The sequence below is a fragment of the Uliginosibacterium gangwonense DSM 18521 genome, from assembly GCF_000373965.1.
Classification (GTDB): Bacteria; Pseudomonadota; Gammaproteobacteria; order Burkholderiales; family Rhodocyclaceae; genus Uliginosibacterium; species Uliginosibacterium gangwonense.
The window spans coordinates 173,015-216,821 of the sequence record NZ_KB892836.1 but is presented as its reverse complement, the minus strand read 5'-3'; the positions used below and the strand labels follow the sequence as shown (position 1 = coordinate 216,821).

The 43,807-nt window shown below is 56.4% G+C and carries 39 protein-coding genes (1 of these 39 only partly in view); 32 read left to right on the top strand and 7 right to left on the bottom strand.

All coding sequences use genetic code 11. The annotated features are described in order from the left end of the window. The 10 genes from B145_RS24625 to B145_RS24620 form a co-directional block, all read left to right on the top strand. A partial coding sequence (locus B145_RS24625) for an NAD-dependent malic enzyme (protein ID WP_018606047.1) occupies positions 1-1,638 on the top strand: 1,638 nt, incomplete at its 5' end. A gap of 227 nt (positions 1,639-1,865) precedes the next feature. Further along, on the top strand, positions 1,866-3,893 hold the full coding sequence (locus B145_RS28385; protein ID WP_018606046.1) for an FAD-dependent oxidoreductase: 2,028 nt from the start codon (positions 1,866-1,868) through the stop codon (positions 3,891-3,893). A 6-nt stretch (positions 3,894-3,899) separates the two neighbouring features. Further along, positions 3,900-5,711, top strand: a complete 1,812-nt coding sequence (locus B145_RS28380; protein ID WP_018606045.1) for a [FeFe] hydrogenase, group A — start codon at positions 3,900-3,902, stop codon at positions 5,709-5,711. A gap of 10 nt (positions 5,712-5,721) precedes the next feature. Further along, complete coding sequence (hydG, locus tag B145_RS0106525) at positions 5,722-7,116, top strand: [FeFe] hydrogenase H-cluster radical SAM maturase HydG (protein ID WP_026258890.1); 1,395 nt, start codon at positions 5,722-5,724, stop codon at positions 7,114-7,116. 10 nt (positions 7,117-7,126) lie between these two features. Further along, complete coding sequence (locus tag B145_RS0106520; RefSeq protein WP_018606043.1) at positions 7,127-8,545, top strand: aspartate ammonia-lyase; 1,419 nt, start codon at positions 7,127-7,129, stop codon at positions 8,543-8,545. Between the two features lie 13 nt (positions 8,546-8,558). Then, positions 8,559-9,827, top strand: coding sequence for a [FeFe] hydrogenase H-cluster maturation GTPase HydF (hydF, locus tag B145_RS0106515; RefSeq protein ID WP_018606042.1), 1,269 nt, complete (start codon positions 8,559-8,561; stop codon positions 9,825-9,827). Continuing rightward, positions 9,824-11,008 (top strand): [FeFe] hydrogenase H-cluster radical SAM maturase HydE, encoded by a 1,185-nt coding sequence (hydE, locus tag B145_RS0106510; protein ID WP_018606041.1) that lies wholly within the window; start codon positions 9,824-9,826, stop codon positions 11,006-11,008. The genes hydF and hydE overlap by 4 nt, the downstream gene beginning before the upstream one ends. Positions 11,009-11,111: 103 nt before the next feature. Continuing rightward, on the top strand, positions 11,112-13,025 hold the full coding sequence (locus B145_RS0106505) for a sensor histidine kinase (protein ID WP_245541830.1): 1,914 nt from the start codon (positions 11,112-11,114) through the stop codon (positions 13,023-13,025). After that, positions 13,025-14,359, top strand: coding sequence for a sigma-54-dependent transcriptional regulator (locus B145_RS0106500; protein ID WP_018606039.1), 1,335 nt, complete (start codon positions 13,025-13,027; stop codon positions 14,357-14,359). Before B145_RS0106505 ends, B145_RS0106500 begins: the two co-directional genes overlap by 1 nt. 159 nt (positions 14,360-14,518) lie before the next feature. Further along, positions 14,519-17,305 carry a M16 family metallopeptidase gene (locus tag B145_RS24620; RefSeq protein WP_157288298.1) on the top strand — a complete coding sequence of 929 codons (2,787 nt, stop codon included), beginning with the start codon at positions 14,519-14,521 and terminating at the stop codon, positions 17,303-17,305. A gap of 133 nt (positions 17,306-17,438) precedes the next feature. Here the strand turns inward: B145_RS24620 and B145_RS0106490 are convergent, their stop codons facing one another. Further along, the gene (locus B145_RS0106490; RefSeq protein WP_018606037.1) at positions 17,439-18,044 is read right to left on the bottom strand and encodes an HNH endonuclease; all 606 of its coding nucleotides are present in this window, start codon (positions 18,042-18,044) and stop codon (positions 17,439-17,441) included. A gap of 83 nt (positions 18,045-18,127) precedes the next feature. Between B145_RS0106490 and B145_RS0106485 the strand changes: the two genes are divergently transcribed. Further along, positions 18,128-18,766, top strand: coding sequence for a hypothetical protein (locus B145_RS0106485; protein WP_157288297.1), 639 nt, complete (start codon positions 18,128-18,130; stop codon positions 18,764-18,766). Positions 18,767-18,778: 12 nt separating this feature from the next. Here the strand turns inward: B145_RS0106485 and B145_RS0106480 are convergent, their stop codons facing one another. After that, on the bottom strand, positions 18,779-19,312 hold the full coding sequence (locus B145_RS0106480; RefSeq protein WP_018606035.1) for an NUDIX hydrolase: 534 nt from the start codon (positions 19,310-19,312) through the stop codon (positions 18,779-18,781). 214 nt (positions 19,313-19,526) lie between these two features. Here B145_RS0106480 and B145_RS0106475 point away from each other — a divergent pair, with 214 nt between their 5' ends. From B145_RS0106475 to B145_RS27275, 17 genes are all read left to right on the top strand, one after another. Beyond that, entirely contained in the window at positions 19,527-21,485 is a 1,959-nt protein-coding gene (locus tag B145_RS0106475; protein ID WP_018606034.1) for a GGDEF domain-containing response regulator, read from the top strand. A gap of 276 nt (positions 21,486-21,761) precedes the next feature. Then, complete coding sequence (flhD, locus tag B145_RS0106470; RefSeq protein ID WP_026258887.1) at positions 21,762-22,079, top strand: flagellar transcriptional regulator FlhD; 318 nt, start codon at positions 21,762-21,764, stop codon at positions 22,077-22,079. 21 nt (positions 22,080-22,100) lie between these two features. Continuing rightward, positions 22,101-22,643, top strand: a complete 543-nt coding sequence (gene flhC / locus B145_RS0106465; RefSeq protein ID WP_342662010.1) for a flagellar transcriptional regulator FlhC — start codon at positions 22,101-22,103, stop codon at positions 22,641-22,643. Between the two features lie 252 nt (positions 22,644-22,895). Continuing rightward, positions 22,896-23,753 carry a flagellar motor stator protein MotA gene (gene motA, locus B145_RS0106460; protein ID WP_026258886.1) on the top strand — a complete coding sequence of 286 codons (858 nt, stop codon included), beginning with the start codon at positions 22,896-22,898 and terminating at the stop codon, positions 23,751-23,753. 46 nt (positions 23,754-23,799) lie between these two features. Beyond that, positions 23,800-24,822 carry a flagellar motor protein MotB gene (gene motB / locus B145_RS0106455; protein WP_018606029.1) on the top strand — a complete coding sequence of 341 codons (1,023 nt, stop codon included), beginning with the start codon at positions 23,800-23,802 and terminating at the stop codon, positions 24,820-24,822. A gap of 70 nt (positions 24,823-24,892) precedes the next feature. Continuing rightward, positions 24,893-26,065: a methyl-accepting chemotaxis protein gene (locus B145_RS24615; protein ID WP_018606027.1), complete on the top strand. Its 1,173-nt coding sequence runs from the start codon at positions 24,893-24,895 to the stop codon at positions 26,063-26,065. 94 nt (positions 26,066-26,159) lie between these two features. Next, a complete protein-coding gene (locus B145_RS0106445) occupies positions 26,160-27,173 on the top strand; it encodes a CheR family methyltransferase (protein ID WP_018606025.1) in 1,014 nt (337 codons plus the stop codon). A 79-nt stretch (positions 27,174-27,252) separates the two neighbouring features. Next, complete coding sequence (locus B145_RS0106440) at positions 27,253-28,317, top strand: protein-glutamate methylesterase/protein-glutamine glutaminase (protein WP_018606023.1); 1,065 nt, start codon at positions 27,253-27,255, stop codon at positions 28,315-28,317. Positions 28,318-28,367: 50 nt separating this feature from the next. Then, positions 28,368-28,673: an STAS domain-containing protein gene (locus B145_RS0106435; RefSeq protein ID WP_018606021.1), complete on the top strand. Its 306-nt coding sequence runs from the start codon at positions 28,368-28,370 to the stop codon at positions 28,671-28,673. A 572-nt stretch (positions 28,674-29,245) separates the two neighbouring features. Then, entirely contained in the window at positions 29,246-30,208 is a 963-nt protein-coding gene (locus tag B145_RS0106430; protein WP_018606019.1) for a chemotaxis protein, read from the top strand. Between the two features lie 26 nt (positions 30,209-30,234). Beyond that, complete coding sequence (locus B145_RS0106425) at positions 30,235-31,182, top strand: chemotaxis protein (protein WP_018606017.1); 948 nt, start codon at positions 30,235-30,237, stop codon at positions 31,180-31,182. Between the two features lie 16 nt (positions 31,183-31,198). Beyond that, positions 31,199-31,597: a chemotaxis response regulator CheY gene (gene cheY / locus B145_RS0106420; protein ID WP_026258885.1), complete on the top strand. Its 399-nt coding sequence runs from the start codon at positions 31,199-31,201 to the stop codon at positions 31,595-31,597. Positions 31,598-31,676: 79 nt separating this feature from the next. Next, positions 31,677-32,549, top strand: coding sequence for a protein phosphatase CheZ (cheZ, locus tag B145_RS0106415; RefSeq protein WP_018606013.1), 873 nt, complete (start codon positions 31,677-31,679; stop codon positions 32,547-32,549). A 64-nt stretch (positions 32,550-32,613) separates the two neighbouring features. Then, complete coding sequence (locus tag B145_RS0106410; RefSeq protein WP_018606011.1) at positions 32,614-34,575, top strand: chemotaxis protein CheA; 1,962 nt, start codon at positions 32,614-32,616, stop codon at positions 34,573-34,575. A 302-nt stretch (positions 34,576-34,877) separates the two neighbouring features. Next, entirely contained in the window at positions 34,878-35,189 is a 312-nt protein-coding gene (locus B145_RS0106405) for a DUF3135 domain-containing protein (RefSeq protein WP_157288296.1), read from the top strand. Between the two features lie 77 nt (positions 35,190-35,266). Next, positions 35,267-36,169, top strand: a complete 903-nt coding sequence (gene cysM / locus B145_RS0106400; protein WP_018606006.1) for a cysteine synthase CysM — start codon at positions 35,267-35,269, stop codon at positions 36,167-36,169. Beyond that, the gene (locus B145_RS27275; RefSeq protein WP_018606004.1) at positions 36,166-36,864 is read left to right on the top strand and encodes a hypothetical protein; all 699 of its coding nucleotides are present in this window, start codon (positions 36,166-36,168) and stop codon (positions 36,862-36,864) included. Before cysM ends, B145_RS27275 begins: the two co-directional genes overlap by 4 nt. A 111-nt stretch (positions 36,865-36,975) precedes the next feature. Here B145_RS27275 and B145_RS0106390 read toward each other — a convergent pair whose 3' ends face one another. Beyond that, positions 36,976-38,613, bottom strand: coding sequence for an ArnT family glycosyltransferase (locus B145_RS0106390; RefSeq protein ID WP_018606003.1), 1,638 nt, complete (start codon positions 38,611-38,613; stop codon positions 36,976-36,978). A 19-nt stretch (positions 38,614-38,632) separates the two neighbouring features. Between B145_RS0106390 and B145_RS28545 the strand changes: the two genes are divergently transcribed. Then, positions 38,633-38,812 (top strand): hypothetical protein, encoded by a 180-nt coding sequence (locus B145_RS28545; protein WP_157288295.1) that lies wholly within the window; start codon positions 38,633-38,635, stop codon positions 38,810-38,812. Positions 38,813-38,869: 57 nt separating this feature from the next. Here B145_RS28545 and rpmE read toward each other — a convergent pair whose 3' ends face one another. The 3 genes from rpmE to trxA all read right to left on the bottom strand — a co-directional run bounded on the left by rpmE (position 38,870) and on the right by trxA (position 40,966). Further along, positions 38,870-39,079, bottom strand: a complete 210-nt coding sequence (gene rpmE / locus B145_RS0106385; protein WP_018605999.1) for a 50S ribosomal protein L31 — start codon at positions 39,077-39,079, stop codon at positions 38,870-38,872. Between the two features lie 97 nt (positions 39,080-39,176). Continuing rightward, positions 39,177-40,436: a transcription termination factor Rho gene (gene rho, locus B145_RS0106380; RefSeq protein ID WP_026258884.1), complete on the bottom strand. Its 1,260-nt coding sequence runs from the start codon at positions 40,434-40,436 to the stop codon at positions 39,177-39,179. A gap of 203 nt (positions 40,437-40,639) precedes the next feature. Then, positions 40,640-40,966 (bottom strand): thioredoxin TrxA, encoded by a 327-nt coding sequence (trxA, locus tag B145_RS0106375; protein WP_018605995.1) that lies wholly within the window; start codon positions 40,964-40,966, stop codon positions 40,640-40,642. A 297-nt stretch (positions 40,967-41,263) separates the two neighbouring features. On the opposite strand from trxA, the gene B145_RS0106365 reads away from it, so the two are divergent. Both B145_RS0106365 and B145_RS0106360 read left to right on the top strand, forming a co-directional pair. Further along, positions 41,264-42,214, top strand: coding sequence for a GGDEF domain-containing response regulator (locus B145_RS0106365; RefSeq protein WP_018605992.1), 951 nt, complete (start codon positions 41,264-41,266; stop codon positions 42,212-42,214). Next, entirely contained in the window at positions 42,214-42,609 is a 396-nt protein-coding gene (locus tag B145_RS0106360) for a response regulator transcription factor (protein ID WP_018605990.1), read from the top strand. The genes B145_RS0106365 and B145_RS0106360 overlap by 1 nt, the downstream gene beginning before the upstream one ends. 9 nt (positions 42,610-42,618) lie before the next feature. Here B145_RS0106360 and gloB read toward each other — a convergent pair whose 3' ends face one another. Further along, the gene (gene gloB / locus B145_RS0106355) at positions 42,619-43,383 is read right to left on the bottom strand and encodes a hydroxyacylglutathione hydrolase (RefSeq protein WP_018605989.1); all 765 of its coding nucleotides are present in this window, start codon (positions 43,381-43,383) and stop codon (positions 42,619-42,621) included. A gap of 26 nt (positions 43,384-43,409) precedes the next feature. On the opposite strand from gloB, the gene B145_RS0106350 reads away from it, so the two are divergent. Continuing rightward, positions 43,410-43,807, top strand: the 5' portion of a protein-coding gene (locus B145_RS0106350) for a class I SAM-dependent methyltransferase (protein ID WP_018605988.1). Its footprint extends 343 nt past the window's final position; 398 of the gene's 741 nt are visible here — the first part of the coding sequence; it begins with the start codon at positions 43,410-43,412; its stop codon lies off the right edge, out of view.

The following is a 43,807-nucleotide window of genomic DNA, read 5'->3' as shown; positions in this document are numbered from 1 at the left end:
ATCCTCGAAAACCCGCTGCTGAACAAAAGCACCGCCTTCACACTCGAAGAGCGTGACGCGTTCCACCTGCATGGGCTGCTGCCGGACCACATTGAAAGCCTGGAAGACCAGGTACAGCGCCGTCTGGAATGCGTGCGGGCCCTGCCGAGTGATCTGGACCGCTATGTCTTCCTGCGGGATCTGCAAGACACCTGCGAGACACTCTACTTCGCACTGATCACCGAACATCTGGAAGAGCTGCTGCCAATCATCTACACCCCCACCGTGGGCGCAGGCTGCCAGCAGTTCAGCCACATCTACCGTCGTCCGCGTGGGCTGTTCCTGAGCCTGCCGAACAAGGATCGTCTGGATCAGATTCTGGCCAACCCGCGTTTTGACAACGTCGAGTGTATCGTCGTCACCGATGGTGAACGTATCCTCGGTCTGGGGGACCAAGGGGTGGGCGGTATGGGCATTCCCATCGGCAAGCTTGCGATCTACTCGGGCTGCGGCGGTATTGATCCGTCGACCACGCTGCCGATCACGCTGGATGTGGGCACCAACAACGAAGAACGTCTGGCTGACCCGCGCTACATTGGCTGGCGCCATGAACGCGTGCGTGGTCAGGAATACGATGACTTCATCGAAGCCTTCGTGGCCGCCGTCCACAAACGCTGGCCGAAAGTGCTGCTGCAGTGGGAAGACTTCCACAAGAACAACGCCAACCGTCTGTTGGACCGTTACCGCGACCGCCTGTGCACCTTCAATGACGACATCCAGGGCACCGCTTCGGTTGCGACCGGCACCTTGTTGTCCGCCATCCAGATCACGGGTGTAGCGCTGACCGAACAACGCATCGCCATCCTCGGCGGTGGTTCAGCCGGCATCGGCATTGCTGATCTGATCAAGCACGCCATGGTTGAAGCTGGCCTGAGCGAAGAAGAAGCCCGCAAGCGCTTCTACATCGTTGGCCGTCATGGCCTGGTGACCGAACAGACCCCGAACCTGGAAGCCTTCCAGAAGGCCTACACCCAGGACAGCGCCCTGCTCAAGAGCTGGAAGCTCGACAGCGCCGACAAGGCCATGCTGCTCGACGTGGCCCGTAACGCCAAACCCACCGTACTGGTTGGCGTTTCTGGTCAGGCCGACTCCTTCAGCGAAGAGATCATCCGCGAAATGGCCCGCCATGTCGCCCGCCCGATCGTCTTCCCGCTCTCCAACCCCACCTCCTGCGTCGAAGCCCAACCGGCCAACATCGTGCGTTGGACCGAAGGACGCGCCATCATCGGCACTGGCAGCCCCTTTGCCTCCATCGACTACGAAGGCAAGACCCACCACTTCGCCCAGACCAACAACTCCTACATCTTCCCCGGAGTCGGTCTGGCTGCGCTGGCGGTCAAGGCCCGTCGCGTCACCGACGGCATGTTCCTCGCCGCAGCGCGCGCACTGGCGGCCATGTCACCCGCCAAGGACGACCCGCAAGGCAAGCTGCTGCCGCCCTTGAACGACATGCGCAAGGTCTCGGCCAACATCGCCGTGGCCGTGGCCAAGCAGGCCCGTGCTGAAGGGCTGACCGAGGCTTATACCGATGCACAGATCGATGAGCTGATCCAGGCCAAGGTCTGGGCTCCTACGTATCGGCCTTACATGCGTGGCTAACTAGTTTCCTTGTGCATCAGGTGTTGCTCATGCCGGGCCTCTGAGGCTTGGTCCGGCATGAGCAACGCCTGGCTTGCTTCTCTCAAGGGGGCTTACCCAATCTGCCTGAACATGCTTGCGCACATAGACTGTGCGAGCAGGGGCCTTTACGTCTCAAGAATGAAAAATAGCCTGATCTGTGCGCAATGGCGGTGCGTCAAATTGTGCAGTAAAGGGATGAATTGAATATGACAAAACCATTGTTTGGATTCTGGGATGGCCAGAAGATAGATATGCGCGATTCTGGCGAGCCAGACCGCCAGAATGCAGCCCCCATCCTGACGGGCTTGGAAGAGTTTGATTCTGCCAACCCGATCAAGGCATTCATTGCGGATCGTGGTTTTCTGGTGTTTGATGAGCAGACGGATCTGGCAGCTGCTTTCCACCAATACATGAGTCAGGCCGCCCAGGAATCCTGTGGCAAGTGTACGCCTTGCCGGGTGGGTACGCAGCAAATCAGCGATCTGCTGGCCAAGGTTCATCAGACACAGAATCTGCGCTCAGAACTGGCTGATATTGTAGCCATGGCCGAGCATATGGCAGAAACCTCACTATGTGGGCTGGGGCAGAGCAGTGGGCGTGGTTTGGCGGCGGCTATCCGGCATTTTCCAGATGCATTCAGCATGGATGAGGCTGCAGATGGATTGCAACACAGTTATACGTATGTTACGGCGCCGTGTATTGAGGCTTGCCCTGCCAAACTTGACGTACCGGCCTACATTGATTGCCTCAAGGATGGCAAACCCGATCATGCACTTGGCGTAGTATTGGATAAGTATCCGATGGCGGCTTCTTGTGGCCGTGTTTGCGTGCGTTTCTGTGAGAGTGCCTGCCGTCGGGCAAATGCGGATGGCGCAGTGGGCATCAAGATGCTCAAACGCTTTGTGGCAGATCAGGTCAGTGAGGGCGGACGTGAGATCATCCTCAAAAAGCCGCAGGCACAAGCTGCAGCCGGGAATAAACGGGTTGCCATTGTCGGCGCAGGGCCTGCTGGAGTGACATGTGCATATCATCTGCTGTTGAGCGGATTTAAGGTCGACGTCTTTGAAGCAGGGCAGTCTGCCGGTGGAATGGCACTGGTTGGTATCCCCAGCTATCGCCTGCCCAAAGATGTGCTCAAGGCCGAAACGGAAGATGTCATCCGTAGTCTTGGCGGCATGATTTATTATGGTCAGAAATTGGGTAAGGATTATTCTGTCGAGGCACTGGTCAAACAAGGGTATGACGCGGTATTTCTAGGGTTTGGCGCAAGTCGTGGAACCCTGCTGGGCGTTGATAACGAAGCTCCTGGGCTGTCTGGCTACGCTGCAGGGGTGGATTTCCTGCTTGATGTACACAACCATGTTGAGCATGGCAAAAAGATGGCCTTGCAAGGTGAGGTTGTCGTGGTGGGCGGCGGCAATGTGGCAATGGATTGTGTGCGTTCGGCGTTGCGGATGGGGGCCAGCAAGGTGCACCTGATCTATCGTCGCACGCGTGAAGATATGCCGGCGGATCATGAAGAGATTGATGCGGCAGAGCATGAAGGAGTTGAATTCCACTTTCTGAGCAATCCCTCGCATTTGATTATTGAAAATGACAAAGCGGTAGGCGTGGAATTGTTGCAGATGCGCCAGACCGAGCGTGATGCAAGGGGCCGCGTCGGGGTGGAGGCTGTGCCAGGGTCGGAGCATGTGCTGCGCTGTGATCTAGTGATTGCGGCCATCGGCCAGCAGATGGACCGCGATGTGCTGTGTGCCGAAGATGATATCACTACGGACCGTTGGGGATGCATCCAGGTGGATGCAGATACTTTGCAGACATCACGGGACAAAGTGTTTGCCGGGGGCGACTGTGTATTGGGGCCGTTGACCTTGATCCACGCCATGGATCATGGTGCCAAGGCCGCAACGAGCATCCGTGATTATCTCTTGAAGGGGCGTTCCCAAGTCAGCCCCGAGGCACGTATGCAAAAGCTGCTGGCCAAAAATCGGCTGCTGCGTAGCGACAAACCCACCATCACCCCGATCCGGATTGACCGCGCCCGTGTGCCGGAACTTGATGCGATGGAACGGGTGAAAAATTTTGAGGAAGTCGAGCAGGGGATCTCCAAGAACGCTGCATATCGTGAGGCTGAGCGTTGCCTGCGTTGCTATCGGGTGTACTCGATGGTGACCCGCTATCCCCTTGCCGCTGATACGTCGGCTTCCCCGCAATCTAGTCAACATGCTGTGTGAGTGGAAATGAAAGCAACCATCAATGGCCTTGAAGTCGGATTCGAGGCATCAGACACCATTCTTGACGTAGCCCGTCGCAATGGCATCCATATTCCGACTTTATGTGAATTGCATGATATCAACCATTCTCCCGCAACCTGTCGTGTCTGTCTGGTCGAAGTGCATCAGGTTGAAGGGGCGGAACCCAGCTACCTGACGGCCTGCGATACAGCAATGGGCGAAGGTTGGCGGATTATGACACGTACACCTGTGGTACGTGAAAAACGCCGGGTGCAGATGGAAATGACCCTGGCGGACCATCACCAGGATTGCGCCACCTGTTCGCGTACAGGGGATTGCGAACTGCTGGATGCCGCAGATTCTGTGGGGCTGCAGCGGGTTCGTTTCCAGCGCCGCCCATTGGCGACGACTGCGCTCGATATACCTGAAAATGCCGCAATCATTTATGATCAAACCCGCTGCATCCGTTGCCTGCGTTGCGTAACGGTTTGTCGTGAAATCCAGACTGTGGATGCGTTTGAGGTAGTTGGGCGCGGAGCCAAGGCTGGTGTGCGGATACGTAATGCCGACAGTGCGGGTGAATCTGCCTGCGTGGCCTGTGGCCAATGCGTGATGGTTTGCCCGACCGGGGCATTGACCGAACGCGATCAGACCCAACAGGTAGTCGACTATCTGGCCGACCCAGATATCATCACCGTGTTCCAGATTGCTCCTGCAATCCGGGTCGGTTTTGGTGAGGAATTCGGCCTGCCAGCGGGGACCAATGTGGAAGGCCAAGTGGTGACGGCCTTGCATCGCATTGGCGCCGATATGGTGCTGGATACGAGCTTTGCGGCGGACCTTGTGATCATGGAAGAGGGCAACGAGGTGCTGCAACGCTTGCGCAAGGGGGAAGGGCCGGTGATGACATCGTGCTGCCCCGGCTGGGTGAGTTTTGCGGAAAAGAATTATCCAGAAATCCTGCCGCATCTCTCTACTTCACGTTCTCCGCAGCAATGCCTGGGGTCTTTGGTCAAGAGCTATCTGCCCAAGAAGATGGGTGTGCGTGCCGACAAGATCCGTATGGTTTCCATCATGCCATGTACTGCCAAGAAGGAAGAGGCTGCGCGTGAGGAGTTTTGCCACGATGGGATCAAGGATGTGGACGTGGTGCTCACGATCCGGGAGTTTGCCCGCCTGCTGCGCCATGAAGGGGTTGATCTGAAAGCTCTGCCTGCCACGCCATTCGACAGTCCTCACCTTGCCGAATATACCGGCGCAGGGGTGATTTTTGGTACCTCCGGTGGGGTGATGGAGGCCGCCATACGCACGCTCTACTACGCGGTCAATGGCAAGGAACTGGGCCAGATTGAGGTGGAAGCCGTGCGTGGCAGCGAGCACCTGCGTTCAGCAAGCATTGATGTGGGGGGCGACGTTGGGCAGGTGCGGGTGGCTATTTGCCATAGCCTGAAGGCGGCACGCTCCTTGGTGGAAAGCGTCAAGGCGGGTGAGTCGGAATATGACTTCATCGAAGTGATGGCATGCCCGGGCGGATGCATCCACGGTGGCGGGCATCTGCGTGGCAAGCACCGCTATTTCAAGCAAGTGGAACAGCGCCGCGACGCGCTCTACAGCGCAGATCGCCAAAAGCAGGTGCGCCAGTCTCACCATAACGTGCAGGTACAAAAACTCTACGAAGAGTATTTGGAGCACCCCTTGTCGCATCGTTCGCATGAGTTGCTGCATACGCACTACCGGGATCGCAAACATCCTGCATGTGCCGACATCCAGGCGATCTGGCAGGAACTGGATGCACATCGTACAACGGAAGAAGCATGAGGTTGGCATCATGACTGAAAACACTACAGACTGGTTGGATGCAGCAGCGGTGCAGACCGTTTTGCAGAATGCAACGGAAGATGCCGGGCGCATCCGTGAGCTTCTTGCGAAAGCGCGTGAGCTTAAGGGGCTGAGCCTGGAAGAAGTGGCGGTCCTGAGCCGCGTGGAAAGCCCGGAGCTGGTGCAAGAACTCTTTGATGCAGCCCGATACGTAAAAGAGGAGATCTACGGGCGCCGCATGGTGCTGTTCGCTCCGCTATACATATCGAATATCTGTGCCAATGACTGTGTGTATTGCGCCTTCCGTAGCACAAACAAGAATATTTCGCGCAGTGCATTGGGCATGGAGCAGATCCAGCGCGAGACTTCGGAGCTGGTCGAGCAGGGGCACAAACGCCTGCTGTTGGTCGCGGGGGAAAGTTATCCTGCTTCACGCGGGGGCTTCCAGTATGTGCTTGACGCGATTGCGGCGGTGTATCAGGTAACAGAGAAGCGCGGCAATATCCGGCGTTTGAATGTCAATGTGGCACCGTTGGAAGTAGAGCAATATCGGCAGTTGCTGGAAGCAGGTATTGGCACCTATCAGATTTTCCAGGAGACCTATCACCGCGAGACCTATGCCGCAGTGCATTTGAGTGGTAAGAAACGTGATTTCGACTATCGTGTTTCTGCACTGGATCGTGCGATGCAGGCAGGGATCGAGGACGTGGGCATGGGCGTGCTGTTTGGCCTGCATGACTGGCGCTTCGAATTACTGAGCCTGATGCAGCACATCGGCCATCTTGAACAGACCTTTGGTGTGGGTTGCCATACCATCAGTGTGCCGCGCATGGAGCCTGCTCAGGGGGCGCCGATGTCTGAGCAGCCACCTGCTGCGGTGTCAGACGACGAATTCCGCAAGATTGTGGCGATTCTACGGGTGGCAGTTCCGTATACCGGTATCATCATGTCGACACGCGAATCGGCACAGATGCGCCGCGATACTTATGCCTTGGGCGTATCGCAAGTTTCGGCAGGGAGCCGCACAAATCCAGGAGGCTATACCGAAGGGGAAGCCGCTACGGGGCAGTTCCAATTGGGCGATCATCGCTCATTGGAGGAGGTTGTGCAGGAACTCTCCAACTTGGCATATCTCCCCTCGTTTTGTACCGCCTGTTATCGCCTGGGGCGCACGGGGCAGGATTTCATGGATTTGGCCAAGCCTGGGCTCATCCGTCAAAAATGCGATCCGAATGCCGTGACAACTTTCCAGGAGTATCTGATCGACTTTGCGTCAAGCTCCACGCGTGCGGCGGGAGAACAGGCTATTGCCTGCGAGCTTCAGCGCATGGACCCCAAGGCCTGTCGTGCTTCTGAGAAGATGCTCAACAAGATCTTGGCGGGCAAACGCGACGTGTATTGCTGAGGGTTTTGCGATGGATCGCGTGCGCATCGAGAGTGATTCCCTGGGTGAATATGCTGTGCCTGCACAAGCATGGTATGGTATCCACACAGCTCGTGCCCTGGAGAACTTCCACATTCTTGGTCAGCCGGTTGCGATCGATCTGGTGGCTGCAATGGCTGAAGTCAAGATTGCCTGCGCACGCACTAATACGGAGTTGGGCTACCTTGATGCTGAACGGGCGGGGGCGATTGTGCAAGCCTGTGAAAAAGTCATCGCAGGTGAATTTGAGAATGATATTGTCGTAGATGCGTTGCAGGGTGGGGCCGGAACGTCCTTGAACATGAACCTCAACGAGGTGATTGCCAACCGGGCCGAAGTCTTGCTAGGGGGCGAGCGTGGCCAATACCTGCGCGTGCATCCCCTGGATCACGTCAATCTGCATCAATCCACCAATGATGTATTCCCGACAGCACTACGGATTGCAGCAATACGCGGATTGCATCGTCTTGAGCATGCCTTGGTTGCCTTGCAGACGGCATTGCAAGACAAGGAACAGGCTTTTGCTGCGGTAGTGAAACTTGGGCGAACCCAATTGCAGGACGCCTGCCCGACTACCCTGGGAGCGAGTTTTGCAGCCTGGGCGGAGGCGATTGGGCGGGATCGCTGGCGGGTATTCAAGTGCGAAGAGCGCCTGCGCGTGGTCAATCTGGGCGGCACTGCGATTGGCACGGGTCTGGCCGCTCCGCGCGAGTATATTTTCCGCGTGGTCGAGCGCTTGCGCGAACAAACCCGCCTGGGTTTGGCGCGTGCTGAAAATCTGGTGGAAGCAACACAGAACACCGATGCTTTTGTCGAAGTTTCCGGCATACTCAAAGCGCATTCTGTCAATCTGTTCAAAATTTCATCGGATTTGCGCCTGTTGGCTTCTGGCCCCCGTGGTGGGCTGGGGGAGTTGCGCTTGCCTGCGGTGCAGGTAGGCTCTAGCCTGATGCCGGGCAAAGTTAATCCCGTCATATGTGAGGCTGTGGCGCAGGCGGCGATGTACGCGATGAGCCAGGATATGGCCGTCACGCTCGCTGCGCAGTCTGGTCAATTGGAATTGAATGCCTTCCTGCCCCTGCTGGCACATGGCTTGTTGGGGAGTCTGAATGTACTGACCCAGGCATGCATCAGTCTGCGTGAGAAGTGCGTTCTTGGTATTGAGGCTGATCCAGATCGATGCAAAGAGCATCTTGAAAATTCTTTGGGCACGGCCACTGCGTTGGTACCCGTGCTGGGGTATGAATGTGTAGCCGAGCTGGCGCATGAAGCTCGGCGGACGGGGGAATCCATCCGTGCGCTGGTGCTTCGCCGTGGTTTGCTCTCGGCCGTCCAGGCTGATCAATATTTGTGTGCCGAAGCGATGACTTCGCTAGGCTTCCGGGCGGCCAGAGCTGAACCGGTGCAATGAAGGAGAAATGAAAATGCAGGAGACTCCCAAAGGATTGCGTGTGCATATCGGCATACTGGGGCGGCGCAATGTAGGCAAATCCAGTTTGATGAATGCATTGGTCGGGCAATCTGTGTCGATTGTTTCCGATGCTCCCGGCACGACGACTGATCCGGTCGAAAAGACTTTGGAGTTGGCTCCTTTGGGCCCCGTCGTGTTTGTCGATACAGCTGGGCTGGACGATGAGGGTGCCTTGGGTGAGTTGCGCGTGCAAAAAAGCTGTGAAGTGCTCGAACGAGTTGATCTCGCCGTCGTGGTGGTTGGGCCGGAAGGCATGGGGGTGTTTGAGGAGCGCTTGATTGTTCGGCTTCAGGGGCGCAAAACGCCTTTCGTGGTGGTTTTCAATAAGGCGGACTTGGCCCGTCCTTCAAGCGAAGCCTTGGCGCAACTGACACATGATGGCATCAAATACGTGTGTGTGTCTGCGCTGCATAAAGAGGGCATGGCGGCGCTCAAGGAAGCCTTGTTCCACCTTGCGCCAGAAGGGGCAATTGAAGATCCGCGTCTGGTGGGCGACCTCATCGGAGCGGGCGATCTGGTGATGTTGGTGGTGCCGATAGACCTGGGGGCGCCAAAGGGGCGATTGATTCTGCCGCAGGTTCAGACCATGCGTGATGTGCTGGATGCAGATGCTTCTTGCATGGTGGTGAAAGAGCGTGAGATGGTTGATGCCTTGGCACGCTTGCGCACGCAGCCCAGATTGGTGGTGTGTGATTCGCAGGTTGTGCTCAAGGTGGCAGCAGACACCCCTGCACATATCCCGCTGACTACGTTCTCAATTCTCATGGCGCGGTTCAAGGGCGATATGATCCGGCTTGCCGAAGGAGCTGGCGCAATCTCGCGTTTGCATCCAGGGAGCCGGGTGTTGATTTCCGAATCATGCTCTCATCATTCTCTGGCGGATGATATCGGCCGGGTCAAGATTCCGCGTTGGTTGCGCCAGTTTGCCGGGGGCAATATCGAGGTGGATGTGGTCTCGGGTAAGGACTATCCAGAAGACCTCTCGCCCTATTCGCTGATCGTGCAATGTGGTGGTTGCACCGTCACCCGTAAGCACATGCTGGCTCGCCAATATCGGGCACAGAGCCAGGGGGTTCCCATGACAAATTATGGCATGGCCATATCCGTGGTGCAGGGGGTGCTTGATCGTACTCTTGCCTGTTTCCCCGCCGCGCAGCAGGCATATCGGCAAGCCAGCAGGGTTGCCGATTCGCGTGAGGCGGAAGTGGAGCTGGTTTCGTGAGCGTTGCAGGCACAGCGGTTCGGATCAACTGGCAGCCTCGCCCTGACAAAGCAAAATTGGGCTTGGTGGAGGATGGGTTTGAGTTTTCGGCGTCTGACATACACGCTGGATTCCTCGACAGAGAGACCCTTCACCGGATCTTGGCGGCTCAATCGGCGCAGAATATTGAAACCATTCGCCGGGCTGCTGAAAAAACGCTGCTTGAGCGGTGTGGTGATACTGTACGCCTGCGTGGTCTGGTTGAGTTTTCCAACCGTTGTGTGTGCGATTGCAATTACTGTGGCATACGGCGCAGCAACCGTGCCGTCAAACGCTATACTTTGAGTTTGGCGGAAATCGTTGAATGTGCACAGTGGTGTGCGGCCAAAGGCTATGGCTCGCTTGTGTTACAGGCGGGTGAGCGGCGTGATGAGAAGTTTGCTGCCTTTGTAGCCGAGGCTGTACGCGCAATCAAAGCTGAGACATGTAGTACGGAATTGCCTGAAGGCCTGGGGATTACCCTGTGTGTGGGGGAGCAGAGCGAGGCCACCTATGCGCGGTGGTTTGAAGCGGGCGCCCATCGATACCTGTTACGCATGGAAAGTTTCAAGCCCGCCTTGTTTGCTGCCTTGCACCCCAGGGAGCAGACCTATGCGGCAAGGCGCGAGGCGCTGGCGACGCTCAAGCGTTTGGGTTATCAGGTGGGGACGGGCGTGATGATCGGTTTGCCGGGGCAGAGTCTGGATGATCTGGTCGATGATCTGTTGGCCTTCCGTGACCTGGGGGTGGATATGATCGGGATGGGGCCCTATATTCCACATGTGCAGGCCCCACTTGGTGGTGCTGACCAAATAGGTTCGGCGCAGGCTCGTTTGGGGCTTTCTCTGCGCATGATTGCTGCAGCCCGCCTTCTGTTGAAGAACGTCAATATCGCAGCGACTACTGCCTTGCAGGCATTGTCGGAAACGGGGCGTGAGCAGGGCCTGCGCTTTGGTGCCAATGTCATCATGCCGCAGGTCACCCCGGTGCGGGTGCGCAGCCAATACACCTTGTACGATGGTAAGCCTTGTCTGGACGATAATGCCGAGCAGTGCTGCGAGTGTCTGCGCAAGCGCATTGAATCGGTGGGCCGACGTGTGCTTTATCAGGCTTGGGGGGATTCGGCGCATTTTGCCCAGCGCCGGGCGCTTGCCAAGGCATAGGCGGAAACGCTGCAGCAATTCTGGCGGGGGTATCAAAAGGCTGCGGCGTTAGGTGGGGCGGCACCCTATAATAAGAAGATACTTTTTCGCAATGGGGCGTGCATTGTCGTTTCGTCCAAAGAACATCGCCTTGGCTCTTTGTAAGCGCGGATTGGGGCTGACCCCAAGGCAGCGCATCGTGGCCCTGATTGTTGGTGCGCTTGTGGTGACCTTGCTGTTCGGCCGAGGGGTCTACCTATGGACGTTTGAAGCCGCAATCCAGGAAATGCGCGGCAATGCTCATCATCGCCTGGACCTCTATTCGGCCAGCCTTGAGCGGGAGATTGATAAATACGCCAATTTCCCCTATGTGATGGGGTTTGATGCGGCGGTGATGGAGATGCTCTCCAAGCCCGGCGACATGGCTTTGCGACAACGCGCCAATCTTTACCTGGAACGCCTGAACCAACGCGTCGGCACACTGGCGGTGTTTGTGCTCGACAAGCCAGGGCGGGTAATTGCATCCAGCAACTGGAACAAGCCGGATAGTTTCGTGGGGCGTGATCTTTCCTATCGGCCCTATTACCAGCATGCGGGGATTGATCATGTCGAGCGATTCTATGGCATCGGCACCACCAATAATGAGCCCGGTTATTTTCTGTCGACTTCGCTCCACATAGGGGGGGAGGTCAAGGGCACTGGCGTGGTAAAGGTGAGCCTGGAACAGTTGGAACGTTCCTGGTCGTCTGCCGAGTCACCTGCCATTTTGTCTGATGATCATGGTGTAGTGGTGCTGTCCTCCGTGCCAGCCTGGAAATACAGCACCTTGCAGCCTCTGGACGAGGCAGCAAGGCAGCAGATTGCATTGGCTCAGCAATACAACAACCGCAAGCTGGCACCGGTCGGCATGGCGGTTCGCCGGGTGTTTGACGCGAATAGCCGTATTGTCTACCTCCCGCCGGTTGCGAACAATGATGCCAGTGTCTTTACCACGTCGGGCCTGTTTTTGGCACAAACGCGCATGATGCCGGGTACCCCCTGGCATCTGACTGTATTCTCCGATCTGAAGAAAGCCGATGATTTTGCGCAGATGCGCGCGGCATTGGGCTCGCTTGGGATGGCTTTTTTGTGGGGCTTGTTCCTGACTTTTCTGCAACGCCAGAAGCATGTCCGTGAATTGGTGCTGGCGCGTTCGGCCTTGCAGCGGGCGCATGACGAGTTGGAGCGCAAGGTGATCGAGCGTACCGCCGATCTGTCTGCTGCCAATGAGCGCCTGCAGGAAGAGGTGGAAGAGCGCAGCCGTGCCGAGCGTACCCTGCGGGAAGCGCAAAGTGGGCTGGTGCAGGCGGGCAAACTTGCGGTGTTGGGGCAGTTGTCGGCAGGGATTGCCCATGAGCTGAACCAACCCCTGGCGGCACTGAGCACCTTGTCGGGCAATGCGGTGAAGTACCTGGAGCGGGGCGATGTGCAAACGGCCAGCTCCAACCTGGATCGGATTGGCCCGCTGGTTGAACGTATGGGGCATTTGACGGGACAGCTCAAGACCTTTGCCCGCAAATCGACGGGTGGGCCAAGAGCGGTGCCTTTGCAGAAATCCATCGATAATGCGCTGTATCTGTTGCATCATCGCTTGGTCAAAGGGATGGTCAATGTGGCAATTGATGCACGTGAGGGCGATGCCCAGGTGTGGTGTGACCCGAATCGCCTGGAGCAGGTTTTGCTGAATCTGATTGGCAATGCGCTGGACGCGATGGAGGAGCAGGAAAATCGCAGGCTGGAGATCCGCTCCTATTGTGAAGGTGATTTTGTGTGCCTGCTGATACGTGACAACGGCCCCGGTTTGAGTGTGGATAGCCTGCAACATACATTTGAGCCTTTCTACACCACCAAGGCGCCGGGAGTCGGCCTTGGCCTGGGTTTGGCAATTTCCGCAGGGATCGTGCGGGACTTTGGTGGTGAGCTGAAAGCAACAAATTCACCGGAAGGCGGCGCAGTATTTTCGCTGACCATTCCGGCGTACAAGGAGACGAGACTGTGATGCCAAATGGCTTGAAAGTGCTGATTGTCGAAGACGATCCGGATGTGCTGCTTGGCTGTGAGCAGGCGCTCCAGCTTGAAGGCATGGCCACACAGGGGGCTGATTCGGCAGAAAAGGCGATCAAGCTGGTGCGCAGCGAGCTGCCGGGCCTGATCGTCAGCGACGTGCGCCTGCCCGGTAAGGATGGTCTGGCCTTGATGCGCGAGGTGCTGACGCTTGACCAGGATCTGCCCGTGGTGCTCATCACCGGGCATGGTGATGTGTCGCTCGCCGTGCAGGCGATGAAGTCTGGCGCCTACGATTTCGTCGAGAAACCATTTGCCCCTGATTATCTGGTGGACGTCGTGCGTCGCGGTCTGGAAAAGCGACGCTTGACGATGGAAGTTCGTGAGCTGCGCCACCAGTTGCATGACAAAGATCGGCTTGATGCGCGTATCATCGGAAATTCAGATGGAATAGAACGCATCCGTGTTCTGATCAAGGAACTGGCTGACACCAACGCCCCATTGCTCATCAATGGTGAAACGGGTACAGGCAAGGAACTGGTTGCCCGCTGCCTGCATGAATTCAGCGCAAGGCGTAACGGGCATTTTGTGGCGATCAATTGTGGTGGCCTGCCGGAGAGCCTTGTAGAGAGCGAGATTTTCGGCCACGAGGCCGGTGCATTCACAGGGGCGGCCAAGCGCCGGATCGGCAAGATCGAATATGCCAATGGCGGCACCTTGTTTCTCGATGAAATCGAGAGCATGCCGATGAGTGTGCAGATCAAGCTTTTGCGCGTGTTGCAGGAGCGCACGCTTGAGCGTCTGGGCTCCAACGTGCCAGTCCCCGTGGACTGCCGCATTGTGGCCGCCACCAAGGAAGATCTCGGCGTGATGTCCGAGGCAGGGCGGTTCCGGGCCGATTTGTATTACCGGCTCAATGTGGCTTCGGTGTTATTGCCGTCCTTGCGCGAACGGCGCGAAGACGTGCCTTTGTTGTTTGAGCATTTTGTGCACCAGGCCTGCATCAATCATGGGCGACCCGCTCCAGCCATGGCCCCGGCAAAAATGCAGACCCTGATGGCCTATTCCTGGCCCGGCAATGTGCGGGAGCTGCGTAATGTGGCAGATCGTTGCGTGCTGGGCATAGAGGCTGGCTTTCCGCCATTTGCCGAGCGCAAGGATGTAGAGAATGTGTCACTGCATCAGGCGGTCGAGTCTTTTGAGCGTGCGCTGATTGCCGACGCTTTGCGGCGCCACGGCAACAACCTGAGCCAGACCGCGCAGGTGTTGCAGATCCCCAAAACCACCCTGCACGACAAAATGAAGAAGTTCGGCTTGGGCAATCCCTGAGTGTTGCATTTTCCCTTTTCCTTTAACAGGTCGGGAACCTTGTGCGCTGGCGTTTGTCTGCGTCAACGCAGCGGGCTTGCCGTTTTGGTGTAAGGTCCTGCTTGGTGGCGCATGCTTGTCGGCCTGTGCCGAAGGGTTTAATCAGGGAGTGCTTGAGCTGTGAAACAAATCAGGAAGTGGTGTCTGACAGGGGCGGGGTGCTTCCTGCTGATGTCTTCGGTATGGGCGGAGCCCGTTCAGGTGGCGGAACCAGTTGCTGCGGCAGCGCTTGGCAAGATTGCCAGTGTGGAAGGGATCGACGAGTACGTATTGCCCAACGGTCTGCAGGTGTTGCTTGCGCCAGATGCCTCCAAGCCTACAACCACGGTCAACATTACCTACAAGGTTGGCAGCCGGATGGAGAATTACGGCGAAACCGGTATGGCCCACCTGCTGGAGCACTTGATGTTCAAGGGCACACCGAACTTGCCCGGCAAGACCATCGTGCAGGAGTTTGCCCGCCGTGGCATGCAGTTCAATGGCTCCACTTTTTACGACCGCACCAATTACCACGAAACCTTCAACGCCAACGACGAATCCCTGGAATGGGCCTTACGTATGGAGGCTGACCGCATGGTCAATTCCTTCATCGCCCGCAGCGATCTTGATAGCGAGATGACGGTGGTGCGCAACGAGATGGAATCCGGCGAAAACAATCCCGGTGGCATTCTCTGGCAGAAGATGATGGCCGCAGCATTTCAGTGGCATAGCTATGGAAAAAGCACGATTGGTGCCCGTAGCGATGTGGAAAATGTGCGCATCGAAAATCTCCAGGCCTTCTACCGCTTGTATTACCAACCGGACAATGCCGTGTTGGTGGTGGCAGGGAAATTCGATCCCAAAGCCACGCTGAATGCGATCCAGCGTTATTTTGGTGTCATTGCCCGCCCGAGCAGGGTATTACAGCCATCCTATACGCGAGACCCGGCACAGGATGGCGCACGTGAGGTAACGCTTGCCCGCGTGGGGGATAGCCAACTTGTTGGTGCGCTCTACCACGTTCCAGCCGGTCCCCATCCGGATATGGCCGCTCTGCAAGTGCTGGCCTTCATTCTGGGTGATGAACCCAGTGGCCGGTTGCATAAGGCATTGGTAGAGAAAAAGCTGGCTAGCTCGGTGGATGTCGATGTATTGAGTCTGCATGAGCCGGGTGCCTTGATTGCTTTTGTGGGGCTCAACAAGACGCAATCACGAGAGGCTGCGCGTCGTGTCTTGTTGGCCCAACTCGAAGGTTTGCGCCAGCACCCGATCACGGCTGCCGAGTTGCAGCGCGCCAAGCTTGCCTTGCGCAACAATTACGAACAGGTATTGCGTGACCCCGCCCACTTTGGTGTCGCCCTGTCGGAATCCATCGCTACGGGCGACTGGCGTTTGTTCTTTATTGAGCGTGATCGTGTCGAGGCCCTTACCCTTGCAGATGTGCAGCGCGTGGCCGAGCACTATCTGCTGGAGTCGAATCGCACCCTGGGGCAGTTCATCCCCACCGAAAAGCCACAGCGTGCCGTGATTCCCGATACGCCGGATATTCAGGCGACGGTTTCTGCCTACAAGGGGCAGGCGGCGCTGGCCGAAGGGGAGAACTTTGACCCCAGCCCTGTCAATATTGATGCGCGTACTCTGCGCAGCGAGCTTGCCAATGGCATGAGGATTGCGCTCTTGCCAAAGTCGACGCGCGGCCAGACGGTCAAGGGCAGCATGATTCTGCGCCTGGGCGATGAACACACACTCAAGGGAAAAGCCAATCTGAGCAGTTTTACCGCTGCCATGTTGACGCGTGGAGCAGGCAAGCTTACCCGCCAGCAGATTGCGGACAAGCTTGAGGCACTGCATGCCCAACTGGATATCTCTGGCCAGAATGGGGTGGTGACGGTGGCCTTTGAGACCCGCCGTGAACAGCTCGCCGAGTTGCTTGTACTGATGCGTGATGTGTTGCGTAACCCCAGTTTTCCCGCTGCTGAATTCGAGCAGTTGCGCGACCAGACGCTCACCGCCATCGAAGAACAACGCAAACAGCCTGAAAGCCTCGCAGGGCGGGCGTTGGCTCGTTATGACAATCCCTATCCCAAGGGGGATGTGCGCTACGCCCCGACGGTGGAGGAGGATTTGGCTGCCATCAAGACTTTGCGCGTTACCGAGCTGAAACCTTTTCATGCTGCGTTTTATGGGGCAGACCATGCGCAGCTGGCCTTGGTCGGGGATTTCGATGCCAAAGCAGTTTCCACGCAGATCCAGCAGCTGTTTGGCAACTGGCAGGCACGCCAGCCATTCGCCCGTATTGCCACGCCATTCCGCGAAAACAAGCCGACGGAATTGAAAATCGAGGCGCCTGAGAAAGCCAATGCTTTCTTTACAGGTGGCTTGGCGTTGCCGGTAAAGGATGACGCGGCAGAAGCGCCTGCGCTCATCATTGCCAACCGCATATTGGGAGGCGGCAGCCTCAAGAGTCGACTGGCGGACCGTCTGCGCCAGAAGGAGGGCCTTAGCTATGGCGTGGGTTCATACCTGCGTCTTGACGCGTATGAGCCTTCCAGCACACTGGGGCTGTATGCGATCTATGCTCCTGGCAACCTGGAACGTTTGAAGCTGGCGTTGCAGGAGGAAATCGGACGCTTTGTGCGCGAAGGTGTTACTGAGCAGGAAGTTGCCGAGGCGCGCAGTGGATTGATACAGGCCGCACAGGTTGGGCGCAGCCAGGACGGCAACCTCGCCCGCACACTGGCGGTGCAACTCTTCCAGCAACGCAATATGGCTTTTGTGCAGGCTCAGGAGGAAAAGCTCAAGACTGTCAGCGTGGAAGATGTCAATGCGGTGATCCGCAAGTACATCAAGCCTGAGCAACTGGTGAGCGTGTTTGCCGGGGACTTTGCTGGCGCGGGGAAAACGACAACGCCTGCCAAAGCGGACTAACGTCTATCCGGGCATCCCGGGAGCATGGACCCCCGGGGAACGGGGAGATGTGCATTGTCATGCAAACCTGGGCTCGTCAAATCCAGGCCCGTATTTTCATGCAGACGAATGCGATCAGGATAAACACCCCGATTCAGCGCTTGCGCCAACGACTTTGTGAGGGAAGCTGGTGGGCAAGGAAATCCATTTGATCAGCCAGAATGCTGCGATTGGAGAGGATCAGGTATTCCGCCTTGTTGGGTACATAAGGTGCGTAGAGCAGGAGCATATGGGCCTGCTCTGGCGTTCGCCCACCTTTGCGCTGGTTGCAACTGCGGCATGCGGTGACCACATTCATCCAGGAGTCCGCGCCACCCTGGGATACGGGCATGATGTGGTCCCGGGTCAGGCGGCTAAAGGGCAGGTCGACGCCGCAATAGGCGCAGACTTGGCGATCCCGGTGGAAGAGTTCGCGGTTGGAAAGCGGGGGGGTCTGGATCAGGGCACCGGGAGGAAGGGATTTGCCCCGGATGGCGATAATGCTGTTGGCACGGATTTCGGAGCGCTGACCGGTTTTGCGGCAGACGCCGCCATGCACGGTGAAACTCTCTGAGCCAATGGCCCAAGCCACCATGTCGCGGCTGTAGTAGATCACTGCATGTTGCCAGGAGACCCAGCGATAGGGTTGCCCGTGTGAATCCAGCGTAAGTACAAGAGGGCGCTGGTTTGCCACGGGCAACAGTAAGTCGGATTCGGGCATGATGTAAGACACTGATAAGTAGTCTCGAATATGGCACCCTAACCCCCCTTGCAACGTTTTACAACCCTTTTGGGGGAATGTTGGTGGAGCGGCGATACAAACTAGCGCTGATCGGGGTGGGTGTTTCAGTGCTGGCACATTGGGTGGTGCTGGATTGGATGCGCACGCCGCAGCAAGGCGGATTGCCGCCAGGCTTGCCTTTGCAGGTGGAGTTGCGCCCGAAAGTACAGCCTGGCGCGGGGGATGAAGTGGAGGCCCCATCGCAGCCTGTATTGCAGGGCCGCCCCCATCCTCCAGATGATGAACGGCAGCCGACTCGCCAGCAGGTGTCCGCGCCTACTGCACGCGCCAAAGCATCTGCTGGTTCTCTCTCCGCGTTTGTAAAATCTGCTCAAGCCTTGGATGAAGGGCAGGGGCCTGCACCAGAGGTATCGCGGGATCATGGCTGGCGAGCTTTGACGGATGAGGAGGCGCAGGTCATGGTGCGCCTGCGTCTGGCCAGTATGCTGGCAGATGAACAATTGAGGCTGGATGCGCCAGTCACCTTGCAATTGAGGCGGGGCGCAGGTGGTGTACCTATGGTGGACGCCGTAGGTGGTGCTGCGGATACGGTACAGACGCGGCGCCTTGTGGAAGCGGTTCGCCAGCGGCTTGGGCAGCAAAGCGACTTGTTGCCGCCAGGGCTGCCTTTACCTATTGATATTGAATGTTTGCCAAATTAAGTCCAAACCGGATTACTTTGGAGCCAATGTGGCTTCATGAAAGCCATAGTGGCTACGCTCCCGGTCTTCCAGAAAAAGGCGCAGCGTCAGGCTGACCGAGCGAAAGGCGAGTTCATCCCAAGGGATTTCTTCCAGAGCGAAGAGACGGGTTTCGAGGGTTTCATCGCCGGGGGCAAAGCTGGCGTCATCCATTTCAGCACGGTAGAACAGGTGGACCTGGCTGATGTGCGGAATGTTGACCATGGAAAACAGCCCGACTAGCCGAACGTGGGCGCAGGCCTCTTCACGGGTTTCGCGGCGTGCCGCCTCGGCTGTGCTCTCGGCCATTTCCATGAAGCCAGCAGGCAGGGTCCAGAAACCAAGCTGAGGCTCAATGGCGCGGCGGCATAGCAGGATGCGTTCTTGCCAGACAGGGATTGTGCCCACCACAAGTTTTGGGTTGATGTAGTGGATTTCGCCGCACTGATCGCATACGAAACGCGCCAGCCGGTCTCCTTCAGGAACCCGATGGCTGACTGTGGCGCCGCAGGTGGAGCAATACTTCATATCTCTTGTGTAATCGAGCTGATTTTTGGAAAGGCTGGTGATGATTTTAGCCTCTAGTGTGGAATGAATGCGGGGAGAGACTAAAGAAAAGTGTCTTTCCCGTCGTACACACAAGAGGGTGAGCGTTTTGTGTCTGAGTGTCTGGGGTGGGTTGCTTTTTGCAGGTGCTGGACAAATAAAAGTAAGAGTTCTTGTTTGCTGACATATTGAGAAGATGGCTCCACCGATTGATGTCTCTCGTTTTGAGCAACTGAAAGCCTCTGGTGATCTGCCTTCGCCCAAAGGGGTGGCGCTGGCCGTTATGCGCTTGACGCAGCAGGAAGACGTGTCGATTGCCAACCTGGCTAATGTGATCAAGACTGACCCGGCTTTTGTCGGGCGTCTGATCAAGGCCGCCAATGGTATTGTTGGCTACGGGCGCAGGCCAGTCGCGTCAGTGCAGGACGCACTGACTGTGTTGGGGCTGCCTGCGGTGCGGAACATGGCCTTGGGCTTTTCGCTGCTGACCCATTATCGGAGTGGCGTCTGCGAAGGTTTCGATTATGGGCGGTACTGGGCGGAATCCTTGCTGTCTGCCGTTTCCATGCAGGCCATCACCCTGCGTACCCGTGCCGCCGCAGCCGATGAGATGTATTGCCTGGGCTTGCTGGCCCGCGTGGGTGAAATCGCGCTGGCTACCTTGTATCCGCATGATTACTCCCGCATCGTCAAAGAAGCAGGGGGGCAGGATTTGCATCGTCTGCTGGAGTTGGAATCCCATGCGTTCGCCATGACCAATGCGGAACTGGGTGCGGCTATGCTGGCCGACTGGGGCTTGCCGCGTATTTTTACCGATGCGGCGCATTGCGTGGCCAGTAGTACGGAAAGTACCCAATCGGAAGGCCAGCGTGAATATGTGGTAACGCAATCGTTGGCCCTGTCTCAACAGGTGGCCAAATACTGCCTGGGGGCGGAGCAAGAACGTCCGCAGCATAAGCACCGCCTGTTGATCGCAGCTTCGCGCTTGAATTTTGATGAAGAAACTTTTGGCACCCTGACGGATGGTGTGGCGCGGGAATGGTTGGAGTGGGGCGCACTCCTGAGCATTCACGCGGAGGTACTGCCTCCCTTTGGTTCAGTCAAGGCGCTCGCGCCTGAGCTGGGTGCGGATGGGGCTGAAGAGGAGGTGCCCCGTCAGGATGTCTCCATGCGCGCGCTGATTGTGGATACCGATGTAGCGGCCTGCCAGACGATTGCACAGTTCCTGGGTGAGAACGGCTTCCAGACGAGCTTTACGCATGACGGCTTCAGCGCGGCGGAACTGGCGCTGGACTTTATGCCGGACATGATGCTCATTGGTGAGGGGCTGCCAGACATGAGCGGCGGAGAGCTGGTTCGTGTCATCCGCAAGACCCGTATCGGACGGGCTTTATACATCCTGATCTTGGCTGAAGATGTGCAAGAGGAGGTGGTGGTGCAAGCGCTGGAGGCGGGGGCGGACGATGCCTTGCCTAAGCCGGTCAATCTGCGGGTATTGCTTGCCAAGCTAGGTGCCAGCAGGCGGCTGACTGATCTGAATCGGGAAATCGAGCAGGATCGTGAGGAAATTCGCCACTTTGCGGCAGAATTGGCGGTCAGTAACCGGCGCTTGCAGGACGCCGCTATGACTGATCCTTTGACCGGATTTCCCAACCGTCGGTGCTTTAGTGAACGGTTCGCACAGGAATGGGCCTTTTCCTTGCGCAACAAGCGCCCCCTGTCCTGCATCCTGGTTGATGTCGACCATTTCAAGGGCATCAATGATACCTATGGGCATGATGTTGGCGATGCTGTGCTGGTACAGGTCGCCCAGGCCATCCGTGCCGCAGTGCGTACCCAGGATGTGCTGGCACGGCTGGGGGGAGATGAATTTGTGGTGCTTTGCCCCGGCACGGCCATTGAATCTGCCATGGTGTGCGCGGAAAGAATCCGCAAAGCCATGCACGACTTGATCATGGACACACGGTTGCGGAGTGTAAAAATTTCTATCAGCGCGGGTGTGGCGTGTCGGGATGCCACCATGACCGATGCCGACAGCTTGTTCAAACGCTCGGACGACGGCCTGTATCTAGCCAAGAAAAAAGGGCGGGATCAAGTGGCTACTGCCCAGTTGCCGCAGGGGCGCCCAGGCGGCAGCAGTGCTGCAGGGGCTTGATTATCCAGCATTAACTCTCTCGACTGGTGCTGTGTGGCGTAGCTTTTCAGGCTGCAAAATTTTTTTAAAAAAAGCCTAAAGTTCTTCTCAAGGGGGTCGTTAATGGTCGTAACGGTAGCGAGGAACCTTGTTGTGTAAGATAAATTCTTACATGCTCGCTGCTGTCTCTTACTACAGCAATATCCGACACAGCCTGATTGGTAGAGGAGTCCTTTATCTGGACAATTCATTGCCATAGAGGCCGTGTTCGCCTCTCCCCAAAAGGTGTGGAGGTCAATGATGAAAATGGATATTGCAAACGAGATCCGCGAGCTGAACTTGTCTTATCTCATGCTTGCGCAACAGATTCTCCGTGCAGATCGGGCCTCCGCCATGCTCAAACTGGGGATTGGCGAAGATGTTGCCGAACTGATCGAAAACCTCTCTCCTTCACAAGTGTTGCGTATGGCCTCCAGCGACATGCTGCTGTGCCAGTTCCGCTTTGACGACACGCTGTTGCTCAACCTGATGTCCAATCATGGTCGTGAAAACAGTGCTGCGCGTATCCACGCGACCATCCTGGCGGCGTCCAAGGCTGTTGAACACATTGCTTGAAGCGGGAGAAGAGCTATGCGCATGAAGAGCCTGATTGAAGACACCCGCGAGAATCAACGTGCGATCGACATGATCGAACTAGGTGCGCGGATGCAGATGCTGGAGTCGGAGACCGGCTTGTCGCGGGAGCGCCTGCTCAAGCTCTACAAGGAAATCCGTGGCGAATCGCCGCCCAAGGGCATGCTGCCGTTTTCTACCGATTGGTTCATCCCCTGGCAGCAGAATGTTCACGCTTCACTATTCATGTCCCTGCTGGGCTTTGTCAATCGCAACACGGGCTTGAAGGGGCTGGATGCTACGTTGCAGGCATTTCGCATGTATCGTGAGCAGGTGGCGCTCAATGAGCTTGAAGAAGTATTGAGCCTGACCCGGGCATGGACGCTGGTGCGTTTCTTTGACGCAAAAATGTTGCAATTGAGCACCTGTTGCAAATGTAGCGGCAGTTTTGTTGCCCACGCTTTCGATCCCTCCAAGGGTTATGTTTGTGGGCTGTGTCACGTACCTGCCCGTGCGGGCAAGGGGGGCAAGCGCAGCGTGCGGGATGAATGTGAAATGGCATCGTAATGGACTATTGTTGATTTGCCGCAACCCTCCTCAGAACCTGTGGTGTTGTGAATCATTGAGCCGCCAAGCTTTTGGCGGCTTTTTGTTATTTAAGTGACTTCAAGTTTCCGATTGCGGTGCCGATAGCCAGCATGGATGGTGGATAATCCTGTCCTTGGGTTTCAAACAAAAGGGCGCGGACGCTGAACAAGCGTGTTTATGGCCCTGGCGACACCCGGTTTTCGCATTCTGCGGCACACAAGGGTCTTGAAGATGCTTTTGATTGTTGGCTACATCATCATTCTGGTTGCCTCTATTGGCACCTACTCTGTCCACGGCAGTCTTGCCGCGCTGTGGGTGCCAATGGAGTATCTGGCCATTATCGGGCTGACCCTGGGTGGTTTTCTGGGCGGCAACGGGATGCGTTCGGTCAAGGCCACTTTTGGTGGATTGTCCAAGGTTTTCAAAGGCTCTGGTTACAACAAGGCTGTCTATATAGAAGTTTTGGCCATGTTGTATGAAATCCTTGGCAAAGTCCGCAAAGAGGGGCTGATGTCGATTGAAAACGACATCGAGAACCCGGATAGCAGCCCGATTTTTTCCAAATACCCCAAGTTCCAGCACGACCACCACGCGATGGAGTTCCTGACGGACTATCTGCGCATGATGGTAGGGGGCAATCTCAATGCCTTTGAGCTGGAAAACCTGATGGACATTGAAATTGAAACCCACCATCAGGAAGCCCACGTGCCTGCCCACGTCATGGCCAAGGTGGCAGATGCCACACCGGCTTTCGGTATCGTGGTGGCGGTGATGGGGGTGGTCAACGTGATGGGCTCGGTGGGGGAGCCGCCTGCGGTGTTGGGCAAGATGATCGGTGGCGCCCTGGTCGGCACCTTCCTGGGGATTCTGATTTCCTATGGCTTCCTTGGACCTTTGTCCGGCCAGTTGGAGCAGGTCAGCGAAGAAGAGGGGAAGGTCTATCAGTGCATGAAGGTGGTCTTGTTGGCCAGCATGAGTGGGTACGCCCCCCAGGTGGCCGTTGAATTTGGCCGCAAGGTGCTGTTCTCGGCTGACCGGCCAGGATTTACCGAACTGGAAGAAGAACTCAAGAGCCGCAAGGGCAAGTAAGTGGAGCCTTGTGCATTGCTAACCCCTATCCGGTTCCGAATTTGCCATGAGTAGCAACGACAACCAGCAACCCATCATCGTCAAGCGCATCAAAAAAGGTGGCGCGGGGGCCCACGGTGGGGCGTGGAAACTGGCCTATGCTGACTTTGTGACGGCGATGATGGCCTTCTTCCTGCTGATGTGGTTGCTGGGTTCGACCACCAAAGGGGACTTGAAGGGGATTTCTGATTTCTTCCAAAGCCCCTTGAAGCTCTCTATGGAAGGTGGGCCTGGGTCCGGTTCCTCGAATTCAGTGTTCTCTGGCGGTGGGCAGGATCTAACCAAATCGATTGGTGAAGTGGCCAAGGGTAGCTACAAGGAACCGAAAAAGGCGAATGAAATTAAGGTTGTGCCGGAAGCCTCCAAGCTGGCCCCGGAGACCTCCAAGAGCAAGCCGGAAGGGGAAGAAGCCAAAGCGCAGCGCGAAATGGCTGAGCGGGCCATGTTGCAGGATGTGAAGGCCAAGCTGGAAGCGGTGATTGAGGCGAGCCCCGATCTGCGGCAATTCAAGCGGCAGCTTTTGCTGGATATGACTTCAGAAGGGCTGCGTATCCAGATCGTGGATGACCAGAACCGCCCCATGTTTGATTCGGCCAGTGCCGAGATGAAGCCTTACACCAAGGTGATTGTCCGCGCCATCGGCCAGGTACTCAATCAGGTGGAAAACCGCATCAGCATTTCGGGCCATACCGATGCAGCACAGTATGCAGGGGGGAACAGGGGGTTTTCCAACTGGGAGCTTTCTGCCAACCGTGCCAACGCCTGTCGGCGTGAGTTAGTGATGGGCGGCTTGGAAGAACGCAAAATGATGCGGGTTGTGGGCTTGGCCTCCAGCATTGCCTTGGACAAGAACGACCCTTTCAATGCCATCAACCGGCGCATTACCCTTGTGGTCATGAACAAAAGGACAGAGGAGGCCATCCTTCAGGATGGTAAGGATCTGGACGTAAACGCCAATGTACCCTTGGTGCCAGAGCCGATTGTGGAAGGTGCCAAGCAGGTATTGGGAGGTGGCGGCTCCAAGAAATGACAGGCCCGTCAGCGTGAGGGCGGGGGCTGTAACGGTCATGAAGAGCATGCACGAAAGGCGGGATGCTTGGATGAAGCAGTCTCAAGTCATATTTTTGGCAATCGCTGTGGTGATGACAGCAGGCTTGGCTGTATGGGCCTGGCAAATGCCGACATGGGCTGCAGGCATGGTCTTGTTGTGTGCCGGGGTTTGGGGGAGTGGATGGCTATGGTGTCATAAAGTGGCCCGGTCCTTCCCGTCAGAGTCCGTAGCGTGCCACGTTGGGGCTGATCATGTAGATGAAGCATTGGAACAGGTTGCCGGGCTGATGGCTTCACAATGCCATGCCGTGCATGATGAAGTGACCCGGGTGCAAGAGATTCTGGTGGGCGCGGTGGGGCAACTGACGACCAGTTTCCAGGGGATGCATGCCTTGTCCAGTGCACAGCAGGATTTGATGCTGGTGGCTGCCAGCAAGAATGCAGGGGACGCAGATGTTGGCTTTGATGTGTTTGCCCAAAACACTTCAGAGGCGATGCAGCGGATTATTGACAGTATCGTCGGCTCCAGCCGTGTCGCCATGGAGGTGGTGGGTCTGACCGATGAGATGGTCAAACATACAGACGAGGTGGAGCAATCGGTCAAACAGATCAATGCCATTGCCAAGCAGACCAATTTGTTGGCGCTGAATGCTTCGATTGAATCTGCAAGAGCCGGAGAGTCTGGGCGTGGTTTTGCGGTGGTGGCCGATGAGGTGCGCGGCTTGTCTGAACGCACCGCACGTTTTTCTCAAGAGATCAGCGCGGTGATGCATGGCATGCGGGCCATTGTGGCGCAGACCGAAGAGGCCATCAATCGCATGGCCTCGCAGGATATGGGGTTTGCGTTTCATTCCAAGCTGCAGATTGAATCAATCCTGAACCAGATTGACAGCCTGAACTGCTCTCGTGAGCATGCTGTGGGGAAGCTGGCAGAAACGGCGCAGTCCATGGATACGGAAGTGGGCAAAGCCGTGGTGGCCCTGCAGTTCCAGGACCTGGTCTCCCAGCTCATCGAGCACATGGGGCGTAGAGTTGATCTGTTGAGCACGGCGGCTGAAGAAATGCAGGCACTCTCGGGGCAGCTTAAGGCAGGCGGTGGGCAGCAGAGCATTGAGAGCGGGCTGCAACGCATAGCACAGGTGGTGCGTGATCTACGGGCAGAGGAGTGTCGCCCGCCGGTGACGCAGAAGGCGTTTGAAGAAGGTTCGGTGGATCTGTTTTGAGAGTGGCTGATCGATGTTTTCATCATGCTAGGGTGAATGCCTGCGGGCTGTTTGCGGTAGGTTTGACTGACAAGTCGGAATAGGAAGAGCCAGAATGGTGGAAAAGGACAAGAACAATGCCCCCGGTTTGTCGCGCCCGGTTACCGGGAGCACCCAGGCAACATCGCGCTTGGCTACATCGGCAGGCGGGATTCGGCCTGCCACCGACAAAAGCGCAGCCAGCGCGACAGCCAATCCACGATTGGCTATCATGGATGCCTTGAAGAAGATTGACACCGGTGTGCGTGAGTTTGAGTATTCGAATCACGATTTTGAACGTGTCCGCGCCCTGATCTACAAGCGGGCAGGTATCTCACTGTCTCCGGTCAAGCAGGACATGGTGTATAGCCGTTTGGCCAGGCGATTGCGTGCCAAGGGCTTGAAGCGTTTTGTGGATTATCTGGACCAGCTTGAAAAAGGAAACGATGCAGCCGAGTGGGAAGCCTTTGTTAACGCACTGACGACGAACCTAACTTCTTTTTTCCGCGAGGCGCATCACTTTGATTTGCTTGCCGAGCAGATGCGTAAGAATGCAGACCGTCGTCCGTTCAAAATCTGGTGCTGTGCCGCGTCAACGGGTGAGGAGCCCTATTCATTGGCCATCACGGCATGCGAGGTGTTTGGCAACAACCCGCCCGTGCAGATTCTGGCCTCTGACCTGGATACCAATGTTCTGGCGCATGGACAAAAGGGCGTCTATACCCAGGATCGCGTTGATCGGCTGGATGCCGAACGGGTACAGCGTTTCTTTTTACGCGGAACCGGGGTGCAGGATGGGCACATCAAGGTTCGCCCGGAGCTGCAGAGACTGATTACCTTTAAACAGGTGAATCTGCTGGATGCCACCTGGGCGTTGCGCGAAACCTTTGATGCCATCTTCTGTCGTAACGTGATGATTTATTTTGACAAGCAGACGCAGTATGCAATTCTCGAACGTTTTGTCTCCATGTTGCAGCCCCAGGGGCTGCTCTATGCCGGGCATTCGGAGAATTTCATCCACGCGGCCAATCTTTTCAAATCTTTGGGCAAAACTGTGTATGCACGTGCGGACGCTTACGCTCGCCGCTGAGAAGGCAAGCAGGTTTGCATGAGTGAGATAGCGTGACATTTGGGTGGGGCAATGCGTTGATTTTTGCGGAGCATATGGCATGAAGACCCGGGTGTTGGTGGTGGATGACTCTGCCCTGATGTGTGCAGTATTGTCCGAAGTCATCAATGCTTCGGCGGATTTGCAAGTGGTGGGAACAGCAAAATCTGCACTGGAGGCTGCAGAGGCGATCAAAAAACACAGGCCAGAGGTGATGACGCTTGATGTGGATATGCCCCATATGAACGGGCTGGAGTTTCTTGAGCGCATCATGTGTTCGCAACCTATGCCCATCATCATGGTGTCAAGCTTGACCACGCATGGGTCTGAAACCACCTTGCGGGCGCTGGAGTTGGGGGCGGTGGATTTTGTATCAAAGCCCAAAGTCAATCCCGTGGGGGGGATTCAGGCCTATGCAGAAGAAATCTGTGACAAGATTCGCGCTGCGAAAACCTCCTGGGGACAGGGGCGGCGTCGGCCTGCTGCAAACCTTGTCACCACTGCGCAGGATGGGAATGTACCTTTGGGCGGGCGCATATTGCAGGAAAAATTGGTATTTATTGGGGCATCCACAGGTGGGACGGAGGCGATCAAGGAAGTTCTGACACGGTTTCCTGAAAAAATGCCAGGCATTCTGATCGTGCAGCATATGCCCGAAATGTTTACGGGCTCGTTTGCCAAGCGGCTTGACGGATTGTGTAAGATCACCGTCAAGGAAGCGGAAGATGGCGAGAGGGTAAAATCCGGCATTGCCTATATTGCGCCGGGTCATTCTCACTTGTCAGTCAAACGGGTCGTGGGTGGTTTCCAGTGCGAACTGTCTCGTGCTGAACCGGTGAATCGGCATCGTCCTTCGGTAGATGTTCTGTTTCATTCGGCCGCCAAGCATGTGGGGGTGCAGGCATTGGGAGTGATGCTGACCGGAATGGGTAAGGATGGAGCGCAAGGAATGTTGGCTATGCGCAAGGCGGGTGCGTATAACATCTGCCAAGATCAGGATAGTTCGGTTGTTTGGGGTATGCCGCGTGAGGCAACGATCAACGGTGCTGCCAATGAGGTTGCTTCGCTTGCGGATGTTGCAGCACGGGTATTGGCCCGTTTGCGTACGCCGGAAGGTAATAATTGATGGCAAGGGCTCAACTGCCGTGCCAGTAGTTTTCCAATAGGAGATCCGTGATGGATACGCAGGTAACGATCAAAGATTCGCAAGCAGTATTGCGTTTGTCTGGCCGGTTTGATTTCAAGGCCCATCGCGAATTCCGGGAAGCCGTTGATGGCTTGTTGTCTCAAGCCGGCAACCGTGCTGTTCAGGTTGATCTGGCCGAGGTGACTTATCTTGATAGTTCAGCATTGGGGATGCTGCTGATGCTCAGGGACAAGGCCAAAGCTTCCAGCAAAGAGGTGGCGCTGGTGGGGGTCAAGGGGAGTGTCCGCCAGGTGCTGGATATCGCCAACTTCTCCAAGCTGTTTTCAATCACCTGATTTCGGGATGCTCTTGACGCGTGGGGCACGGCGGTTACCAGAGGGGGCTGGCAAGGTTTGCGTTGCGCCCCGTGGCGGTGGCTGAGCCCTCTCAGTGCGTTGGAGTATTCCAGCGGATTGTCAGTTGTTGTGTCTTGACCTGCAGCCAGGCTCGCGACTGGCTGATGTTGGAACACCGTGAATTTTTGTCGCGCTCCATGTGGGGCCGATTCTGCGCCAATTTCCTCATGCATGGTGCCTTACAGGGCCATTGCACCGACTGTGTTCTGCACGCACTCGCCCCTAAGGGTGGATTTGTTGTTCTTGTGCGCCCTGGATGGATACTTCCTTTGCAGGTTTGCAATATTACGTGGTTTTAGCAGTAATTTACGCTTGCCAGGGTATATTGATGCAAGAATCCTTCTTGGCAGGAAAAAGTGGGGATCGTGGCAAGATATGGCGCAAATGGGGGGAGCCTCACGCGAACGCCACAACTGGCCTCAAGTTCTGAGGACGGGTGTCGTAAACCCTTCAGGTGCTGCGCAGGACGCGCTCAGTCATTGGAGAGACTGGTTCATGGAACGGAGAATGCCATGTCGGAACTGTTGAAAAGTATCGATGCGAGAACGCGGCTTGCAGGAACGAACAAGTTGGAAATCTTGCTCTTCTCGCTCGGGACGGATGAACGGACCGGTCGCAAGGAAAGTTTTGGTATCAACGTATTCAAGGTACGCGAAGTGATGCGAACCCCCCCCATCACCGCCGCGCCTGATATGCAGGACGGGGTGGAAGGGATGGTTTCGCTGCGCGGCCAGTTGGTGCCTGTGGTGGATTTGGCCAAATACGCCGGGATTGACCCGGAGCGCAAGCGCGAAATCATGATCGTGACCGAGTATAATGGTCACACCCAAGGCTTCCTGGTGGAAGCCGTGGATACCATCCTGCGCCTGGATTGGGCGCAGATGAGGATTCCTCCCGAAATGCTGACCTCCAAGCTTGGGGGCTTGGTCACGGCCGTGACAGAGTTGGAGGATGGCCGCCTGATCATGATGCTGGACGTGGAGAAGGTACTCTCCGAAACGACCAAATACGATGACGAGTACCTGTTCAAAGACATCAAGCCGGTCGACCGTGACTTCATGGTGCTGTTCGCCGACGATTCCTCGGTGGCGCGCAAGCAGATCGAAAAGACGCTCAAGGCCATGAACATCCGCTTTGTTTCCACCGTCAATGGCCGTGTCGCCTGGGAAGAGCTTGAGCGCATCGCCAAGCATGCAGATGTGACGGGGCGAAAAGTATGGGAAATCCTCAATCTGGTGCTCACCGATGTGGAAATGCCCGAAATGGATGGTTATATCCTGACCAAAAAAATCAAGTCGGACCCACGCTTTGACGGCGTCCCCGTGTTGATGCACTCATCGCTATCCAGCATGTCGAACCAGACCCTGGGCAAATCTGTGGGGGTGGATGGCTACGTACATAAATTTGAACCGCATCGGCTGGCTGACTCTCTGCGGGCCATGTTGTCGCCGGATCAAGTTGTTGATGTCATCTGAGACAGGGGCGGGGAAAGGGAATGTCAATGGAACGCGCCAATACGAATCTGCTTGAAACGGTGGATGCCCGTACCAAGCTGGCTGGCTCCAACCGTATGGAGATCCTGCTGTTCTCCTTGGGAACCAGTGAAATATTCGGCATCAATGTATTCAAGGTTCGAGAAGTCTGCCGAACCCCCTTCATCACTAAGGCACCCAACATGCCCAGCGGCGTGGAGGGGCTGATCTCCTTGCGTGGCAACGTGATCCCTGTGCTTTCGCTGGCCAAGGTGCTGGGGCTTGCCAAGCCGGGCCAGGGCTTGGGCGGGTCGATGATGGTGACCGAATACAGCAAACGCACCCTGGGCTTCCTGGTCGAGGGGGTTGATCGCATCATCCGCGTTGAATGGGATAAGGTGCGTCAGCCTGAGAACATGGCAGGTTCCACCCAGAACAATATCACCGCCATTACGGAATTGGCCGATGGCAAACTGGTGTCGATCCTCGACGTCGAGACCATTCTGGCGCAAACCTTTGGTGAGGCCCCTGTCGGTCAGATTTCGGCATTGGGCAACAGTATCGAAGCCAACGTCTTCTTTGTTGATGATTCGGCCATTGCCCGCAAGAAGATTGTTGAAGTGCTTGATAAGCTCGGCGCACGTCACAAACATGCCCTGAATGGTTTGGAAGCCTGGACCCGCCTGGATGGCATGGCAGCCCATGCGCAACAGCAGAAGCGGCGTCTGGCTGATGAAATCAGCCTCATCCTGGTCGACGCTGAAATGCCTGAAATGGATGGCTACGTACTCACACGCAATATTAAGAATGATGCCCGTTTCGATGGGATCCCCGTTGTTATGCATTCGTCGTTGTCTTCAGAAGCCAATCGTTCCATGGGCAAAGCCGTCGGGGTGGATGCCTATGTGGCCAAGTTTGATGCTGAGATACTTGCCGACACCTTGCGTCCCTATCTTTTAAAGGTCTTCAAGGACTAACCGGAGAAACACAACTATGTCGGACCCAAAAATGAAATTCCTGGTGGTTGATGACTTTTCGACAATGCGTCGAATTGTTCGGAATCTCCTGAAAGAGTTGGGATACACCAACGTCGATGAAGCTGAAGATGGCGTGGTTGCCATGCAAAAACTCAGTTCCGGTGGCATCGACTTCGTGGTGACAGACTGGAATATGCCGAATATGACAGGCATTGAATTGCTGCGTGCAATTCGCGCGAATGCGCAAATGAGCCATCTGCCCGTGTTGATGATCACGGCAGAGGCCAAGAAAGAAAATATTGTTGAAGCTGCCCAAGCGGGAGCCAGCGGCTATATCGTGAAGCCGTTCACCGCAGCAACTCTGTCGGAAAAACTGGCGAAGATCTTTGAGAAAATGGATAAGAAGTCGGCTTGATGCTGGCATATCCCGTGATCCTGGGCGCATGTAGTGTGGTGCGTTGCCATTCGACAGAAAAGAATTAGGAGTCATCATCATGGCCAAAAGGCTGAAATCGGATGAATCTGGTGATAATGAAGAGTTGCAAGCATTGTTTGATTCAATCGCAGAGTCGGCAAATCAGAACAAGACGGCAGAACCAGAGAATGTTGCAGAAATAGATACTGTCGGTGATTCAGCGGAGTTGCAGGCGCTGTTTGATAGCATGGTTGAAAAGAGCCCGGGGGCAGACGTCCCGGCTGAAGCGGTTGGTGTGAATATCAAGGAAGCCGTGGCGGCTTCTGCCTCCATGTCAACAGAGCAGCGTCAAGAGCAGGCGTTTTTGCAAATTGGGCAGCTGACCCGCTTGTTGCATGACACGATCCGGCAGCTCGGCTATGACAAAATGCTTGAGGAAACTGCGGAGAAACTGCCGGACGCGCGTCAGCGCCTGAGCTACATCTCGCAGATGACCGAGCAGGCGGCGAGCCGCGTTCTCAATGCGACCGACATTGCCAAGCCGATTCAGGATCGTATTGAAGATCGTGCGGCTTCGCTGGGTTCCCGCTGGTCCCAACTGTATGACAAAAAGTTGTCTGTTGAAGAGTTCAAGGCCCTGGCAGGCGAAACGCGTGCCTTTCTGGACCAGACCCAGCAAGACAGCAAGGTGGTCAATGAACAGTTGATGGAAATCATGATGGCGCAGGACTTCCAGGATCTGACTGGTCAGGTGATCAAAAAGATTGTGGAAATGGCTTCCAAAATGGAAGACGGTTTGCTCAAGGTGCTGATCGACATCATGCCAGAGAACAAGCGCACCCAAACCCAGGATGGTTTGCTCAACGGCCCGGTTGTGGATTCGAAGGGTAGGGAAGACGTGGTGACGAGCCAAGAACAGGTGGATGACTTGCTCGAAAGCTTGGGGTTCTGATCAGGATCGGCTATGCCGTGTAAGTGTTCAGAAGTAATTGGCTAGAAACGAACCGGAGTCAGCTATGAGCGATTTCGCGGGAATGGAAGATCTGTTACAGGATTTCCTGATTGAAGCTGGGGATTTGCTCTCGGGCGTCGACAACAAACTTGTCGATCTTGAGCGCACACCTCACGATTTGCCATTATTGAATGAGATCTTCAGAGGCTTCCACACTATCAAGGGTGGCGCTGGATTCCTCAATGCAACCGAGCTGGTCACCTTGTGTCACCTGACCGAGAACCTGTTCGACAAGCTGCGGACCGGTGAATTGCAGGTCACCCCGGAGATGCTTGACTCCATCTTGGGTGCCACTGCAGCTGTGCGCTCGATGTTTGGCGACCTGGAGCGTGGCATGCAACCTGCGTCTGCCGACGCGGCCTTGCTGAACAACATCAAGCAGGCGCTGGCTGGTAAGTTGACGGGGCGGGCCGCACCTGCTGCGGCGCCTGCCGCCGCACCGGCAAAACCTGCAGCGGCTGCAGCCAGTGTGCCTTCAGGCAATGAAGCCAATGGCCCGGACTGGGATGCCTACTATCACGCTGTGACCGGGGTGACGCCAACCGGCAAGGCCGTTGCTACACCTGTGTCCGGTAACGTTCCGGCTCCCCAGGTGCTGGATGTGCCTGAGCAGGAAGAAGAGCAGCATCTGTCAGAGGACTCCGCGCAGAAGATCATTACTGCAGCCGTTGGCCGTCGGGCAACCGACAAGCCCGGCTACCAAGGGCCTCCAGGGGGGCGCCGCGAAGGGGAGCGCCAGCGGGATAATTCCATCCGTGTGGATACCTCGCGTCTGGATCAGGTGCTCAACCTGTCCGGTGAAATCGGGCTCACCAAGAACCGGCTGACTGCCTTGAGGAGTGACATCCTGAATGGCAAGAATGACACGGATACCATGCATGCACTGGATCTGGCCGTTAGCCAGCTGGATCTGCTTGTCTCGGATCTGCAAAACGCAGTCATGAAGACCCGCATGCAGCCGATTGGTCGTCTGTTCCAGAAGTATCCGCGTATTGCCCGAGACCTCGCCCGTTCTTTGGGCAAGGATGTCGAGATGGTGCTTGAAGGGGAAGAGACCGAAATCGACAAGACGATGATCGAAGACCTCTCCGACCCGATCATCCACCTGATCCGCAATGCGGTCGACCACGGCGTTGAGTTGCCCAATGAGCGGATGATGATGGGCAAGCCGGAAAAATCCATCGTCAAGCTTGAAGCGCGGCAAGAGGGGGATCACATTGTGATCGTCGTCTCAGACGACGGCCACGGCATGAACCCTGAACGCCTGCGTGCCAAGGCGCTGGAAAAGGGGCTCATTTCTGATGAAGAAGCCAACACCATGGATGAACGTCAGAGCTTCAATCTGATATTCCTCCCCGGCTTCTCCACTGCCAGCTCCGTGTCGGATGTGTCTGGGCGTGGCGTGGGTATGGATGTGGTGCGTACTAATATCCAGAAGCTGAACGGCTCTATCGATATCCGTTCGGAACAAGGCAAGGGTACAAGCTTCATCATCTCGCTGCCGCTGACCCTGGCGATTTTGCCGGTGTTGCTGGTGTGCCTGGGCGAACAGCCTTTTGCTGTGCCGCTGTCGATGGTGCGCGAAATTCTGCCCATCGAACCCAAGGAAGTTCAGGAACTGGGTGGGCGAGCCACCATGGTGGTGCGCGGCGAAGTGCTGCCGATCGTCACCTTGGCCTCCCTGCTGGGGTGGCCGCAAGAAACGGTGCCCGAATATGGTGTGCTCATGCAGTCGGCCGAGCAAAGCTTTATCCTGGCAATCGATTCCTTCGCAGGCCGCGAAGATGCCGTGATCAAGTCCCTGGATGACTTCCGTCCCAAGGGTGTGGCAGGTGTAACGACTTTGTCGAACGGTCAGATCGTGTTGATTCTCGACATGAAGGAACTTCTTTCTAGTATGGGCGAGCAGCGGGTAGCGACCCGTGCCCAGCTGTTGCTGGAAAACCGCGTCGCCAGCGCAGCCTGATCTGCACTGGGCGTACCAAAACGGGGCACTTTGTAGCCCCGTTTTTATTTGGAGATGTGACAATTTTGGGAATCGAGACCAGACGGTGAATGTCCCAAAGTTTCCGCCTGTCGCCTTCTTCTGGTTTTTCGTGATGCAGGTTTTTTGCCCGTTTGGCCATGTGTCAGCATGGTTTTGCGGCGTTTCTTGCCTGTAAACTCAGTGTCCTAACGCTGCCTTGCACCATGTCGTCAGCTTGTTGATGGTACATTTTCTGCATACCATTTCAGTGTGTCGCGTGAAAGTGTGTAAGGGGAATGAGCGTGTCGGCGGATGATTTTGATTTTGACCAATGGAGAAAACTGGCAGAGCAGGACCCTGCTGCTTTCTTCCTGGCCCGGCAAAAATTGATTGCGGATTTCATTGAAACGGCCCCAGATTACCTGACGGATCGGCTCTGGCAGTTTCAAAACACAATCGATTGTGCCCGTGCTGAGGCCGCCAGCCCCATGAAGGCCGTCAAGGTGATCGTTGGCATGATGGGTGAACATCTGGATGCCCTGCACAGCAACATGATGCGCCTGCGCGAAGAGTCAGTCTCTTTCCACAATAGCCTTGCTCAGCTCAAGGATTAGTCCCCGAGCTTTTTACGTGATGGGCTGTGCCGAGTCCGGTATCATCTAGGGTTCGCAATTGATTTCGACCCTGACTCATGGACTACCCCAGCCTAGAAGATTACGTCGGCCAAACTCCGCTGGTGCGCCTCAAGCGCCTGCCGGGTGAGTTGGCTGCCCAAAATGGAAACGTGGTATTGGCCAAGCTGGAGGGGAATAACCCTGCTGGCTCGGTCAAAGACCGTCCCGCACTCTCCATGATCTGCCGCGCCGAGGCGCGTGGCGACATCAAACCCGGTGATACCCTGATTGAGGCTACCAGTGGCAATACTGGTATTGCACTGGCAATGGCATCGGCCATCAAGGGCTATCGTATGGTGCTCATCATGCCGGAGAATCAAAGCATTGAGCGTCGTCAGACCATGCGCGCTTTTGGCGCCGAGCTGGTTCTGACCCCGCGTGAAGGGGGGATGGAAATGGCCCGCGATGTGGCCACACGTATGCGTGATGAAGGGCAGGGGGTCATCCTCGACCAGTTCGGTAATCCGGACAATCCGATTGCCCATTACGAGGGCACTGGGCCAGAAATCTGGGAACAGACCAAGGGCCGCGTGACCCATTTCGTCAGCAGCATGGGGACGACCGGCACCATTATGGGGGTTGCACGTTTCCTGAAGGAAAAGAACCCCGCCATCCAGATCATTGGCTGCCAACCTGAAGAGGGCTCCCAGATCCCCGGTATTCGTAAGTGGCCTGAAGCCTATCTGCCCACCATTTACAACAAGGCTTTGGTAGATCGGATTGAATACGTTTCACAAGCAGCGGCTGAGCAAGTGACGCGACGTCTTGCCAGCGAAGAGGGCATCTTCGCTGGCATTTCCTCCGGCGGCGCTGCTAGCGTAGCCATCAAACTGGCGAGCGAGCTTAAGGATGCCGTCATCGTTAGCATTGTCTGCGATCGAGGCGATCGGTATCTGTCGACCGGAGTGTTTCCGGCGTGATCAAGATGCGAGCCGATTCCTGTCTGAGCTTTGCGGTCCAGACGCTGCCAGATATTGCGGCGCTGCGCCGCCTGTATGCCCTGCCGCACGATTTGTCTGATTTTGAAGTGGCTGAATACGCGTTTCAACGTCAGCGCGTCAAAACCGGCCATGCCGATCTCCCCGCTCACCTTTGCCAGATCCGCCAGATCGTTTTGCTGGCTTATGCTGCTGAGGGAGGCTTTACGCTTCAGAGCTTTGCCGCGCCAGCGCTGAGCGAGTCCTTGATCCTGCAAAAAGCGTCTCAGGCCCTGGGGTGCTTCAAGGGGCAAGTGTCTTATTGGGATGAAGGGGGATTGCTGCCTTTGTTGCGCTGTCGCGTTCATGCCCAGGTGTTGGGGCCGCAAGCGGGCCAGGAGCCCTTATTGCCGAGGCAGGACTGGCTCGACTTGGCGCAGGCTTGTGGTGTGGCGGGTATCAATTTGAGGGAATTTTCCATTGCCATGCCGGGGCTGCTGCCAGATTCTTTTGTGCTGGCCCCCAATGATGATCCTTGGCGACTATGGCTGGCCAGGAAATATGATACTGACTTGATTTTGGGCGTACAGGTCGCTGTACTCAGTCATTACGCTCTATTGCGCCACCAGCTTGTCATGGGCTGTATTGACACTGAACAGTACCAGACACGTGGCCAGCAATTGGCCCGATTGATCTAGCTTGCCCTATCAAACCGGCCCTGGATAGGGTTGTTTGATGGGCCGTGTTTCACCTGCCAGAACGACAAATCACCCGCATAGAGAAGCGGGCAGGATATCTGCCCGCAAATCTCATTGGCGATAGAGCGCGAATTTTTCTTGCAGACGCCCACGTCCCCGATTGGCTTGCCAGACCAATTGCCAGCCCGGTTCGATGACAGGCAGGTCACGTTTGCCGGCCACGTAGCTCAGCATCAGCTTGCATGAGGAGGTGTTTGCGGTGGCGAGCTTGAAATTGCCGAAGTAATACAGACCGGCGCGTTGGACATCACCTGTATCGCGTCCTATCACGCAGGTTTGGGCTGAATCTGGTTGCGCCTGGATGGCCGAGACGATCTGGGCAGAGATCTGGTTGTAATTTTTATCGTAATCAAACCACGACAGCCATAGCGTGGTAGCAAGCCCCCAGGTGAGGGTGACGCCAAGTGCCCAGTGAACAGCGCCGCGTAGCGGGAAAAAGGGAACTTTGAAGAGAGAGATGATCCAGGCGCCAGAGAGCAGGGAGGCAATAATCAGTTCAAGCATCATCCATGAAGGATGGTAGCCGGGCATGATGCGGGCCACGTTGCGGGATAGTGCCGCAGGCCAACCCAAGTTCAGGCCGGTCCAGGCGAGCCACAGGAACAGCCCAAGGATCGAGAAGGTGAGCACGCCAAACCAATCGAACGCGTTTGAAGCCCCTCTGCGCAGGCGGCACAACTCGGCGGCGGCCATGGGGATCAGGGCGGGCAGCAGTGGCAATACGTTGGCAGGGCGCAGCGGCCCGGTGGTAATGGCAATCCATAGAGCCAGACACAGGGCGGCAATCGGGAAGGCATGCCCAAAGTCGACATATCGGCCACGTCTGAACCATAGCGACCAGGCTGCGACCGGCCACAGCGGCCAGGTGAACCAGCCGAGCAGGTTACTCAAGGTTTTGAATTGCTGGAGGTGGCCGGTATGTGGCTGGATTTGTTCCAGCTGATTAGCCCACCAGGCCCCTAGGTAGGCGGAATCAAAAATTGCCAGTAGAATCGGCCAGATCAGCGTCAGTGCAAGCAAAGGCAACAGCCCCCAGGCTGCGGCACGGAAAAACGCCTTGCCCCTGCATTCAGGAAACACTGCCACTGCCACCGCGAATAAAGGCAGGGTCAGCGCAAGGCCGATCAGGCCGTTGGCAAGGAAGGCCGCTCCACTGGCGGCCCCCAGTATGAGTGCACCGGTTCGGGCGCGGGTACGCAGGCAGGTCAGGCCATACAGATTAAGGGCTGAGCAGGCCAGCACCACGATCTGTGGCTGCATCTCGTGGGCGTGGATCAGCAGACCCAGTGACCCCAGGGTGAGCAGAACCGTAGCCGAGGCCACCTCCCGGCCATAGAACTCCTTGGCGGCTTGCCGCAGGAACCATACAAACACGGCAAGTGCTGCCACCATGCTCAGGCGGATTGCATCGTGCATGGGCAGGAGCCAGGAAAAAAGCTTTCCTGTGATGGCACCAAGCCAGTAAGTCAGCGGTGGCCAATCGGTATAGGGGGTTCCCGCCAGATAAGGGGTGAGCCAGTGGCCTTCACGCAGTAGGCTGGCGGTGGCGGCAATGTGCAGTACATCGTCTCCGCGCCAGGGGGCGTGACCTATTGTTCCAGGCAGAGCGTAAGCGAAGAAGAGCAGGAAAAGCGCCCAGTTGGGAACCTGAATGATGGGCTTGCTGCTTGGGAATTCGCTCAATTGCATGGAGTAAGAAGGTCTTGCGATGAATGTGCGTGATGCCGATTTTAAAGCAATTTCCACTCAGCCAGCTTGGGTGAAGCTTAGCGGTGGCGGGTTCTCAAAACGGCTTGAAGCAGCAGGGCAAAAAACAACTCGGGCAGAGGCAGCCAAGTTGTCTGTGGTGACGCCATTGTCTGCATTTTGGAGGATATGCGAAAAATAAATATGCGAAAAATAAAAAAGGCAGCCGAAGCTGCCTCTTTTGTCAGCAATGGCTGAATTAGCCACGCTTGCCGTACTTTTGGCGGAAGCGTTCGACACGACCTGCAGTGTCGATAATCTTTTGCTTGCCGGTCCAGAACGGGTGGCATTCAGAACACACTTCAACGTGGTACTTTTCTTTGCCCAGAGTGGAACGGGTCTTGAAGGAGTTGCCACAAGAGCAGGTCACAGCCACTTCAACGTAATTCGGATGTCCTTCGGTCTTCATCATCTATTCCTTTGTTCGCGGGCGGTGAATGTGGCCGCCCATTGCGTGAGTCGCGCATTATATCCCAATAATCCCGGGATGGAAACTTCTGCCTGCCTTAGCCTCGGCGCATGGCGTCGAAGAATTCGCTGTTTGCCTTGGTCTGGCGAATCTTGTCGAGTAGGAATTCCATCGCTTCCAGGTCGTCCATGCCGTAGAGCAGCTTGCGCAGCACCCACACCTTTTGCAGGTTGACGGGGTCCATCAGTAACTCTTCCCGACGGGTGCCGGAGCGGTTGACGTTGATCGAGGGGTATACGCGCTTTTCGGACATGCGGCGATCCAGATGGATTTCCATGTTGCCCGTGCCCTTGAATTCTTCGTAGATCACGTCATCCATGCGCGAGCCGGTATCGATCAGCGCGGTGGCGATGATGGTGAGCGAACCGCCTTCTTCCACGTTCCGCGCAGCACCGAAGAAACGCTTGGGTTTTTGCAGTGCGTTGGCATCCACACCACCTGTCAGCACCTTGCCAGAGGCAGGAACCACGGTGTTATAGGCGCGGGCCAGACGTGTCAGCGAATCGAGCAGGATGATGACGTCGCGCTTGTGTTCGACCAGACGCTTGGCCTTCTCGATCACCATTTCAGCTACCTGCACGTGGCGTGTGGCGGGTTCGTCGAAGGTGGAAGCGACCACTTCACCCTTGACCGAACGCTGCATTTCCGTCACTTCTTCAGGACGTTCGTCAATCAGCATGACGATCAGCGTGGCTTCGGGGTGATTGGCAGTAATGGCGTGGGCGATGTGTTGCAGCATCACCGTTTTACCGGACTTGGGCGGGGAGACTATCAGGCCGCGTTGGCCTTTGCCGATCGGGGCAATCATGTCAATGATCCGCCCGGTGGTGTTCTCTTCGCCGCGCATCTCGCGTTCCAGCTTGAGCGGCTGGTTCGGGTGCAGCGGGGTGAGGTTTTCAAACAGGATCTTGTGCTTGGAAGCCTCGGGCGGCTCGCCATTGATCTTGTCGACCTTGACCAGTGCAAAGTAACGTTCGCCATCCTTGGGCGTGCGGATCTCGCCTTCGATCGTGTCACCGGTGTGCAGGTTGAAGCGCCGGATCTGCGAGGGCGATACGTAAATATCGTCAGTACCGGCCAGATACGAGGTGTCTGGCGAGCGCAGGAAGCCGAAACCGTCGGGCAGCACTTCGAGCGCGCCATCGCCGAAGATCGGCTCGCCTTTTTTGGCGCGGTTTTTCAGTAGTGCGAAAACAAGTTCCTGCTTGCGCAGACGATTGGCGCCCTCGATATCATTGGCGAGGGCCATTTCGAGAAGCTGGCTGACGTGATGAGCCTTTAGCTCTGACAGATGCATGGCAAACCTTGAGGATGGACCAGATAGAGTGAGATAGATAGGACTGCGCCATCACAGGCGCAAAGCGAATGCTAGGAGAGTTGAGTATTAAATCAGGAAACTGGCTGTATCCAGGTTGTACTGTGCTTTTGTATGGTTACAGCGGTGTTTATTGCCGAGACTGTAGACTGTCAGCCTCGGCCTGTCAATGCACTTTGCGTAGATTAAATGAAACGTTTGACGAATTCGACCAAATCCCCCTTCGGCTTGGCGCCTACCTGGGTACCTTCCACGTTGCCGCCCTTGAAGAGCATCAGCGTGGGGATGCCGCGCACACCAAACTTGGCGGGGGTGAGGGGGTTCTCGTCAATGTTGAGCTTGGCAATAACCAGCTTGCCAGCGTATTCGCCCGCCAGTTCTTCCAAAATCGGGGCTATGGCCCGGCAGGGGCCACACCACTCAGCCCAGTAGTCCAGCAGAACGGGGAGTTCGGACTTCAATACTTCTTGTTCAAAACTGCTGTCGGAAACATGAATAATCAGATCGCTCATGGGGGGATGCCTCAAAAAAATTGAACTGACCGAAAAGAAGGGATCGTGGTCAGAGAGGGGTATTGTATAAGCGCAAATCGTAACCAAAAACAGGCGACGATGGAAGCTGCACGGGTATGACCAAAAGGGGGCTTCTTGAAGACTGCCGTGGGTGCTATGTGTCAAAGAGTTTCCTGCCATGCAGCTTTTTGGCATCAAAGCGGGAAGAAGAGCGTATTTCAGGCATTTTCTGGCAGGTATCCATCAGGCTTTGATGAGAGAATGATTGATAGAAAATTCTTCACTTGAATGCCCCCTATGAAAGCCCTGGTCATCGACGACGCGCTGACAAGCGCCATGCTCATCTGCCATTTGTTGCGCAAAATGGGGATCGAAGCCTTGTCTGCCAACGAAGGCCCCGCCGGGATTGAGCTTTTCAAGGAGCAGCGCCCCGACTTGGTGTTGCTGGACGTGAATATGCCGGGCATGGATGGCTATGAAACCGCCAAGCGCATGCGCCAGCTGGAACGTGATGGAGAATGGACTCCCATCATCTTTCTGACTTCCCATACCAGTGACGAGGATCTGGAGCACGGGATCGCCGTTGGGGGGGACGACTATCTGGTCAAGCCGGTTTCGGAGATTGTGCTCAGTGCCAAGGTCCGTGCCATGCAGCGGATTGCCCAGATGCGCTATTCGCTGGTGGTGTTGACCCGTCGTCTGGACGAGGCCAACCGCGAACTGGTACGCCTGTCTTCAGTGGATGGACTTACGGGCATCTCCAACCGTCGCCAGTTTGACGAGATCTACACCCGCGAATGGGCACGCGCCACGCGTAGCTGCGCAACCCTCTCGGTTTTGATGTGTGATGTGGATTATTTCAAGCAATACAATGACTTGTATGGGCATCAGGCGGGGGACGAATGCTTGCGCGAGGTTGCCGGCGTTTTGCAATCCTGTGTGCGGCGCCCGGCTGACCTTGTAGCGCGCTACGGTGGCGAGGAATTTTCCGTGGTATTGCCCGATACGGATGTTGACGGTGCGTTCCGGGTTGCCGAAACTATGCGGGAAGGTGTAGCCGGGTTAGATATCCCTCATGGTAGCGGGAAGGATGGAAAAGTCTCCATCAGTATCGGGGTTGCTTGCGTGGTGCCGCAGAAAGGCGCCAACAGCAAGGAGTCTTTGCTTCTTGCGGCCGACACCGCCCTGTATGCAGCCAAACAGAAAGGGCGCAACTGCGTAGAAATTGCGCCTGAAGGGAATGCTTGATGGATGCGTTGAACCGTTTTGCGCATGTGAAGCTGGTGATCATTGACGACAATGACACCACGCGTGCAATGCTGCGCAGCATCTTGCGTAGCGAAGGGATTGAAGTGGTGGCGGAGGCGCGTGACGGCGCGGGTGGCCTGGCGCTGGTAAAAAAGCATCAGCCCAATGTGGTATGCCTGGATGTGATGATGCCAGACATGAGCGGGATTGAAGTGCTCAACCAACTCAAGCAGGAATTCCCCGAGGTTCGCGTCATCATGGTCACCGGTTCTACGGATCGTGACACGGTGCAGGCCGCTATCGAGGGCGGGGCTTCGGGTTATCTGGTCAAACCCTTCAATGCAGGCAAGGTGGTTGGCGCGCTGGACCTTGTGCTGGGACGCAAGCCTTCGTAGGTCTACCGTTTAAAAATGATCTTTCCAGGCTCGGAGCGCCGTAAAGACGGCAAGGTCTGAGTCCAATTCCAGCCTGGTTTGTTTTTGCGCTGCCTGTTTGACGGCAGGGATGTGAGTGCGCAAAAAGGGATTCGTTTCCAATTCTTGCGCCAGTGTGCTGGGAAGCGTAGGCCTGCCCTGTTGGCGACGCACCTCACAAACCTGGATGCGTTCGGTGATGGCACCATTTCCCGGCTCAACCGCCTGAGCGAAGCGCAGATTCGCCAAGGTGTACTCATGCGCACAGTAAATGTGGGTGAGAGGGGGGAGGTGACGGATGCGTTCAAGAGAAGCATGTAGCTGCATGGCTGTACCGCCGAGCAGTCTGCCACAGCCAGCGCCAAAGAGTGTATCGCCGCAAAACAAGGCCGTGTCGCACAGATAGGCCACATGTTCTTCTGTGTGGCCGGGTACGGCCCATACCGTGATGGATGCCTCAATGTCCCTGATCGTCAGGTGCATGCCATCTTTGACTGGATGGGTGACCATGCGCATCTGGGCGCTATCCGGGCCATATACCGCCAATTCGCCACAGGCTGCGATCAAGTCTGTCATGCCCCCTACATGATCAGCATGGCGATGGGTCAACAGGATGCCGACCAGCTTTTGCCCGGTGGTGGTCAGATGGGCCAGGACGGGAGTAGCCTCGCTGGGATCGACAGCCACGCATACTCCGGCGCGGTTCAGCGTCCAGATGTAGTTGTCGCGCAGGGCGGAAAGAGGAACAATCTCCATGTTGCGTATTCTACGGGTAGTCGGGCATGTCTTCCAATGTATTGAGCGAATGGCTTGAAACGCCGCGTGGCCGCTATTTGCTGGCGTGGGAGGCGCGCAAGATCGATCTGCTGGTCGCCAACATCTTTGGCTTTCACGCCGTGCAGTTGGGGATGGGGGGCATTGATCTGCTCCAGGCCAACCGCGTCAGTTGCCGCCTGTATTGTGCGGCAGATCGGGAAGAATCGGGCGCCAGCCTGTATGCCGAAGGCGAAGAGCTGCCGTTTGCCTCTCAGAGTATCGACTTGGTGGTACTGGCGCATACGCTGGAGTTCTCCGACCACCCGCACCAGATTCTGCGAGAGGTTGAACGCGTGTTGGTGCCGGAAGGTCACGTCCTCATCGTCGGCTTCAACCCTTTTAGCCTGTGGGGTGGGCGGCGCGC

Bases quoted from the DNA above. Each gene is read 5' to 3' on its own strand.
- hydF (WP_018606042.1), top strand. From the start codon at position 8,559: ATGCAGGAGACTCCCAAAGGATTGCGTGTGCATATCGGCATACTGGGG.
- B145_RS0106440 (WP_018606023.1), top strand. From the start codon at position 27,253: ATGAAGACCCGGGTGTTGGTGGTGGATGACTCTGCCCTGATGTGTGCA.
- B145_RS0106435 (WP_018606021.1), top strand. From the start codon at position 28,368: ATGGATACGCAGGTAACGATCAAAGATTCGCAAGCAGTATTGCGTTTG.
- B145_RS0106490 (WP_018606037.1), bottom strand. From the start codon at position 18,044: ATGCCCGAATCCGACTTACTGTTGCCCGTGGCAAACCAGCGCCCTCTT.
- B145_RS0106410 (WP_018606011.1), top strand. From the start codon at position 32,614: ATGAGCGATTTCGCGGGAATGGAAGATCTGTTACAGGATTTCCTGATT.
- B145_RS0106430 (WP_018606019.1), top strand. From the start codon at position 29,246: ATGTCGGAACTGTTGAAAAGTATCGATGCGAGAACGCGGCTTGCAGGA.
- B145_RS0106475 (WP_018606034.1), top strand. From the start codon at position 19,527: ATGGCTCCACCGATTGATGTCTCTCGTTTTGAGCAACTGAAAGCCTCT.
- flhD (WP_026258887.1), top strand. From the start codon at position 21,762: ATGATGAAAATGGATATTGCAAACGAGATCCGCGAGCTGAACTTGTCT.
- cheZ (WP_018606013.1), top strand. From the start codon at position 31,677: ATGGCCAAAAGGCTGAAATCGGATGAATCTGGTGATAATGAAGAGTTG.
- motA (WP_026258886.1), top strand. From the start codon at position 22,896: ATGCTTTTGATTGTTGGCTACATCATCATTCTGGTTGCCTCTATTGGC.
- rpmE (WP_018605999.1), bottom strand. From the start codon at position 39,079: ATGAAGACCGAAGGACATCCGAATTACGTTGAAGTGGCTGTGACCTGC.
- B145_RS0106480 (WP_018606035.1), bottom strand. From the start codon at position 19,312: ATGAAGTATTGCTCCACCTGCGGCGCCACAGTCAGCCATCGGGTTCCT.
- flhC (WP_342662010.1), top strand. From the start codon at position 22,101: ATGAAGAGCCTGATTGAAGACACCCGCGAGAATCAACGTGCGATCGAC.
- gloB (WP_018605989.1), bottom strand. From the start codon at position 43,383: ATGGAGATTGTTCCTCTTTCCGCCCTGCGCGACAACTACATCTGGACG.
- cysM (WP_018606006.1), top strand. From the start codon at position 35,267: ATGGACTACCCCAGCCTAGAAGATTACGTCGGCCAAACTCCGCTGGTG.
- B145_RS0106365 (WP_018605992.1), top strand. From the start codon at position 41,264: ATGAAAGCCCTGGTCATCGACGACGCGCTGACAAGCGCCATGCTCATC.
- B145_RS28380 (WP_018606045.1), top strand. From the start codon at position 3,900: ATGAAAGCAACCATCAATGGCCTTGAAGTCGGATTCGAGGCATCAGAC.
- rho (WP_026258884.1), bottom strand. From the start codon at position 40,436: ATGCATCTGTCAGAGCTAAAGGCTCATCACGTCAGCCAGCTTCTCGAA.
- B145_RS0106520 (WP_018606043.1), top strand. From the start codon at position 7,127: ATGGATCGCGTGCGCATCGAGAGTGATTCCCTGGGTGAATATGCTGTG.
- B145_RS24615 (WP_018606027.1), top strand. From the start codon at position 24,893: ATGAAGCAGTCTCAAGTCATATTTTTGGCAATCGCTGTGGTGATGACA.
- trxA (WP_018605995.1), bottom strand. From the start codon at position 40,966: ATGAGCGATCTGATTATTCATGTTTCCGACAGCAGTTTTGAACAAGAA.
- B145_RS0106390 (WP_018606003.1), bottom strand. From the start codon at position 38,613: ATGCAATTGAGCGAATTCCCAAGCAGCAAGCCCATCATTCAGGTTCCC.
- cheY (WP_026258885.1), top strand. From the start codon at position 31,199: ATGTCGGACCCAAAAATGAAATTCCTGGTGGTTGATGACTTTTCGACA.
- B145_RS0106445 (WP_018606025.1), top strand. From the start codon at position 26,160: ATGGTGGAAAAGGACAAGAACAATGCCCCCGGTTTGTCGCGCCCGGTT.
- B145_RS0106360 (WP_018605990.1), top strand. From the start codon at position 42,214: ATGGATGCGTTGAACCGTTTTGCGCATGTGAAGCTGGTGATCATTGAC.
- B145_RS0106500 (WP_018606039.1), top strand. From the start codon at position 13,025: ATGCCAAATGGCTTGAAAGTGCTGATTGTCGAAGACGATCCGGATGTG.
- motB (WP_018606029.1), top strand. From the start codon at position 23,800: ATGAGTAGCAACGACAACCAGCAACCCATCATCGTCAAGCGCATCAAA.
- B145_RS28385 (WP_018606046.1), top strand. From the start codon at position 1,866: ATGACAAAACCATTGTTTGGATTCTGGGATGGCCAGAAGATAGATATG.
- B145_RS28545 (WP_157288295.1), top strand. From the start codon at position 38,633: ATGAATGTGCGTGATGCCGATTTTAAAGCAATTTCCACTCAGCCAGCT.
- hydG (WP_026258890.1), top strand. From the start codon at position 5,722: ATGACTGAAAACACTACAGACTGGTTGGATGCAGCAGCGGTGCAGACC.
- B145_RS0106425 (WP_018606017.1), top strand. From the start codon at position 30,235: ATGGAACGCGCCAATACGAATCTGCTTGAAACGGTGGATGCCCGTACC.